This window comes from Allobosea sp. (assembly GCF_030695125.1).
Lineage (GTDB): Bacteria > Pseudomonadota > Alphaproteobacteria > Rhizobiales > Beijerinckiaceae > Allobosea.
The window spans coordinates 112,957-167,670 of sequence record NZ_JAUYTP010000032.1 but is presented as its reverse complement, the minus strand read 5'-3'; the positions used below and the strand labels follow the sequence as shown (position 1 = coordinate 167,670).

Here is a 54,714-nt window from a genome sequence, read left to right as displayed (position 1 = left end):
CCACGGTGATCGAGACGGAAGCAACGCGCGACCACACCGAGAAGATGCTGACCCATTTCGGCGCGGAGGTGATCGTGACGCCCGATGGCGCACATGGCCGTCGCATCGTGCTGAAGGGCCAGCCCGAACTGCAGGCGGCGCCAATCGTCGTGCCGGCCGATCCGTCCTCGGCCGCCTTCCCGCTGGTCGCCGCCCTGATCGTGCCGGGCTCCGACATCCTGATCGAGAGCGTGATGACCAACCCGCTGCGCAGCGGGCTGTTGACCACACTGCGCGAGATGGGCGCCGACATCACCATCGAGAGCGAGGCCAATGAGGGCGGAGAGGCGGTGGCAACGCTGCGCGTGCGCGCGTCGAGCCTGAAGGGCGTGACCGTACCGCCCGAGCGCGCGCCGTCGATGATCGACGAGTATCCGGTGCTGGCGGTGGCCGCCTCCTTCGCGACCGGGACGACCCGGATGCGTGGCCTGCAGGAGCTGCGCGTCAAGGAATCCGACCGGCTGGCGGCCGTCGAGGCCGGGCTGAAGGCGGCGGGCGTGACCTGCGCGATCGAGGGCGACGATCTTGTCGTCGAGGGCTCGGGCGGTGCGGTCGCGGGCGGCGGCACCGTCGCCACCCATCTCGACCACCGCATCGCGATGAGCTTCCTCGTGATGGGGCTGGCGACGGACAAGCCGATGCAGGTCGATGACGGCGCGATGATCGCGACGAGCTTCCCGAGTTTCATCGCGCTGATGAACGGGCTCGGGGGCGAGATCGGATGACGCAACCGGCTGCAGGGCTGGTCATCGCGGTCGATGGCCCGGCCGCCTCGGGCAAGGGCACGCTGGCGCGCCGGCTTTCGGCGCATTACGGCCTGCCCTATCTCGACACCGGCCTGCTCTACCGCATGGTCGCACGGGCCATGCTCGACGGCGGACACGACATCCGCGATGCAGGGGCGGCCGAAGACATCGTCTCGCGCTTCGACGGCAGCGCCTTCACCGAGGAGGCCCTGCGCGGCCGCGAGATCGGCGAGGCGGCCTCCGTGGTCGCCGCCATGCCGGCCGTCCGCAGCGGGCTGATCGAACGTCAGCGGCGGTTTGCCGCGCAGCCGGGCGGCGCGGTCCTGGACGGACGCGACATCGGCACGGTGATCTGCCCCCTCTCCCAGGCGAAGCTCTTCGTCACCGCCACGCCCGAGGTCCGCGCCGCACGGCGGCAGAAGGAACTGGCCGGGCGCGGCGAGCCCGCGCCTTTCGACGGCATCCTCGCCGACATCCGCCGCCGCGACGCGCGCGATTCAGGCCGCAGCGACGCGCCGCTCAGAGCCGCCGAGGATGCGGTGATCCTCGACACCTCCGCCCTGACCATCGACGAGGCGCTGGCGGCGGCCATCGCGATCGTCGAGAGGCGGCGGGCCGCCGGGCCGGAGCAGCCTTTCACGGAGCGGTGACTGCCCGGCATTAAGGCTTGGAGGGAATCAAAAGCAGGCGCAGAGTTTCGTCACGATGGGATGACGGAGGTGGCGATGCGGCGTTGGCTGTGCGGTCTCTTGAGTCTGGCTGCGGCGGTTTTCCCGGCCGCGGCCCATGCCCAGTCGGCGGCCGGCCCGCCCGAAGAGGTCGATGTCGCGCTGGTGCTGGCGGTCGACGTCTCCTTCTCGATGGATCTCGACGAACTCGCTCTGCAGCGCAACGGCTATATCGAGGCCTTCCGCTCCAAGCCGCTGCACGACGCCATCGCCAAGGGGGCGATCGGCAAGATCGCCGTGACCTATTTCGAATGGGCGGGCGGACACTTCCAGCATGTCGTCAAATCCTGGACGATCATCGATACGCCCGCCTCGGCCATCGCCTTCGCGGAGGAACTGGGGGAGGCGCAGACCCGGCGGGGGCGGCGCACCTCGATCTCGGCCGCGATCGACCTCGGGGTCCAGCTGATCGAGCAGGCGAATGTGGTGCCGCTGCGCAAGGTGATCGACATCTCCGGAGACGGCGCCAACAATGACGGGCGCCCCGTGACCGTCGCCCGCGACGAAGCCGCCGCCAAGGGCATCTCCATCAATGGCCTGCCGGTCATGCTGAAGCAGGCGAGCTATTTCGACCTCGACAATCTCGATCGCTATTACAAGGACTGCGTCGTTACGGGGCCGGGAGCCTTCGTCATCCCGATCCGCGAACGCAGCCAGTTCGTCGATGCGACGCGCACAAAGCTGATCCGCGAGATCGCGGAGGTTGCGCCCGAAGGGCTCGGTCTGGTCCAGAAGGCTCAGTCCACCGGCAGCAACGCCACCTGCCTGGCCGGCGAGCGGCAATGGCGCGACCGGATGGGGAATTGAGACAAGGTCAGGGCCGTGCGGTCGGCGCAAACAACGCGTCGACATCGCGCCCTCGATAGGCGATGCGAAGGATCACGACCGTGTCCGCCCGAATGGTGAAGGCGATCGTGGCGCGTCGGCGATAGCCGATCAGGCGCAAGCCCGGCAAAAGCTCATCGCGCCGTCGCCCGCGTTCAGGCGCGAAGGTCAGATTGAAGCAAAATGACCGCAGGCGCCCGATAAAATTGTCGGCGACACGCTCGCCACTCTGGTCCGCGATCCAGGCATAGAGTGAATCGAGATCGTCCCTCGCTTCCGGCAGGAAGACGAGGTCGAATCGTCTCATTTGCTGGACTGGTGCTGCTTACGGGCGCGATAGCGCACCGCCATTCCGTCGAAGACCTCTTCGGCTGGGATGGCACGGTCCGGATCTGCGAGATAGGCGTCATAGGCGGGCTTAACCGCGGCGAGCAGTGTGCTGTCGTCGAGGTCGAAAATATCGAGTTGCCGCAGGCCATCACAGATCGCCTCGCTCTCCGAAGCATACTCTCCGGACGCGACCCTGTCCTTCAGCGCCCGCGCCATATCGTCTGGAAGGGTGATGGTCAGCGAGGTCAGGCCCATTTGGTTTTCTCCTCGGTGCGAGGATAGCAGCGGCCGGCCGTCGCATCCAGCCACGCTTCACGTCCCGCGCGGCTTGGCCCGCGTCGTGGGCGGGGCGGCGGCGGGGTCGTCGGGCCAGGGATGGCGCGGGTAGCGGCCCTTCATCTCGGATTTCACCGCTGCCCAGGAACCGCGCCAGAAGCCCGGCAGGTCGCGGGTGATCTGCACCGGCTTGTGGCCGGGCGAGAGCAGTTCCAGCACCAGCGGCACCCGCCCGCCGGCCAGCGCCGGGTGCTTTGCCAACCCGAAGAGCTCCTGCACCCGCACCGAGATCGTCGGGCCGGCCTCCGCGCCGTAGTCGACGGCGAGGCTGGAGCCGGTCGGCGCGGTGAAATGGGTCGGTGCCTCGGCCTCGAGCCTTCGCTTCAACTCCCAGGGCAGCAGCTCCGCCAGCGCCCCGTCGAGATCGCCGGGCTCGATCGCCGCAAGCGAAGCCCGCCCGACGAGATGCGGCACGAGCCAGAGGGCGGCATCGGAGGCCAACCCCTCATCCGAGAGATCGGGCCAGGCATCGGTCGCGCCAGCCTCCGCCGCGGCCCGTCGCAGAAATCCGACGCGCTCGCGCAACTGCCGCTGCGCCTTCGTCCAGGGCAGCAGGCCGATGCCGAGCGCGGCTATCCCTTCCGCGAGGACGGTCGCATTCGCCAGCGTCGGCTCGGCCGGGAGCGGCCGCTCGGCGAGGCTGAGGGCGCCATAGCGCCTCACCGCCCGCACGCGGAGCGCGCGGGCGGTTCGGTCAAAGCTCGTCTCGCTGCGGTCTTCGATCGCGAAGGGCGACAGTCCTTCGGCGACGAGCCAGGCGATGTCGGGCTCCGTGAAGGACGCGGCCGAGAGGATGCGCGCCTGCTGGGCCGCGCCGGTCATCTCCGCGATCACGAGATGGGTTTCGCGGGCGAGACGCTGGGCCGCCTCCAGCGTCGCGCCGCGGCCATTGGCGAGGAGATACTGCCCCGAACCCGCGCTGCGCGCCCTGGCGACGCGTTCGGGATAGGCGAAGGCGAGGAGGAGCCCCACTGAGAGGGCTTCGCGGGGACTGGACGGGCCCGCAGCCCGTTCGGCGGCGCGCGCCCAGCCCTCGGCCAGGCGGCGCATATCCGCGGCGCGGCCGCCTCTCTCTCGCTCCAGCCGGTCGAGCCGTTCCGACAGGTCGATCGCATCGCCGCCCAGACCGCGCTCCACCAGAAGCGCCGCCAGCAGGGCAGCCGCTCCGGCCTGCCCGAAGCGCGCCGCCACCACGACCATGCGCGCGAGGCGCGGCGGCAGCGGCAGGGTCTGGAGGGTGCGGCCTTCCGGCGTGATCCGGCCATCGCCATCGAGCGCGCCAATGCTGCTCAGAAGGCTGCGCGCCTCCTTCAGGGCCGGCACTGGGGGCGGATCGAGGAAGGAGAGGCTGGTGGGGTCCGCCACGCCCCAGGCGGCACAATCGAGCAGCAGCGGGGCGAGGTCGGCCGAGAGGATTTCGGGGCGGGCGAAGGCCTCCAGCGCGCCGTTACCCGCTTCCTCCCAGAGCCGATAGCAGATGCCCGGCTCGGTGCGGCCGGCGCGGCCGCGGCGCTGGTCGCTGGCCGCGCGGCTGGCACGACGGGTCTCGAGCCGAGTCACGCCGAGATCGGGCTCGTAGACCGGTACGCGGGCGAGGCCGGAATCGATCACCACCCTGACCCCCTCGATCGTCAGCGAGGTCTCGGCGATGGCGGTTGCGAGCACGACTTTGCGGCGGCCGGGCGGCGCGGGCAGCACGGCACGGTCCTGTTCGGCCTGGTCGAGTGCGCCATAGAGCGGCGCGATCTCGACAGCCTTATCGCGGATGCGCTCACGCAGCCGTTCCTCGACCCGCCTGATCTCGCCCTGGCCGGGCAGGAAGACCAATTGAGAACCCGGCTGTTCGGCGAGCGCCAGCAGGACGGCGTCCGCCACCTGATCCTCGATGCGCTTCAGCGGCTCGCGGCCGAGATAGCGCGTCTCGACCGGGAAGGCGCGGCCCTGGCTCTCGATCACCGGCGCCTCACCAAGCAATCTGGCGACGCGCGCGCCGTCCAGTGTCGCCGACATCACCAGGATGCGCAGATCCTCACGCAGGCCCGCTTGTGCGTCGAGCGCGAGCGCCAGCCCGAAATCGGCATCGAGCGAGCGTTCGTGGAACTCGTCGAAGAGCACGGCAGCAACGCCATCGAGCGCCGGATCGTCGAGGATCATGCGGGCGAAAACGCCCTCGGTAACGACCTCGACGCGGGTCTTCGGGCCGATCTTCGACCCCAGCCGGACCCGCAGGCCGACGGTGTCGCCGACACGCTCGCCCAATGTCTGCGCCATGCGGGAGGCCGCGCCGCGGGCCGCCAGCCGGCGCGGCTCCAGCATGATCAGCTTGCCGCCTTTCGCCCAGGGCTCTTCGAGCAAGGCCAGCGGCACGCGCGTGGTCTTGCCGGCGCCGGGCGGCGCGACGAGCACGGCGTTGGGCTGCGTGCGCAGGGCTGCCGCGAGATCGCCGAGGACGGCGTCGATCGGGAGAGGCGTGTCGAAGGCGCGCATGACCCGGATGTGACGCAGCCCGCCACCGCGCGCAAGCGCTACCCTCTCGCCAGCCCGCGCGCGTCATGCTAACCGCTCAGGCCATGACCGACATCCAGACAGCCACCGGCCAGGCTCGCATCCAGGCCCGTTTCCAGGCCTGCGCCAGCGAGGGCCGCGCCGCGCTCGTGACCTTCGTCACAGCCGGTGATCCCGACCTCGCCACCTCGGCCGCGATCCTGACCGCCCTGCCCGCGGCCGGCGCCGACATCATCGAGCTCGGCGTGCCCTTCACCGACCCGATGGCCGACGGCATCCCCGTCCAGCTCGCCGGGCAGCGTGCACTGAAGGCCGGCCAGACGCTGAAGAAGACGCTGGCGATGGTCGCGGAATTCCGGGGCGCCGGGCACGACACGCCGATCGTGCTGATGGGCTATTATAACCCGATCTATGCCTATGGCGTCGATCGTTTCCTGGAGGATGCACGCGCTGCGGGCGTCGACGGCCTCATCGTCGTCGATCTGCCTCCGGAAGAGGATGTCGAGCTCTGCCTGCCGGCGCTGGCGGCCGGCATCAGCTTCATTCGCCTGGCGACGCCGACGACCGACGACAAGCGCCTGCCCAAGGTGCTGCAGAACACCTCCGGCTTCGTCTACTATGTCTCGATGAACGGCGTCACCGGCGGCGCGATCGTCAATTACGACGCCGTCGGCGATGCGGTCGCCCGGATCAAGCGGCATACCGACTTGCCGGTCGCCGTTGGCTTCGGCGTCAAGACGGCCAAGGATGCGGAGGCCATCGCTGGTGGCGCCGACGGCGTCGTCGTCGGCTCGGCCTTGGTCGAGCGCGTGCGGCTCTCGCTGGACACCGAGGGCAAGGCCACGGAAAAGACCGTTTCGGCTGTCACCTCGCTGGTTTCAGAATTGGCCGCGGGCATCCGCTCGGCCGCGAAGGCGGCGGCCTGAGGCCTCCGGCCCCGCCCGCCTTCCGTGCCAGAACCGTCAGGAATCGATCCATGAACTGGATTTCCGAAGTCGTCCGGCCGCGCATCAAGACGCTGTTCAAGCGCGAGAGCCCGGAGAATCTCTGGATCAAATGCCCCGATTCCGGGCAGATGGTCTTCCATAAGGATGTCGAGGCCAATGGCTTCGTCATCCCGGGCTCCGACCACCATCTGCGCGTCACCGCGCAGGACCGGCTGAAGCTGACCTTCGACGAGGGCAAGTGGCTCGACGTGCCGCTGCCCGAGGTCGCGACCGATCCGCTGAAGTTCCGCGACGAGAAGCGCTATATCGACCGGCTGAAGGACGCCCGCGCCAAGACCGGCGCGGCGGATGCCTTCAAGGTCGGCTATGGCCGGGTGAAGGGTTTCGCCCTGACCATCGCGGTGCAGGATTTCCACTTCATGGGCGGCTCGCTCGGCATGGCCGCCGGTGAAGCCTTCATCAAGGGCGCGCTGACTGCGATCGAGAAGAAGACGCCCTATGTCGTCTTCGCCGCCTCGGGCGGGGCGCGCATGCAGGAGGGCATCCTGTCCCTGATGCAGCTGCCGCGCACCACGGTCGCCATCCGCATGCTCCGCAAGGCCGGCCTGCCCTATATCGTCGTGCTGACCAACCCGACCACGGGCGGCGTGACCGCCTCCTACGCCATGCTCGGCGACATCCACATCGCCGAGCCCGGCGCGCTGATCGGCTTCGCCGGGCCGCGCGTCATCGAGCAGACGATCCGCGAGAAGCTGCCCGAAGGTTTCCAGCGCGCCGAATATCTCAAGGATCACGGCATGGTCGACATGGTCGTCCACCGCCACGATCTGCCGGAAACGCTCGCCCGCCTCGGCCGCCTGCTGACAAAGCAGCCGGCGGCGGGTGAGGACGCCAAGCCCGCGGTGCCCGCCGCACCGGTCGCTGAAGCCGTTTGAGGCGGCGCTCGGGATCATGGGGTCGTCCGATACGGTTCTCGCGCGGCTGCTCGCGCTGCATCCCAAGCTGATCGACCTCTCGCTCGGGCGCATCCTGACGCTGCTCGAGCGGCTCGGCGATCCGCAGAAGCGGCTGCCGCCGGTGATCCATGTTGCCGGCACCAATGGCAAGGGCTCGACGATCGCCTTCATGCGGGCGATCCTGGAGGCGGCAGGCCTGTCCGTCCACGTCTACACCTCGCCGCATCTCGTGCGCTTCCACGAACGCATCCGGCTGGGCGCCCCCGGAGGCGGCCGCTTCGTCGACGAAGCCGTGCTGGTCGAGGCGCTGGAGCGCTGCGAGCGCGCCAATGCCGGTGACCCGATCACCTTTTTCGAGATCACCACCACTGTTGCCTTCCTTCTCTTCGCCGAGCACAAGGCCGATGTCGTGCTGCTCGAGGTCGGCCTCGGCGGGCGTTTTGATGCCACCAATGTCATCGCCAACCCGGCCTGCACGGTGGTGACGCCGGTCTCGCTCGACCATGCCGAATATCTCGGCGACAGCGTCACCAAGATCGCGGGCGAGAAGGCCGGAATCTTCAAGCGTGGCGCCCCGGCCGTCATCGCCCCACAGGAGCCCGAGCCGACCGCCGTGCTCGAAGCGACCGCCGAGCGGGTCGGTGCCGCGAAGATTCTGATCGGCGCGCAGGATTTCTCGGTCCACGAGGCCGGCGGGCGGCTGGTCTACGAGGATGGCGACGGGCTGCTCGACCTGCCCCTGCCGAAGCTCGCCGGGCGCCATCAGCATGTGAACGCCGGCACGGCGATCGCCGCCCTGCGTGCGGCCGGCTATGGCGGCCTGCCGGCTGGCGCCTTCGAGCAAGGCATGCTGGACGCCGACTGGCCGGCGCGGCTGCAGCGGATCGCGCGCGGCAAGCTCGCCGAACTGGTGCCGGGCCGAGCCGAGCTCTGGCTCGATGGCGGGCACAACCCCGATGGCGGCCGCGTTCTGGCGCAGGCCATGGCCGATCTGGCCGACCGTAACCCGGCGCCGCTGGTGATGATCGCCGGCCTGCTCTCGACCAAGGATGCGGGCGCAACGCTGCGCCATTTCAAAGGGCTGGCGCAGCTGCTCTTCGCCGTTCCGATCCAGAACCAGCTCGTCGCCCGACCGGCCGAGGAGGTCGCGGGGCTGGCGCGTGCGGCCGGCCTCACCGCCGAGGTTTCGGGCTCAGTCGAGCAGGCGCTGCGCGAGATCGCGGCGCGCGACTGGTCGGCCCCGCCGCGCATCCTGATCTGCGGCTCGCTCTATCTCGCAGGCGAGGTGCTGTCGGCGAACGGGACGCTGCCGACCTGACTATCGCTTCGCCCCCGGAAAACCGACCTGCCGGAAGAAGGCATCGACTTCGGGGGCCCAGCTTTCCATGGCGCGGATATAGCGATGGCCATCCTCGCCATAAGCGGGCGCAGCCACGAGACGCGCCTGGCCGCCCGCTGCAGTGAATGCCCGATGGAGCCGCTGCGCGAGCTCGGGCCCGAAGAAGCGATCGTTGACGCTGTAGATCCATAGTTCGGGCACTGTTGAGCCGCGGCCATAGTTCGCGGCGGCGGCGACCAGCTCGTCGGGCTTGCAGACCTCGTCCGGGCCGCGAGAGCCGCGTCCGCCCGCGAAGTTCACGACGCCGACAAGTCCCTTGAGCGGCTTCGACGCGGCTGCGAGCGAACCCCAGCCGCCGGCCGAGACCCCCATCAGCACGATCCTCTTCGGATCGGCGTCGGGGCGGGACGCCACCATCGCGGCGGCGGCACGAATATCCTCAGCGCTCGCAAGCCCGGCTTGATGGTAACGCGCCTGCGCACAGCCACCATATGCCTCCGCCCAGGAAGAGGGTTGCGGGCCATAGCCGCGCCGGATCGGCACGCCGACGAGAATGCCGCGGCGTGCGATGCTCGCGGCCACCTCGCTCAAGGTGCCTCGGCCAAATTCGCGGCGCCCGGCGGCATCGCGAGGGCTGCCATGGGACAGGATGAGAACAGGGAACGGCCCCGGACCGGGCGGCACATGGAGGTGGACCGGGACCACCGAGCCGGCCACGTTGACCGATGCCTCCTCGCGCTGCTGCGCCCGCGCCGAAGCGGCTGCGAGCAGCGGCAGGATCGCCAGCGCCAAACAGGCCGGGATGATCCGGAACATTCGGTCGCGGCGGAGGCTGTTAGAAGGCATGGTGAGAATTCCGCAGGAGATAGCGATGACGAGAGAGAACACCGGCTGGCGCGATGTCGCAAGAATCGGCCAGGGCAGCTGGTATATCGAGCGAGGCGATCGCACTGAGGCCGTCGCGGCGCTGCGGCGCGGTCTCGATCTCGGCCTGACTCATCTCGACACTGCCGAGATGTATGGCGACGGGCGCTCGGAGGCGATCATCGGCGAGGCCATCGCCGGGCGGCGCGAGGAGGTCTTTCTCGTCTCGAAAGTGCTGCCGCACCATGCCTCGAAGGCTGGCGTACGCGCCGCCTGCGAGCGCTCGCTGCGCCATCTCAAGACCGATCGGCTCGACTGTTACCTGCTCCACTGGCGCGGGCCGTATCCGCTGGCCGAGACCTTCGCCGCCTTCGAGGCGCTGAAGGCCGAGGGCAAGATCCTCTCATGGGGCGTCAGCAATTTCGACGAGGGCGATCTCGACGAGGCCCTCGAAGCAGCGGGCCCAGGCCAGATCGCCTGCAACCAGGTGCTCTATCACCTCCGCGAACGCGCCATCGAGCATGCGGTCATTCCCTGGTGCGAGCGCCACGGCGTCGCGGTGACCGCCTACAGCCCCTTCGGCCATGACGGGTTCCCGGCTGCGGACAGCCCTGGCGGCCGGGTTCTGGCGGAGATCGCTACGGCCGATGGCGCCAGCCCGCGGCAGGTCGCGCTCGCTTTCCTGACCCGCCGGGCCAGTGTCTTCGCGATTCCGAAGGCTGGGACCCAGGCCCATGTCGAGGACAATGCCGGCGCGCTGCGGCTGACGCTGACCGACAGCGACCTTGCAAGGATCGACGCGGCCTTTCCGCTGGGCAGAAAGCCGTCCTCGCTGCCGATGCTGTAGAGCATGCTGATTCGGCACGGAAACACGCCGTCATCCCGGACAAGCCGCGAAGCGGCGCAGATCCGGGATCCATCATAGAGTTCCGGAGCCCTCCGATGGATCCCGGGGCAAGCCCGGGATGACGCCGTGGTTCCGAGATCACTCAGAATACTGTGAAGGCTTGAGGCCTACGCTCAGGCCGCGCGTGCGAGCCGTTCCAGCGCCGCGCCCGGGTCGATGCGGCCGTCATAGAGCGCGCGGCCGGTGATCGCGCCTTCGAGGATCGCGGCGTCGGGCGCCATCAACCGCTCGATGTCGGCCATGGAGGCCAGGCCGCCGGAGGCGATGACAGGGATCGTCAACGCCTTGGCCAGCGCGATCGTGCCCTCCCAGTTGATGCCCTGGAGCATGCCGTCGCGGGCGATGTCGGTGTAGACGATCGCCGCCACCCCGGCGTCCTCAAAACGGCGCCCGAGATCGGCGGCCGCCAGCGACGAGGTCTCGGCCCAGCCTTCGACCGCCACGAAGCCGTCGCGCGCATCGATGCCGACCGCGACCTGCCCCGGAAAGGCCTTCGCCGCCTCGCGCACGAAGCCGGGGTCCCGCACGGCGGCCGTGCCGATGATGACGCGGCGGATGCCCTTGGCGAGCCAGCCGTCGACCGTCTTCATGTCGCGGATGCCGCCGCCGAGCTGCACGGGAAACGCAACCCGCTTCAGGATGGCCTCGACCGCCGCGGCATTCATCGGCTTGCCGGCGAAGGCGCCGTCGAGATCGACGACGTGGAGCCACTGGAAGCCCTGCGCCTCGAAAGCGGCCCCTTGCGCCGCGGGATCGTCGTTGAAGACCGTCGCCTGCTCCATGTCGCCCTGCTTCAGGCGCACGCACTGGCCGTTCTTGAGATCAATGGCGGGGAACAGAATCACGGAGACCATCCCAGAAAGTTCGTGATCAGCTTAAGGCCGAGCGTCTGGCTCTTCTCGGGGTGGAACTGCGTTCCGGCGATGTTGTCACGGCCGACCATCGCGGTGACGGGCCCGCCATGGTTGGTCACGGCCAGCACCTCTTGCGGATTTTGGGCCGCCAGGGCGTAGGAATGGACGAAATAGGCATGCAGCCCATCGGGCCCGGTCTCGATTCCATCGAGCAAGGCGTGCTCGTTCTGCTTGCTCAGCGTATTCCAGCCCATATGCGGGATCTTGAGACCCTCGCCCTGCGGCACGATCAGCGTGACGTCGCCGGCGATCCAGCCCAGGCCCTCGGTGACCGTGTATTCGAGCCCGCGCGAGGCCAGAAGCTGCATGCCGACGCAGATGCCCAGGAAAGGCCTGCCCTTGCCCCGGACGACCTCCTCCAGCACCTCGACCATGCCGGGCACGGCGTCCAGGCCGCGACGACAATCGGCAAAGGCGCCGACGCCGGGCAGCACGATGCGGTCCGCGGCGCGAACCTCATCGGGATCGCTGGTGACGCGGATCGTCGAGGCGATGCCGGATTCGGCCGCCGCGCGCTCGAAGGCCTTGGCGGCGGAGTGCAGGTTGCCCGAGCCGTAATCGACGATGACGACAGATTGGCTCATCGCCCCCGCGCCTCGGGAAAGAGCCCGATGATCGGCACGGGCCCGGCCGGCTGCGGGCGGGCCGCCGGCAGCGGCAGGCGCTGCGGCGCGGCCTCGCCGGCCAGTGCGCGCTCGAAATAGCGCCGCTCGGCCTCTGGCAGATCGCGCGCCTCGACCACGTCGGCCAGACGCCACCCCTGGCGCGCCAGCTTGCGGGCGATCAGGTTCTGGCCCTCCAGCCCCAGGAACAGCGCGATCGTCCAGTGCGAGATCATCAGCGCGCCGGTCATCAGCCCCAGCCGGCTGCTCGCATAGAACAGCGCGCCCCAGAGCAGGGCGTAGACCAGCGTCGCCAGCCACAGCCGCTGACCGAGCAGCCAGAGCCCGCCGAGGAAGAAGGCCGACCAGGTGAAGGTCTCCGGCAGAAGCCGCGCCTGCTCGATCTCGTCACGCGCGCCGCCCGAACCCGGCGGCGGGATCATCACCGTGTAGAATGCCATGATCGCAGCCTTTCAGAGTGCGCCCTTGGTCGAGGGCACGCGGCCGCCCTCGCGCGGATCGACCTCGATCGCACTGCGCAGCGCCCGCGCCAGTCCCTTGAAGCAGCTCTCGGCGATATGGTGGGCGTTGTCGCCGTAGAGAGTCTCGACATGCAGCGTGATGCCGGCGTTCATCGCGAAGGCCTGGAAGAACTCGCGCACCAACTCGGTGTCGAAGGTGCCGATCTTCTGCGCCTCGAAGCGCGTGCGGAAGACGAGGAATGGCCGGCCGGAGACATCGACGGCGACGCGCGTCAGCGTCTCGTCCATCGGCAGGTGGATGTCGGCATAGCGGCGGATGCCCTTCTTGTCGCCGAGCGCCTGCCGCAGAGCCTCGCCCAGCGCGATGCCGGTGTCCTCGACCGAATGGTGGTCGTCGATATGGGTGTCGCCGGTCACTGCGACCTTCAGGTCGATCAGGGAATGGCGGGCGAAGAGGTCGAGCATATGGTCGAAGAAGCCGACGCCAGACGAAATCTCGGCCTTGCCCGTGCCGTCGAGCACGAGCGAGACGGCGATGTCGGTTTCGTTGGTGCGGCGCTTCACTTCGCCAGAACGCATGACGGCCTCTGTTTCCGGAGCAATTCGCGAGGCTTTAGCAGGAGGCAGGCGCGAAGACCACCGCGCTTCACCAAACCACGGCCCAACCCGAGTCATCCCGGGCGACCGCAGGGAGACCCGGGATCCATTCCGTAACCTCTCCGGCATGCGCTCTGGAATGGATCCCGGATCGGCGCCGCTTTCGCGGCTTGTCCGGGATGACGCGCGGATTTGTTATCGTCTGGAGCTTACAGCCCCGCCAGTGCCGCCGCGAGATCGGCGACGAGGTCGTCGGCATGCTCCAGGCCGACGGAGAGGCGGATCAGCCCCTCCGAAATGCCCATGCTGGCGCGGATCTCCGGACTGAAACGCTGATGCGTCGTCGTCGCGGGGTGGACGATGAGGCTCTTGGCGTCCCCCAGATTGTTGGAGATCCGGATCAGATTCAGCCCGTTGAGGAAGCGGAAGGCCGCCTCCTTGCCGCCGGCGACCTCGAAGGCGACCAGCGTGGAGGGGCCCGTCATCTGCCGGGCGATGATGTCCGCCTGCGGATGGGATTTGTGTCCCGGGAAGATCACCTTCGGCAGCTGTGGCTGGGCGGCGAGCCAGTCGGCGACGATTCCCGCGTTGTGCGCCTGGTGGCGCACGCGCAGCGGCAGGGTCTCCAGCGCCTTCAGCATCACCCAGGCGTTGAAGGGCGAGATCGCCGGCCCGGTCTGGCGCAGGAAGGTCTGCACATGCGTCTCGATGAAGGCCTGCGAGGCCAGAATCAGCCCGCCGAGACAGCGCCCCTGGCCGTCGATGTGCTTGGTCGCGGAATAGACGACGCAATCGGCGCCGAGTTCCAGCGGGCGCTGATAGAGCGGCGTGGCGAAGACGTTGTCGACGACCAGCGTCGCGCCGACCTCCCTGGCCAGCGCGGCGACCGCGGCGATGTCGATAACCTCCAGCGTCGGGTTGGAGGGACTTTCCAGGAAGAAGACCTTGGTCTGCGGCGTCACCGCCCGGCGCCATGCCTCGATGTCGGTGCCGTCGACCAGCGTCGAGGTCACGCCATAGCGCGGCAGATGCTCCTCGACGACATAGCGGCAGGAGCCGAACAGGGCCTGGGCTGCGACGATATGGTCGCCCTGGCGGACCTGACCCATGATGGCGGCGGTGACCGCGGCCATGCCGGTGGCGGTGGCACGGCAGGCCTCCGCGCCCTCGAAGGCGGCCATACGGGCTTCCAGCATCGCAACGGTGGGGTTCGAGAAGCGAGCGTACTGGAAGCCCGGATCCTTGTTCAGGAAGCGCGCCTCGGCCTGCTCGGCGCTGTCATAGACATGGCCCTGGGTCAGGAAGAGCGCCTCGGAGGTCTCGCCGAACTGGGAGCGCAGCGTGCCGGCATGGACGAGGCGCGTCTCGGGATGAAGGCCGGCGATGTCGCCCGGGATTGCCGACATGATAGAAACTCCGAAGCGTTCGTTTTAACGAACCTTTGGCGTAGCACCCTACCCGGCCTTCGTAAAGAAAAACGGACATTCTCCCGTTCCAGCGGTGTGTAGATGTTTATTCTCGCGCCAGTGGCGTCAGGAACCCGGTCAGATCCGACGTGACATGATGGACATGGCCCGCCTCGACCGCCGCCTGCTCCCAGGCTTCGCGAAACGGATCGGGCGTCTGCGGGATGATCAGGACCGTCTTCATCCCCATGGCGCTGGGGACCAGCAGGTTCTTCTCGATGTCCTCGAACATCGCCGCGCGACCGGGATCGACCGCATGCTTGGCCAGAAAGAGCTCATAGGTCGAGCGTTCGGGCTTGGGCGTGAAGCCGGCCGCGACGATGTCGAAGACGTCCTCAAAATGATCGATGATGCCGAGCTTGCCGGCGACGTTGCGGGCATGGGCGACCGAGCCGTTGGTCAGGATGAGCTTGCGGCCGGGCAAGGCCGCGATCGCCGCGCCCAGCGCCGGGTCGGGCTCGAGCAGGCTGAGATCGACGTCATGCGCGAAGTCGAGGAAATCGTCCGGCTCGACCCCGTGCTCGACCATCAGGCCGTTCAGGGTCGTGCCATAGCGATGGTAATAGTAGTTCCGCAGGGCATGCGAGGAGAGGCCATCGAGGCCGAACAGCTCCTGCAGGAACAGGGTGATCCGCTGATTGACCTGCGGCCAGACCTGGCTTTCGTGCGAGTAAAGCGTGTTGTCGAGGTCGAAGACCCAGTGATCGACATGCGCGAAAGCCTCCACCTGGAGTGGCGGGGTGGCGGCGGGTATGTTGGCGTGCGTGTTCATCAGGACCGACACATGTGGCGAGCCGATCCTGACATGCAAGAGTTCTGCTAAGGGTTAAGGGCAAAGCGTCATGCTCGGGCTTGACCCGAGCATCTCGGAAACCAGCAGCTTCGTGTCACGAGATCCCCGGGTCGCCGCTTCGCGACGCCCGAGAATGACGCTCTCCTCTCAGCGCCGGATGATCGTGCCCGAGCCGGTGTCGGTGAAGAGCTCGATCAGCACGGCATGGGGCACCTTGCCGTCGAGAATGACGACCGCCTCGACGCCCTTTTCCAGCGCGTAGATGCAGGTCTCGATCTTCGGGATCATGCCGCCCGAGATCGTGCCGTCGGCGATCAGGCGGCGGCATTCCTCGACCGTCAGCTCGGGGATCAGCACCTTGTCCTTGGTCAGGACGCCGGGAACGTCGGTCAGGAGCAGCAGGCGCTTGGCGTTCAGCGCACCCGCGATGGCGCCCGCGAAGGTGTCGGCGTTAACGTTGTAGGTCTGGCCGTCGGCCGCCGCACAGACAGGGGCCAGCACCGGGATCAGCTCGGCCTTGAGCACGGAGTCGAGCACCGAGGTGTCGACGCGTTCAGGCTCGCCGACGAAGCCGAGATCGAGCACCTCCTCGATCTTCGAATCGGGATCGACGATGGTGCGGGTCACCTTGCGGGCGGTGACCATGTTGCCGTCCTTGCCGCAGAGCCCGATCGCCTTGCCGCCCTCGCGCGAGATGTAGCCGACGATCTCCTTGTTGACCGAACCGGCCAGGACCATCTCGACGACATCGACGGTGGCGGCGTCGGTGACGCGCAGGCCCTGCTTGAACTCCGACTGGATGCCGAGCTTGGTCAGCATGCGGGCGATCTGCGGGCCGCCGCCATGACAGACGACCGGCTTCAGGCCGGACTGCTCGAGCAGGACGATGTCCTCGGCGAAGTCCTCGGCGGTTGCGGCGTCGCCCATGGCGTTGCCGCCATATTTGATCACGATGATCTCCTGATCGTAGCGCTGCATATGCGGCAGCGCCTGGACCAGCAGGTCGGCCGATTGCGACGGCGTCAGATGGGCGGCGGGGTTGATCATCGGTCGAGGCTCCGCGACGGCGCGCGAGGCATCCGCGCCGGTTGCGGTGTCTAGCGGACAATCGGGTGGGGAGGAAGCGCTGGCGCCACAGGACTCGCGCCCAGCACTCTTCTAGTGCCGGCCGCTCGCCTTGCGGATGGCTTCCGCCATTCTCGCCCTCCAATCGGCGCCGCCGTCCTTATAGGCTTCGATCAGGCTCGGCTCGAGCCGCAGCGTCACGACCTGCTTGGCGTCCGCCTGCTTCGGCCGTCCGGGCCCGCGCGTCAGGGTGCCTTGTGCCGGGCGGATGACGTTGCTTCCGATCGCGAATTCGGCGCGAGCGATCTGGTCGTCCGTCCATTCCGGCCCATCATCGGGGTCGACGAAGGGCTGGGAGGACACGCTGTGCTTCGCGTTCATGACAATGCCTCATCGAAATCACATGTCGCGCCTCGCCGCGCGGGGTCCAGACCACCATCACGAGACGGCCGGCGAGCATCCCGTAAGTGAGGAAGCGCTCTTCGCCATAATCGAACCGGTCGTCTTGCTGGGTCAGAACCGGCCCAGCGAAAAGCACCGCTGCATCGGCGAAATCGAGCCCCCGCGCTTCCATTGTCGCGTCACGTTTCGCGTCGTGGAAGGTGATCTTCACAAGGGCGGATGGTATGATCAGGCGCCTCGGAAGTCAATTTCCGTATTACGGAAACACTGTCAGCCGCGCCGTGCGAACAGCGCCGACACCGCCAGCAGCAGCCAGCCGCCCAGCATCCCGAAGCCGCCGATCGGCGCGGCGCGGGGGAACAGCGCCTCGCCGGCAAAACCGCGCCGCGACAGATCGGCCGCAAAGAGCGCCACGCCCGCGACGATCAGCGAAAGCGCGATGCGCGCCAGGAGATCGGAGAGGAAGCCGGCCTTGCGAGCGGCGGTGGCGCCGAAGACCAGCGAGGCATGGAACAGCAGCATCTGGCCGGCGGTCTGGACGTTGGTCGTGCCCGTGACATGCGCCGCGGCGGCGAGCAGCGCGACGCCGGCCAGCCCCATCAGGGCGGCGAGAACGAGATGGATCCTGGCGGCGGTCATCTCAGTCCTCGATCGCGAGTTCGACGAACCCGGCGGGATCGGCACAAAACTCGCGCATGATGCGGAAATGGGCGGTGTCCTCCAGCGCGATCGGATCCAGCCCGTACTTCGACAAGCCGAGCAGGCGCGCTCCGGGAAACGCCATCAGCATCGGGGAATGGGTCGCCATGATCACCTGTGTGTGTCCCGCCCGCTCGATCTGCTGCAACAGCCTGAGGAACGTCATCTGACGCGCGGGCGACAGCGCCGATTCCGGCTCGTCGAAGATGAAGAAGCCCTGCCGCCTGCAGCGCTCCTCGAAGAAGCGCAGAAAACCTTCGCCGTGGGAATGGGACAGAAAGTCCGGGGGCGGCGGCCTCATGGGATCGTCCAACGCCGCCTCGTCGAGATAGCGCGCCACCGAGAAAAAGCTCTCGGCCCGGAAGAACCAGCCGCTGGTGATCTTGGGCAGCCAGCTCGCGCGCAGAGCGCCACCGAGCGAGCCGCCCATCGCCTCGACGGCGCGGCTGTGATCAACCGGGCGGTAGCCTTTGCCGCCGCCCGCCTCGTCGTAGCCGGCGAGCGCGGCGATGCCTTCCAGCAACGTGGATTTGCCCGTGCCGTTCTCGCCGACGATGATCGTGATCGCGCGGTCGAAGCTCAGTTCGAAGCCCTTGGCAAACAGCGGCAGGCAGAAGGGATAGGCCGCCCGGTCGTACGCGTGCGCGTCATCGAGCCAGACGCGCTTGAGGAAGGAGGCCGGCAGACGGGTGGGTCGCGATCCTCTCATGGAACCCGCCTCGTTGCCTCACTGCGCGTCGAACCAGGCCTTCCACTGCGGCACGGCCGTGGCGAAGGTGCCGCGATGGCTGGTGTCGCCGGTCGGCACGGCCGCGACCGTGTCGTTACCGATCGCCTTTTGGTAGGTCATCGGCAATTGGCCGATCTCGATGCGGATCGCCTCGTCGGTCAGGCCGTAATAGGTCCGCACAGGGGTCTTGATCACCCAGCGATAGGCGCTGGTCTGCGCCACGAGCCGGCCATAGGCCGAGTTGGCGAAGAACTGGGCGTCGAAATATTCCGGCCGGATCAGCTTGCGCAGGTCGGTCGGCACGGCGTTCTGGTCGAAGGGCTCGCGTAGATAGGCCTTGCGCGAGATGTCGTAGGTCTCGTCGGTCAGGAGCGCGCGGGCGAGGCCCGGCATGTTGTGATAGTTCTCGAAGGAGAACACGTTCAGGATGAAGATCGTCGTGATCCAGTTCGCGTCGATCTTGCGCGGGAAGTTCAGGAAGCCGTTGAAGGCGGCGAAGGCATCCGCAGGAGCGCTGGCGGTGGTCGCGGCCTTCACCGGCATGCCGACGGCCTCGAGCCGCTCCAGCATGGCCAGCGTGACGAAGCCGCCCTGTGACCAGCCGCTCAGGAAGAGCTTGCTGTCGGCAAGCTTGAGATCGGCGAGCACGGCGCGGCTGGCGACCAGCATGTCATAGGTGGCCTGCTGATGACTGGCCTTGACGAGATAGCCTTCGGGCTCCTTCGACGCGCCCATGCCGAAATAATCGGCCCCGGTGACTAGATAGCCCTGGCCCGCGAACTGGGCGATCATCAGCTGCGTCTCGGGCGACTGTTCGGGGAAGGACGGGACCTGTTCCTTCCCGTAGACCGTGCCGTGCTGGTAGGAGACCATCGGGAAGACGGTATCGGCCGTGTCCGGGACCGCCAACAGCCCGCTGGCGGCGATCGGCCGGTTGTCCTGCTCAGGCACCACGGACGGATAGGTCACGCGGTAGAGCTTCACGGCGTTACGCGCCGGCGTGTAGGCGACAGTGACGCCAGCGAATTTCGGCGTGTCGGTCGTCAGGATCCGGTTGAGCCTGGCGACGTCCCAACGCCCGATCAGCTCGTACTGGACGCCGGTCGAGACCTTGATCGGGGCGGCCTGAGCCGCAGGTGCGGGAGCAGCCTGCTGGGCCTGCGCCGGAAGGCCGAGCGCCAAGGTCGTCGCCAGCAGCGCGACGAACGAACGAATGCGGATCAACGACGACATCAAGGCACCCCCGGCCCGCCGGGGCGGCCGAGCATCAGGCCCGGGCCGTCACCGCGACGTGGGCGATACCCTGCATAGCCGATGTAAAGATTTGGTGGCCGGTTCGTGCCTCAAGCGCGGCTCAACCGCGCTCTGCCAGCACGCGCCCGACGGCGGCGCGCAGTTCGGGGATGCCGAGCCCGGTCTCGCTCGAGGTCATCAGCACCTCGGGGAAGGCGGCAGGGCGGCGCTTGATCTCGTCAAAGGTCGCCTCGCACATGAACTTCTGGTCGGCGGGCTTGAGCGCGTCGCCCTTGGTCAGCACGACCTGGTAGGACATCGCCGCCTTGTCGAGCGTCTCGAGCACGGCGTTGTCGACGTCCTTGAGGCCGTGCCGGGCATCGATCAGCAGGTAGACGCGCATCAGATTGGGCCGGCCGCGAAGGTAGTTGTGGATCAGGTTCGTCCAGGAGGCGACCTTGGCGCGGCCGACGGCGGCATAGCCATAGCCCGGCATATCGACGATCGTCAGGCGCTCGTCGCCGCCGACCTGGCGGAAGAAGTTGAGCTGCTGGGTGCGGCCGGGCGTGTGCGAGGTCCGCGCCAGGGCGTTGCGGCGCGTCACCGCGTTGATCAGGCTTGATTTGCCGACATTGGAGCGGCCGGCAAACGCGATCTCGTGTCCCACCATCGTCGGCAGGTCGTCGATATGGGTCGAGGCCCAGACGAAATCCCACGGCCCCTCGAAGAGCTTGCGGGCGGATTCGATCTCGTCGGCGGTGAAGGGAGTGGTCATTGTGGTGGTCATGGGGCTTACGCCTACACGGCCGCGCGCAGCGCGTCGATGTCGGCGCCTGCGATCGCCGCGACATTGCGCGCGATCCTGTCGGCCTCCCAGTCCCACCAGCGGATCGACAAGAGGGCGGCGACGGTCGCTTCGGGGAAACGCAGCCTCGCGACGCGGCCGGGATTGCCGACGACCACCGCATAGGGCGGCACGTCCTTCACCACCTGTGCGCGGGTGCCGATGATCGCCCCGTCGCCGATGGTGACGCCCGGCATGACCACCGCCTCGCGGCCGATCCAGACATCGTTGCCGATGATCGTGTCACCGCGATGGGGCTGGTTCTTGAGGTCGGGCGCGCCGTCGATGCCGAACATCTGGAACGGATAGGTCGAAAAACCGCCCAGCGGGTGGTTGGCGCCGTTCATGATGAATTGCGCGGCTTGGGCGATCGCGACGAACTTGCCGATGATCAGCCGGTCGCCGATGAAGTCGAAATGGTAGCGCACGCAGCGGGCGACGAAATGCTCGGGTCCGCGCGAGTCATCATAGTAGCTGTAGTCGCCGACCTCGATCAGCGGGTGATCGACGATCGCCCTGAGGAAGGCCGTGCCCTTCCAGCCGGGGATGGGGTGGCGTGTGAGCGGGTCGGGCAGGGGCATCGGCTCAAAGGCGAAGGGCGGGGAAACCCCGCCCTTGCGTCTCTCACTTCTTGTTGCTGTTGGCGGGTTTGCCCGGTGCGGCCGCGGGCGACGGGGACGCCACGACCGGTGCCGGCTTCTTGCCGAACATGCCCTTGATGTTGTCGAACAGTTCGATCTTCACGCCGAACTTCCGCATGATGTAGCCCTGCTGCATCACCGAGAGCAGGTTGTTCCAGCTCCAGTAGATCACCAGGCCGGCCGGGAACGAGCCGAGCAGGAAGGTGAAGAACACCGGCATCCAGGTGAACATCATCTTCTGGACCGGATCCGGCGGCTCCGGGTTCATCTTCATCTGCACGAACATCGTGATGCCCATGATGATCGGCCACAGGCCGAGATGCAGGATCGAGGGCGGCGTGAAGGGCAGCAGGCCAAAGAGGTTGAACAGATTCGTCGGGTCTGGCGCCGCGAGATCGCGGATCCAGCCGAAGAACGGCGCATGCCGCATCTCGATCGTAATGAACAGGATCTTGTAGAGCGCGAAGAAGATCGGAATCTGCACCAGCACCGGCCAGCAGCCGGCGAGCGGGTTGATCTTCTGCGTCTTGTACAGCTCCATCAGAGCCTGCTGCTGCTTCATCTTGTCGTCGGCGAAGCGCTCGCGGATTGCCAGCATCTCGGGCTGGACGGCCTTCATCTTCGCCATCGAGGCATAGGACTTGCTGGCGAGCGGGAAGAAGAGCCCCTTCAGCAGCAGCGTGACGACCAGGATCGCGACGCCGAAATTGCCGACATGCTTGTAGATCCAGTCAAGCACGAAGAACATCGGCCTGGTGAAGAAATAGAACCAGCCCCAGTCGATCATCAGATCGAAGCGCTTGATGCCGAGATCGCGCTCATAACCGCTGATGGCGGCCACTTCCTTGGCGCCGGCGAAGAGGCGCGCCGTGCTGGTCGCGCTGGCGCCGGGCGCCACCGTCACCGCCTCGGAGAGGAAATCGGCCTGATATGTGCGCTGCGACCCGGTCTGCACCGAGGAGAAGCGGCCCTCATATTTGCGGGACTGGTCGGGAACGACCGAAGCGGCCCAGTATTTGTCGGTGATGCCGACGAAACCGCCGACGGCGTCCTTCCAGACGCGGCCATTGGTGCCCGGCGACAGCAGGGGCTCCTTGTCGACATGGTCGTAGGTGAACTCCTGCAGGCCGTGATCGCCGATATAGCCGATCAGGCCCTCATGCAGAACGTAGAAGCCCAGCGTCGCCGGCCGGCCATGGCGCACGACCTGCGCATAGGGGAACAGCGTGACGGCCGCGCCGCCCTTGTTCTCGACCTCGTCCTTGACCTGGAACATCGCGTTCTCGTCAACGGTGACGATCCGGCGGAAAAGCAGGCCCTGGCCATTGTCCCAGGTCAGCGTGAGCGGCCTGGCCGGCGTCAGGACCTGCGCGTCCGGCGTCCAGACAGTGGCGGCGTTCGGCAGCGCCACCGTGGTCCCGGGGGCTGCGACCCAGCCGAAGTCGGAATAATAGCCGTTGGGGCCGCCGAGGGGCGAGAGCAGCACGATGATCGGGCTGTTGGGGTCGACGGTCTCGCGATAGGCCTTGAGCGAAATGTCGTCGATGCGGGCGCCGGTGAGGGCGATCGAGCCCGTGATCTTGGGCGTCTCGATGCGCACCCGCGGGCTCAGCGCCAGCGCCTGGTCGCGGGTCGCGGCCACGGGACCCGCCGGCGCGGCGCCGGGAGCCGTGGTCGCAGCCTGGCCGGGAACGCTCGACGGCGCCGGAGCGACGCCCGTTCCCGGAACGGGCTGGCTCTGGACCTGCTGATTCTGCTGCGCGATCTGCTGCTGCTTCTCCAACTGCGGCTTGGCATAGAAATACTGCCAGCCGAGCAGGATGACCACCGAGAGGGTGATCGCGAGAAGCAGGTTGCGGTTGTCTTCTTTCATCATGATCGGAAACAGATCTCGCTGACGCCCCGTCGGGCTCTAGGGATTCAGTTGCACTAGGATGTGGGGTGGGCGTCGCCGCTGCGGTCGCCCGCCCTGGCGGCAGCCGTCTTGCCGGGAGCAGGCTTGGCCGAACGGGGCTTGCGGCCCTGTCCCTGCGGCCGGGCGCGCTCGATCGCGATCGACAGCTCCGACACGAGCGTCGCGAAGGCCATTGTCAGGGTTTCGGGTCGCGCCACGACGACCACGTCGCAGGTCCGGTCCGCCTGCGCAGCGAGCGCCTGCTGCGCCGCGACCCGCAGACGCCGGCGGATGCGGTTGCGCTTGACGGCGTTGCCGACCTTGCGCGACGCGGTCAGACCGAGGCGGAGCCCCTCGCCGGCCGTCCCGTCGCCGCCCTCGCGCGATGGCGCGTCGAGGACCTGGACCGTGAAGGCAGACGAACGAAAACGGCGGCCTTGATCGGCCGCCGCCAAAAATTGCTTGCGTTCCGTCAGACGGGCGAGGCGCATGGCGATTGGCCAGTCTTCCGGAAAAAGCGCTCGCGATTGAGGCGCGCGGGAATCACGCGCCCGTCACTCAGGCCGAGAGCTTCTTGCGGCCGTGAGCGCGACGCGCCGCGATGACCTTGCGGCCGCCGACGGTCGCCATCCGGGCGCGGTAGCCGTGGCGGCGCTTGCGAACCAGCTTGCTGGGTTGATACGTTCTCTTCACGGTCCGTCTCCGGGGCCTTGGGGACACGGCGGTCGCAGCTTCCCGAGGGAAACGTGGCCATCCGAGCCTGTCATGCAAAAGGTCCGCGCGGCCGGTGAAGGCTGCGCAAGTCGCGGGCTTATGACGGATGACCCCGTCCAAGTCAATGCCGAACGGCGCCCCTGCGACGAAGCTTCGCGGCACTTTTCGCGCGCTTCGCGCGGCGACCGCGCTTGCGCTGGGGCGCCTTATCCCCGATATAGCGCCCGGGAGGTTGGCGAGGGACGTCTCACTCGCCAACCGGGTCAGGTCCGGAAGGAAGCAGCCCTAACGAGACCGAACGGGTCTTCGTCCAGCCTCCCACCTTTGCGCCCGGGCGCGGGGCCGCTGCCGCGGTGCCTTCCCGGCGATGCGCGCCCTGCTCGTCACATGCTGGCCTCCGGCTCTCCTGATCACGGCGCGCCGCTTCCACAGGGGCGTTGACCCTCGCGCGGCGAAACGCCAAACCAGACCCATGAGCGACGACACACATGCAAGCCCTCCCGCCGACGAGCCGGGCTTTGCCGGTTTCGACCCGGCGCCCGTCGTCGCGCCCGCGGCGGCACCGGTGATGTCCGCGACGACGCCGGTCTCGCCCTATCGCGTGTTGGCGCGAAAGTACCGCCCCGCCCATTTCGGCGACCTGATCGGCCAGGATGCAATGGTGCGCACGCTCACCAACGCTTTCACGGCCGGGCGCATCCCGCAGGCCTGGATGCTGACCGGCGTGCGCGGCGTCGGCAAGACCACGACCGCCCGCATCCTGGCGCGGGCGCTGAACTACCAGACGGCCGATGGCGGCGGCGCGCCGACGACCGACCTGCGTGAGTTCGGCGTCCACTGCAAGGAGATCATCGAGGGCCGGCACATCGACGTGCAGGAGATCGACGCGGCTTCCAACAACGGCGTCGACAACATCCGCCAGATCAACGACGCGGTGCGCTACGCCCCGGTCTCGGCGCGCTACAAGGTCTACATCGTCGACGAGGTGCACATGCTCTCGACGGGGGCCTTCAACGCCTTCCTGAAGACTCTCGAAGAGCCGCCGCCGCATGCGCGCTTCATTTTCGCGACCACGGAAATCCGCAAGGTGCCGGTGACGGTGCTGTCGCGCTGCCAGCGCTTCGATCTGCGCCGCATCGAAACCAGCGTCTTGATGCCATACCTCAATAACATCTGCCGGCAGGAAGGTATCGAGGCCGACGAGGAGGCGCTCGCTGCCATTGCGCGCGCGGCCGAGGGCTCGGCGCGCGACTCGCTGTCGATCCTCGACCAGGCCATCGCCCATGCGGCGGGTACGATCACGCTCGAGGACGTGCGCTCGATGCTGGGGCTGGCCGACCGGGCCCGCGTCATCGACCTGTTCGAGGCGGTGATGAAGGGCGATATCGCGGCGGCGCTGGGCGAGCTTCGCGCACAGTACGATGCCGGCGCCGACCCGAGCGTGGTGCTGACCGATCTCGCCGAATTCACCCATCTGGTGACGCGGCTCAAGCTCGTGCCCGACGCGGTCAAGGACAACAGCCTGGCCCAGGCCGAGCGCGTGCGCGGCGGCGATTTCGCCCAGCGCCTGTCGATCCGCATTCTCGCGCGCACCTGGCAGATGCTGCTGAAGGGCCTCGCTGAGGTGAAGCAGGCCGACCGGCCAATCATGGCCGCCGAAATGGTGCTGGTGCGCCTGGCCCATGCCGCCGACCTGCCGACGCCCGACGAGGCGCTGAAGATGCTGCGCGACGGCACCGGCGCTGCGCCGTCGGGCCAGGGTGGAGGTTCGGGCCAAGGCGGCGGAAATGGCAGCGGCGGACATGGCGGATCCTCGGCGCCGCGCGCGGTTTCGGGCGGTGGCAACACGGCGCTGGCCGCGCGGCCGATCCTCGCCAGCGCCAATCCGGTGCCGGCGATGGCGGCGGTGCCGCGCGCCCAGGCGCAGCCGGCGGTGATGGTCGCCTCGCTGGAGGATGTCGTTGCGCTCGCCTCGCAAAATCGCGACATCACGCTGAAGCTCGCGCTGGAGCGCGATGTCCGGCCCGTGCGTTTCGAGCAGGGGCGGATCGAATTCTCGCTCGCCGCCGGCAGTTCGCGCACGATCGCCACCGATCTGTCGCGCCGCCTGAAGGAATGGACCGGCCAGACCTGGATGGTCGCCGTGGTCAATGGCGAGGGCGGCGCCACACTGCGCGAGCAGGCCGAGGCCGTGAAGGGACAGCGCGAAAGCGATGCCGCCTCGCACCCGGCCGTGCGGGCGGTGCTGGAACGCTTCCCGGGCGCACGCATCGTCGATGTGCGCGATCCGCGGGCGGCGGAAGCGGATATTCCCGCCGTCGCTGCGGTTTCCGACGAATACCTGCCCGACGGCGAACCGCTCTTCGACGATGCGGAACCCGATTTCGACGGCATCGATTTCTGACCACTGATAGGGAGACGACCCGATGCGCGACATCATGGGCCTGATGAAGCAGGCGCAGGAGATGCAGCAGAAGATGGCCGATGTTCAGGCCGAACTCGACACGATCGAAGTCCAGGGCGCTGCCGGCGGCGGCATGGTCACGGTGACGATGACGGCCAAGGGCGCGCTCAAGGCGGTGAAGATCGACCCCTCGCTGATGGTCGCCGACGAGCGCGAGATCCTCGAGGACCTGATCGTGGCCGCCAGCAGCGACGCCCGCAGCCGCGCCGACCGCGTGATGCAGGAGCGCATGGCCGAGATCACCAAGGGCCTGCCGATCCCGCCCGGGATGAAGCTGTTTTAGTCTGCAGGCCGTCATGCCCGGGCTTGACCCGGGCATCTCTCAGTCGAGATACATCCTGCAGGAGATGGTCGGGTCAAGCCCGACCATGACGCGAGTTTCCCGTCCATGTCCCGTGCCATCGCCGGCCCCGAGATCGAGCGGCTGATCCAGTTGCTCGCCAAGCTGCCGGGCTTAGGTCCCCGCTCGGCACGGCGCGCGGCGCTGCATCTGGTCAAGAAGCGCGAGGCGCTGCTCGGCCCGCTGGCCGAGGCGATGGCGGTTGCCCGTGAGCGCATCGTCGTCTGCTCGACCTGCGGGAATGTCGACACCAGCGATCCCTGCTCCCTGTGCCGCGATCCGCGCCGGGACGACGGCCAGATCGTTGTCGTGGCCGACATCTCCGACCTCTGGGCGCTGGAGCGCTCGGGCGCGGTCGCGGGCCGCTATCATGTGCTCGGCGGTGTGCTGTCGGCGCTGGACGGGGTCAGGCCCGAGCATCTGGCGATCGATGCGCTGGTGACGCGCGCGTCGGACCCGGCCGTTCGCGAGATCATCCTGGCGCTCAGCGCCACGGTCGACGGCCAGACCACGGCCCATTACATCACCGATCTCCTGGCGCATCTGCCGCTCAAGGTGACGAAGCTCGCCCATGGCGTGCCGGTCGGCGGCGAGCTCGACTACCTCGACGACGGCACGCTGGCCGCCGCGATCCGCCAGCGTACGGGCTTCTGACCCGTCCTCAGAACTTGTAGGCGGCGCTGGCGCGCAGCGCGTGGGTCGTCGCGTCATGGCGGACCGCCAGCCCGAGCAGCGGCCCGCGGGCGGCCTGGGTGCCCTTGCCGAAGTCGGTGTAGCGGTATTCGGCGCCGAAGATGAGGTTGTCGGTGTAGGCGAAGTTGACGCCGGCGCCCGCCGTCCAGCCGGTGCGCGAGCGATCCGCGCTCTCGGCCAGTCCCGTGACGGTGTTGGCCGCGTGAAAGCCGATCTCGGTGAAGGCCGCGCCGCCGGTCGCATAGATCATGAAGCGGTCGAGCGCGAAGCCGACGCGGCCGCGCAGCGAGGCCTGCCAGTCGCGCGTGACCCGCGCCGCGATACCGGGCGCGACGAGCTCTTCCTTGACGTGCAGGGCCTCGACATCGCCCTCGATGCCGAAGACGAGGCTGCCGGTCTGATAGTTGAAGCCCGCCTGGATTCCGCCGAGCGCAGAATCGGCGCTCTGGCGAAAGGCGGCGCCGTTGAAGGCGCGCCCGAGGGTGTCGGAGAGATTCGAGCGCTCCTGTCCCCAGGCGTAACCCGCCTGAAGGCCGAGATAGGCGCCCGTCCAGGAATAGAGCGCCGGCAGCGCCGGAGCGGGCGGCAGCAGATGCGCGGACGGCTTGTCGGCCGCGGCTGTCGGAGCCAGCGCGCCGAGAAGCCCGCCGCACAGGGCGATCAGGCCGACCAGAACGGCTCTCGGTTGGATCGTCATCACGGCCTCGACTCGTCAACGAAACAGGGTGGCGCAGAGACCCGCATGGGCAGGCCCATGCGATGATCAGAAAGCATTAAGGTTAACGATCGGCTAAACCGGACCGGCAGACGGCTTGCCGGGAACCTTCGCGCCGCAGCCCCGTTGCTTGCCGGTGCCGCCGCGGCCAAGCTGATGCGGTGGTGGAGACGTCCCTGAATGTCCCTGTTGAAACGGATAACGGGCGCGGCCGGTGTCGGGGTCGCGCTGGGTTATGTCGCCGAGGCTGTCACCAGCCGGCTGTCGCGCCCCAAGCGCGAGGCCGCCCGCGGGCGTATGGCGCGTTCGCCCTGGCAGATGACCTGGCTCGGCTGGACGGACGTGCTGCGGCGCTTCGGCGGCAATGTCGCCGACAACCGGATCAGCTCGCTCGCCGGCGCGGTCGCCTTCTTCACGCTTCTGTCGCTGGTGCCGGCGCTGTCGCTGCTGGTCACGATCTATCGCTACCTGACCGACCCCGCGACCATCGCCGAACAACTCGACGCTGTGACGACAGTGTTTCCGCAAGCCGCCCGCGAACTGATCCACGAGCAGGCGATGCGGCTGGCGTCGCAGAACGTCTCGGCGCTGTCGCTCACCTTCCTGGTCAGCTTCCTGGTGGCGGCGTGGTCGGCCAATGCGGCGGTGAAGGCCGTGTTCGACGCGCTCAACATCATCTATCGCGAACAGGAGAAACGCAGCTTCTTCAGGCTCAACGTCATCTCGCTGGCGACGACGATCAGCGGCGTGGTCATGATGGTGGCGGCCCTGACGGTGATCGCCAGCCTGCCGGTGGTCACGGCGCTGTTTCCCTTCGCCTATGAACTCGAACGCCTGATCCGTCTGGTGCGCTGGCCTGCGTTCTTCATCGTAGCGACGCTCTCGATCGCCTGCCTGTACTGGATCGGGCCGAGCCGGCAGCGGGCCCGCTTCGTCTGGGTGATGCCGGGCGCGGTGGCCGCGGCCCTGCTCTGGGCGGCAGCCTCCTGGGCGTTCTCCTGGTATGTCGGAACGCTCGGCAACTACACGGCCACCTACGGCTCGCTGGCGACCGTCGTCGTGTTCATGACCTGGCTCTGGCTGTCGGCGATGATCGTCCTCGCCGGGGCCGAGCTCAATGCCGAGCTCGAGCACCAGACGGCGCACGACACCACGACCGGGAAGCCCAAGCCGCTGGGCCTGCGCGGAGCGACCATGGCGGACCGGATCGGTCCGCCCGCGGGATAGCCCGCCGCCATTTTGCACCAGAGCCCGAATGTTCCTCGGCGCCGTTCGCGCCGTCCGCCCTGACGGAGACCCCATGCTCGACCCCGACAGCACGCGCCACGAAGACCTGCGCAGCGGCAGGAGCCCCTGGCTCGCGGGCCCGCCGCGCCCCGACAGCGAGGGCTTGCAGGCGGATACGCGCTGCGACGTCGTCATCGTGGGGGGCGGCATCACCGGAGCGCTCGCCGCCGAGCATCTGACGGCGCTGGGGCATGACGTCATCCTCGTCGACCGGGAGCGCGAGGGCTTCGGCAGCACGGCGGCCAGCACCGCCATGCTGCAGTGGGAGATCGACCTGCCGCTGCGCACGCTGGCGACGCTCTACGGCTTCGACAAGGCTGCAGATGTCTACCGGCGCAGCTTCAAGGCGGTCGAGGGCCTGCGCGAGCGCGTCGCGCAGCTCGACCTCGGCTGCGCCTTCCTGCCCCGCGACACCGTCTATCTCGCGGCCGGCGATGTCGGGCCGCGCGAATTGCGCGATGAATGGGTCCTGCGCGAGAAGGCCGGGCTGCCCGGCACGCTGCTGGACCATGCGACGCTGCTGGGCGCCTATCGCTTCGACCGGCAGGCGGCGATCGTCTCGCCGGGCTCGGCGGAAGCCGATCCGCTCAGCCTCTGTCATGCGCTGCTGCGCGTCGCGGCCGGGCGCGGCGCGCGGCTGATCCGGGACGAGGCCGTCGCGTTCGATTCGACGCCGACCCGCGCCACCGTGCAGCTCGACTGCGGCCGGACGATCGAGGCCGGCCATGTCGTGCTCGCGACCGGCTATGTCATGCCCGACTGCGTGACCAGCGACCTGCACCGCGTCGCCTCGAGCTGGGCGCTGGCGACGCTGCCGCAGGCGCCGGAGGTGCTGTGGCCCGGCCCGGCGCTCGTCTGGGAGGCGTCCGAGGATTATGTCTACTGCCGCACCACCGTCGATGGCCGCATCATCATCGGCGGCGAGGACGAGGACGACGACGACCCCGACCAGCGCAAGGAACGCGGACCGGCCAAGACGCAGGCGCTGCTGGCCAAGCTGCAGGCCTTGGTGCCGGACGCCGCGCCCACGCTGGGCCATGCCTGGTCGGGCGCCTTCGGGCAGACGGTCGATGGCCTGCCGCTGATCGGGCCCGTGCCGGGGCATCCGCGCATGCTCGCGGCCTATGGCTACGGCGGCAACGGCATCACCTTCAGCTTTCTCGCCTCGCGCATCATCGGCGCGCTCATCGGCGGGGCGGAGGCGCCCTGGTTCCGGCATTTCGCGATCGACCGGCCCGACCCCGCCGCGCTCTGAGGCGTGGCGGTTGCGGCCTTGCAATACCGTGTTTGCAGCCCGCGGAGGCGACAAGCCGCGCCGGGCCCGCCATGTGTCGTTGAGGCGGCAGAGGGCCGCGGACGACGGAGAGGGCTGCCATGGTCACGGTCGCTGACAACACATCCACCCCGCCTGCTGCGCTGGAGGCGCGCGACGCGCCGTTCTGCATCGGCGCGGTGACGCTGCGCGTGCTCGACCTCGCCGGACTGACCACCTTCTACCGGGACGGCATCGGGCTCGCCGTCATCGAGCAGGGGGCTGCTTTTGCGACGCTGGGCGTCGACGGCGAGGTTCTGGTCCGGCTGGAACAGGGCGCCACGCGGCCGACATCGCCGGCGGGGCTGTTTCACCTGGCGATCCTGCTACCGAGTCGGAGCGCGCTGGCCGACTGGCTTGCCCACGCCACCGCCATGCAGCTTCCGCTGGAAGGCGCATCGGATCACCTCGTCAGCGAGGCGATCTACCTGTCCGATCCGGAAGGCAACGGCATCGAGATCTATCGCGACCGACCGCGCGCCGAATGGCCACGGCGGGCCGGCGCGATCCAGATGGCGACCGATCGCCTCGATCTGAGGGCGCTGCTGGGCGAGGCCCGGCCAGGCCGCTTCTCCGGTCTCGCGAGCGGGACGCGCATGGGCCATGTCCATCTGCGCGTCGGGGATACGGCGGCGACGGAGCGCTTCTATGGGGATATGCTCGGCTTCGAATTGATGGTGCGCTATCCGGGCGCGAGCTTCCTGGCGAGCGGTGGCTATCACCATCATATCGCCGGCAATGTCTGGCAAAGTCGCAGTGCTGGACCGCGCCAGACCGGCGAGGCGGGGCTCGACCATTTCGAGATCATCGCCCGCGACCCGATGAGCTTTGATGCGATGCGGGCCCGAATGCTCGCCGGGGGTGGGACTGATCTCGCCTCGGGAGTGAGCATTGCCGACCCCTGGGGCAACCGCCTAGTGCTGACGCTGCGTTAGTCGCGCGCCGACAGGCTGGCCGCGTGCTGTCTAGGGTGCGGCGGGCCGTGCCACTGCGGTCGATACGAAACTGGCGATCTCGCGGGTCGAGAACGGCTTGCGCAGGAAACGCACCTTTCGCAGGGGTTCAGGCACATCCGACGGGGTCGAACCCGAGACGAACGCGAAGGGCGTCCCCCTCTGCAGGAGACGCTCGGCGACTTCGAACGTCTTGCCGCCGACCACGTCGATGTCGAGCAGGGCGCAGGACAGCTCTGCGGCTGCCGCGCGCTGCGCCTGCGTGACGGAATCGACCACGATCAGTTCCGCCGCAGCGCCGAACTGCTCGGCAACGGCGGATTCGATGTCCATGGCGATGAACGGATCATCTTCAACAATCAGGATGCGGATATCAGACATGACCTCCCGCTCCTCCTCTACTCTGCCAACGCATGACGTTATCGCAGGGACAACGTCAAAGCGCCGGCTAAGGTTCCTGGGCCGAGGTCGCGGCAACCTCAACGATCATCCCATTCACCTCAATTTGAACGATCAAGGTTACCGGAACGGTAAGCCTGAAAATCCGGCCGTCCTCAACGACGCCGAGCGGGCCGCACCAGCGTCAGCTCGAAGCCCGTCACGCCCAGCGCAACGTTGACGCCCCGCGAGCCCTGCAGCGAGAGCGGCTGCAGCGTGACCGCGTTGTTGTCGCCGCCGACGAGCAGGTTCGCGCTGCCGCCCACGCCAGCTGAGGCTCCGGCGGTGGCGCCACCGTACCGGCCCGCGAGCGCGCCGAGCGGAGCTCGGGCATAGGGACCATAGACACGCCAGGACATGGTGCTGGCGCGGATCGTGCCGAGATCCAGGCCGAAATTGCGGACCACACCGACATAGCGCTGAGCCGGGCCGCGGCGCGGCGAGAAGGTGCAGTTCATCGGGCGCTGCGACGTCACGACCAGGCCGATCCCGGCTCCGACGTTGCAGGTCAGGCGGCCCGCAGGAGCGCCGGACTGCGCGGATGAGGGAAGGCTGGAAACCAGAAGGCCGGCTGCAGCGACAACAGCTGCAAGAACGGGCCTGGAACAACGCGTGGTCATCGGAAAGCTCCTGACATGAATCTGACCTTCAAACGCCTCAGGGCGGGCACAGTTCCGCGCAAGCTGGAACTGGTTAACATCTGCCGCGTTGAGTGTCCCGTCACAGAAAGAGGGTTGCCGTCGTGAGCCGGATTTCGGGATCTGCCCACATCGCGTCTCGTTCCCGCTCGACGGGCGACGCGCCACAGTTCTGGGAGCTGGAAAAGCTCATCCAGGCCGGGTTGGCGCGCGAGCTGGCGCTGGATGTCTTGGCCGCGCGGCGGTTTTGCCGCGAGTACGGGTTGACCGGCCGCATCGTTGGCCGCGTTCCGGACGCCACGGCGCGCCCTTCGACCGTCGAGATTCACTGACAGAAGCGGCTCGACGCCGCCCTCCGTGGCTGGATGTCGATGTGCAGATGGTTGGCGTGGGCGGCATCGGAGCCGGGTCCCAGGCTGGTCATGAAAGCGCCGCAGGCCGACTGCCGCAGCGCGTCCAAGAACGCGCCATGGCCCGGGCCTTCGGGCTTCTCGACGACGATGGTTCCTGCCGCCTTGCCGGCCCCGACCATGATGGCGAAGATGTCGAGCGCCTGGCCGGTGGAATGCTCGCTCAACGGCCCGTTGGCGGCCCGGTTGCGACGCCGGCATTCGTGCCCGCCCCCGACCCGCAAGGACGTCAGGTCCTGCGAAAAATAGCCTTTGGCGAGCGGCTGGACGCTGATCTCCAGCCATTTGGCCACCGCGAGCGCCATGGTGCAGCTCAGCGTCACCGGGGGCAGCAGCGCAATCCGCTGGCGGCCGGGGCCGATGCTGATCGCTTCGACCTCGACCGGCTCGACCACGGTGCAGGCGGAATCCTTCGTCGGCGGGATCGTCACGGCGCGTACAGCGGTGCCGTAAGCGGCCATGAGCGACGCGATGCAGCCCGAGGTGGCTGGAGCGGCAGGCCTCGTTTCGCCCGGCGGCGGTGTCTCGGGCGGCGTTACCGCGCCATCCGGAGCGGTGTCCGGGGTGGCCGACGGCGCTGGAATCTCTGGTGGATCGACGCGTGGCAGCGACAGTTCGGCCGGGCGCCGCGGCGGCAAGAGAAGGACCAGCGCGCTGTCGGCGGAGGCGCGGCTGGCCTGCCCGTGACGCGGCGCGGCGTCGCGGTGGGGCGACGCCCATCCTTCGGCAGACGACAGCGACAGCGTCAGCGTCAGGACCAGAGCGCTCGCCATCGGCAGACGCCCATGCACCTTCTCTGGGTTGGCCGCGACGGTCAGATGTCGACCGCCGACGCGGCGGTCACGGCGAGTGCCGTCACTCCAGCCAAGGCGATCGACAAAACCTCGGCGATCATGGTCCCATGGGGGACAAGGCCACCAAACAAGGCGGCGCCGATCGAAGCGGCGGCGATCCAGGCGGCGATCGAAGTCATAGCCATGGCTTGAACCTCCCTCGATGCCGGGCAAGCACCCGGGCCGAGCCCATCCGTCGCCGGTTCGAACGCCCGTCGACGCGGCTTGTTCCGCGCGCCGTGTCCGCTCGATGACTGAACCCCGGTGAGACGCCGCATCCTTGTCGGCCGCGGCGTCTCACCCGGACATGCAAAAGCCCGCGACGGCGGGCGTCGCGGGCTCGTGACAAACGCGGAAGCCGAAGCTCAGGCGGCCTTGCGACCGGCCCGACGGTCGAAGAACAAGGCCTGGCTGATCGCCGCCTTGACCGCCTCGGGCTGGAACGGCTTGGTGATCAGGAATGCGGGCTCCGGACGATCGCCGGTCAGGAGGCGCTCCGGATAGGCGGTGATGAAGATCACCGGCACGTCGATCGTCGCGAGGATCTCGTTGACTGCATCGAGGCCCGAGCTGCCATCGGCGAGCTGGATGTCGGCCAGCACCAGACCGGGGCGCTTCTTGGCTACGAGCGCGATCGCCTCGCGCTGGGTGCGGGCAACGCCGGTGACCGTATGGCCGAGTTCCTCGACCATGGTTTCGATGTCGAGCGCGATGATCGGCTCATCCTCGATGATGAGCACGTCGGTGGCGACCTGCTCGGCAATCTCCTGGCCGGCCGTCTGGACGAGAGCGGCTGCCTCGGCCGCCGAAACGCCGATGATGGCGCCAACTTCGTCGATCGAGAAGCCTTCCACGGTCCGCAGCAGGAAGGCCTGGCGCGGACGCGGCGTCAGCGCCTCGAGGTTGCGCTCCACAGATGAGCGGTTCAGCGTCACCGGCGCGCCTGGATCGGCTGTGTTCAAACCAACCGACGACCACAGGCCCAGGAAGGTCCTGTAGAGGCCGATCCGCGGATCGACATCGCGCGGGAAGGTCGAGGGGTCGAGCACCAGCGCCTCCAGCATGGCCACGACATAGGCATCGCCACCACTCTGGGTACCGGTCAAGGCGCGAGCAAATCGCCTCAAATAAGGCAGATGTGGCGCAATTTCCTTGGCAATCGACATGAAAACGTCCTCTTTAAACGTGCCGGAAATGAGCACCGCAAAGCCCGCCGTGACAAGCATTTTATTTTTCGTTCGAACCGGAACCTTTTGTGGGAACGCCTGTTTAAGGGGAGTACGAGTGTCGGAAATCGCCGGTTGGGGGTGTTCGACCGGATGTTTGCGTCACCGGGGACCAGCTGGAAAAGCGGCCCTTTTTTGGCATGAGGGCTGAGATGAACATGACGGATTCAGCGGCGGCTGCGCCCGATGATGGAGCCGACTTCGAGCCCGAGGTCATGCTGGATCCCAGGGTCCAGGAATCGATCGGCCGCTCCCTGAAGGCGCATTACGACGACATCGTAAACGCCCCCGTACCGGACAAGTTTCTGGTGCTGCTCGCCCAGCTCGAGGCTACCGAACATCGCGCTGCCGGAGCATCGACCGATGAGCTCAACTGATTTCAAGGACGGCCTCATCAAGGAAATCCCGAACCTGCGCGCCTTCGCGGCGTCCTTGTCGGGGTCGATGCAGCTCGCCGACGATCTGGTTCAGGACACCCTTCTGAAGGCGTGGGGCAATTCCGAGAAGTTCGAGCCGGGCACGAGCCTGCGGGCCTGGCTCTTCACCATCCTGCGCAACACCTATTACTCGCTCTACCGCAAGCGCGGCCGCGAAGTGCAGGACAGCGAAGGCACTTATGCCGAGCGCATGGCGACGCCCGGCAATCAGGAAAGCCACCTCGACCTCGCCGATTTCCGCAAGGCGCTCGCCAAGCTGCCGGAGGAGCAGCGCGAGGTCCTGATCATGGTCGGGGCCACGGGCCTGTCCTATGAGGAGACGGCCGAAATCTGCGGCGTCGCGATCGGCACGATCAAGAGCCGGGTCAACCGGGCGCGAACGAAACTGGCCGAACTGCTCTCCATCGGGGGCCTCGAAGACCTCGGGCCGGACCGCAAGAGCGCCGCGGCGATGCAAAGGGTCGGCTCCGAAATCGTCGGGCCCTGATGCACCTCTCGCGCTTTCCCACCGTTCGGGGGCGGCTTCTCGCTTTGTTGGTGGCGATCGCGCTGCCGATCGCCTGCGTGACGGCGCTGGCGGCGCTCACGACCTATCACAGGGTGATCGCCGCGATCGAGATCGCCCAGTCCCGGACGGCCGATGACTTCGCCGTTCGCACGCGGGTGTGGCACCGCGGCGCGCTCCGAACCGTGCTCGCGGCAGGCTCCGTGATTGCGGGCAGCGGCACGCAGGGCACCGCTTGCGAGGTCCAGGCCCGGGACATGCTGGCGCGCATTCCCGGCTACCGGGCCGTCCGCTTCGTGCTCGGCGAGGGCCGAATCTGTTTCGCGTCGGTGGATTCCGGCGTGACCGAGGCCGACATGGCCAGCATCGCCGGACGCTTGGCCAAATTGCCACGGTCCGTGAGCCGGTCGCTGAAGGGCCTGCCGGCCGCGCGCTTCGACCGGGTCGTGCTCGGTGGCCGAGACCATCTCGTCAGCCAGGTCGGACCGATGAACGACGGGCTCCTGCAGGACGGATTGCTGCTCGCCGACCCCGACCTGCTCGACCAGGTCTTCGAACTCGGCGGCAGTGCCGACGGCGTCAACGTCGCGCTGGTTTCACGTGGCGAAGCCGTGGTCATGCACCGCGGCGAGCACGGAACCGACGATGTCTCATGGTTGCCCGAGCAGCAGGCCTTCCCCAGCGATGGCCAGCGCTGGGAAGCGTTCAGCCGCGCTGGAATAGGCCGCTCCTACGCCGCGCGACTGGTGACGGAGCCCGACCTGTACGTCATTGCGAGCTTCAGCCAGGCGCCAGAGGCCGCGGCCCGCATGCAGTTCATGGCGCTGCTGATCGCACCGATCCTGACCCTGGTCCTGCTCGGCCTGGTCTATCTGCGGGCGATCGACCAGCATTGCATCCGCTGGCTGCGCGGCATCGAAGCGGCGGCGCGCGCCCGCTCGACCCAGCAACCCCAGGCCAGGGCCCCGATCGCCGACGAGATGCCAAGCGACATGCGCAGCGTCGCAGAGGCCTTCAACACCATGGTCGACGAACAGGAGGTCCGCCAGCGGCGCCTGCAGACGGCGCTCGACGACAACCGTTTCCTCGTACGGGAGCTGCATCACCGCGTGAAGAACAGCCTGCAGGTCGTGCAGAGCTATATCGGGCTGACCAAGCGCGACTACCGCGACGAGGCAAGGCTGGCGCTGGCCGACGCCGAAACCCGCGTGCATGTCCTGTCGGCGGCCTATCGCTTCACGCTCGCGGATGGCGAGATGCAGCCGGTGCGGGTCGATCTCTTCATCGAAGACGTCGTGACGATGATCACCAATCTCGTCCGCAATCGCGACCAGTGGGTTTCCAGCCGCCTCAACACCAAGGCCACGCTCTCGGTCGATCGGGTCATCCCGCTCGGCTTCCTGGTGGTGGACGTGGCCTCCCGCGTGCTGCGCAGCACCCCTGGGGTCAGCGTCACGATCATCGTCAGCGATGTCGACGAGGCCACGCTCGAAGTGGCGCTCGAGGCCGATCGCGAGATCGCACCGACCGAGCCGCCGAAGATTTTTGCAGGGCTCGTCGCGCAGATCGAGGCGGTTCAGGTGGAACAGGCCCAGGGCCGCAGGCTCGGCAGCTGGCGGATCCGCCACGGCGCCTGAAGCGGCGCGGCGCGCCACTCGCATCACGCCGGAGCGTCGATGGTCTCGATCGTCACGCCGACACCCAGCCCCAGGAAGGAACCGGCCAGGCCGGTAAAGCTGCCGGAAACGGGCGACGCGTCTTCGGGGACGCGCGCGACGGCGACGCGCAGCAACTGCCGGTCGGCGACGAGGTTGTTGGTCGGGTCGAATTCCACCCAACCGTCTCCGGGGATGAAGACATCGGCCCAGGCATGCGTCAGGCCGACCGTCGAGACCAGGCCCGCAGAATTCGGGGTCCGGTCATGGATGTAACCCGTCACGAAGCGGGCCGCGAAGCCCATGCGACGCGCCAGCTCGATGAAGAGCCAGGCATAATCCCGGCAAGACCCCGATCGCTGGCGCAGCGTGTCGGCGGGGTGCTGCGTTCCCTCGTCGTAGCGCAGTGCATAGGTCAGTCCAACCGAGATGGCCTGGGCGAGATCGCGCAGAAGATGGCCGGTGCCCTGGCCGATGCGCGCCCTGAAATCAGCCAGCCACTGATCGAGCAGATGATCGGGATCGGCCGCGGCATGATCGAGATAGGGCTGCAGGACGGCGCGCTCGCCCTCCGTGTAAACCACTCCGGTCATCCCCGTCGTCTCGATCTCGGTGCGCGGCAAGGCGGAGCCGAAGCGCTGGACCACCAACTCGCTGACGATGTCGAGCGTGTCGGCGGGCTTCTCGAAATTGGCGATCGCGACGGAATTGCCATAGGCGTCGTGCATCCAGCGCAGGCGTGCCGACGGCGAGATCGACAAGGCTGTATCGACCACGCGCAGATCGAAGCTGTCACGCGGCCGCAGCATCAGGCGATGCGGCCCGAACGTCACCGGCCCGCCATAACGGTAGGTGGTGGAGTGGCGAATGCGGAGATACATGGGGTTTTCCGGAGCCGGTCGGGCTGGCGTCTTGATCAACGGCTTGGTGCGAGACAAAAACAAGCCGCCCGGAGGCGGCTTGCAAGTCATGGCGCGAGGGAAGCGCCATCGGTTGAACCCGGAAGGGGCCTGAAAGTTCCGGTACGAGAATCCGGTGGGAGGCCGTGAGCCTCAGCGCAGGATGACGCGCCCGGCGGCGGGAAGCATCGCCTGCTGCGAGCCGGCGATGGCACGCCGCGTGACATCGACGCTGCGCTGCGCGGGATCGACGGCAGCGAGTCGCGCGTCGGTCGGCACCTGGCGCTCGATCTTGGCCTGGGCCACCGCGGCGGAACTGGTGCCCTGGGTGTCCTGCAGGCCGGAGCCGAGGGTCAGGGCGAACACGGCGGCGCCCATGAAACCGAAGAACAGGCCGGCGCGCTTGATGGGGGCAAGGCTGTTGTTCAACATTCTGTTTCTCCCGACGCCTTGGCCGGACGACACTGGCCGGCTTACGGGATGTTAACGCGAAGATAACGGACGGGTTCCGTGCTCAGGCGGAGCGCGCGTCGCTTGGTCATCACATCGGCGCGAGCGTCGGCGTCAGGTGGTTTCGTCATTATCGGCCAACCGACCCTTGAACAGGCGCCAGAGCGACTTGCCGAGACGGCGCGAAGTCAGATGCGCGCCCGCAAGGCGCTTCTCGAGGGTGATCTTGCGGTCATGGTATTCCTCCAGACCCGGGCGGTGACCGACGCTGATCAGCGTGGCATGGGCGAGTTCGGCTTCGAACAGGCCGAGCAGCGCATTCTGGCTGTCTTCATCGAGGGCCGAGGTGGCCTCGTCCATGATGATGATGTCGGGCCGCTGGATGACCAGCCGCGCGAAGGCGACCCGCTGGCGCTCGCCGCCCGACAGGATGCGATCCCACTTGTCCTCGTCGTCGAGGCGCTTGGCGAGGTAGCTCAGGCCGCAGCGCCGCAAGGCCGCGACCACGACCTCGTCGGGCACCGGCTTGTCGGCCTCCGGATAGAGCAGGACCGTCCGGAGGCTGCCGATCGGCAGATAGGGCTTTTGCGGAACGAAGGCGATCGACTTGCCGCGGGGAACGGCGATCGACCCCGAGCCCCAGGGCCAGAGGCCGGCGAGCGCGCGGATCAGGGTGCTCTTGCCGGTGCCGCTCTCGCCGACGATCAGCACCTTCTCGCCGAGGCCGATCACGACCGATGCGTCGGTGATGACCGCCCTGCCATTGCTGTGGGCGATCGAGAGCCGGTCGAGATGAATGGCGCCGTCCTCGCTTTCCTCCAGCGAGATGCGCGTCTCGCCTTCCATGATGGTGCCGATGTCGAGGCCTTCCAGCGCCTCCTGCAATTCGTCGACGCGGGTCACCGAGGCAAACCATTCCGCCAGCCGGACGAAGTTGTCGACGAACCAGATCAGCGCCGCCTGGACCGCGCTGAAGGCAGCCACGACCTGCATCACCGCGCCCAGCGAGACATCGCCCGCCAGATATTTCGGCGCGATCAGCAGCAGCGGCACGATCGGGAACAGCGCGCCATTGGTGTTCAGCACGATGGCGATGACGCCCTGTTGGCGGATCACCCGCAGCCAGGCGGCCAGGACCCGGCCGTAATTGTCACCGACCGAGCCGCGCTCGTCGGCATCGCCGCGGATCAGCGCGATGCTCTCGGCATTCTCACGCAGCCGCGTCATCTCGGCGCGGAACTGCGCCTCGGCCTCGTTCTTGGCGGCGATCCGCGACACCAGCGGCCGGCCGGCGAAATACGCCGCCAGCGAGGCGACCACGGCGTAGCCGATCGCGGCTAGCGCCATGTAGCTTGGGATGACCACCTCGACGCCGCCCAGGGTGAAGCGGGCCGAGCCAGCGACATGCCACAGGATGGCCGCGAATGTCGCCGCCGTGACGGCCGCGCTGATCAGCCCGATCGCGAATTCCACGAGCGGTTCGATGGCGAGGCGCACATCCTCGGCGATGCGGAACTCCGGCGCCGCCTGCTCTTTGGCGACGAATTGCAGCCGGTAGTAGCGCTGGTCGGCGATCCACCAGCCGGCGAGGCGCAGCGTCAGATATTCGCGCCAGCGCGCCTGAAGCAGCATGCGGCTGATCACCAGCGCCGACAATGTCGCCGCCGAGACCGCAACCAGCAGCGGGAGCCAGGCTGCGATGCTCCAGGCCGCCGCGACATCGCGCTTTTCGAGCGCATCGAAAAACAGACGATTCCAGGTGTTGACGCCGACGGCCGTGGCGATCTGGGCTGCGACGAAGGCCAGGACGGTCACCGTCAGCCCCCAGGCGCGCAGCTTCGTCGGGCCACTCCAGAAAGGGAGGGCCAGGGCAAAGAAGCGGCGCATGCGCGACCGTCTGGGGACGCGCGTCTTATGAGGCATGGAAAGGTCTCTCCGGCGATGACGGCCGTGTCGTCAAGCGAGCAAGGGCAGGCTGCACGGACACGGCCGCACGCGGTCGATGGCCTTTGCGGCTGCTGCCGTAACGTTCAGAGGGGACAACGGTTCCCGCCCATACCGGCTATACCGCGATCGGCTCATGACAAAACCGCCCAATTCGATATGGAGAGGATGACGGTGCTCCGCATGCACCGGCCCCGCTCCGGGAGATCGAGCGAGACGATGACGGACAGCGCCCTCCCCAACGGCAAAACCGGCGTGCCCTGCCTGGCCTGCCCGTTGCGCCTGAAACCCGCCTTCAAAGACAAAAACGATGCGGAAATCCGCTTCATCCAATCGATGAAGATCGAACATCGCCAGATGCCTGCCGGCGCCGACATCATCCATCCCGGGCAGGAGGATGCGGAACTCTATACGCTGTTTTCAGGCTGGGCCTTCCGCTACCAGCTGCTGCCGGACGGTCGCCGCCAGATCCTGAACTTCCTGCTGCCGGGCGACCTCGTCGGGCTTCAGGCCTCGCTGCTGAGCGCTGCCCAGCATGGCATCGAGGCGCTGACCGAGGTCGAGCTCTGCGTCTTCCCGCGACGACGCGTCTGGGATCTGTTCGTCCAGATGCCGAGCCTCTCCTACGAAATCGCCTGGCTCGGTTCACGCGAGGAGAGCCTGATCGACCAGAATCTGACATCCGTCGGCCAGCGCAACGCCGGGGAGCGGATCGCCGCGCTGGTGATCTCGCTGTACCGGCGGGCGGAAGCGCTTGGACTCGTGGCGGATGAGAGTTTCCGCTTTCCCCTCTCGCAGCAGCAGCTCGCCGATGCGCTCGGGCTGTCGCTGGTCCATACCAGCAAGACCTGGTCGCGCCTGCGCAAGGCGGGCCTGTTTGCGATCCACGAGGGTCGCCTGAGGCTCCTCAATCCGCGCCTGACCTCCCGGATGGCGCTGCTCTATGAGCGGGAGGTCGCGCCCCGACCGCTGATCTGAAGCCCTGCGCGCGCGCCTGGACCCCACCGGAAACGCAAAAAATGCCAGCGCCAGCCACGACTTGTGCGGATTCGGCGTCTTCGTACTCATAAGCACTTGGCTGGCGATGCGACTTGACCCCATATGACGCGCAGTTAACGTTTGCTTTCCACCAAGGTCGTGCCTTTCGGGCCGATGTCAGAGGCCTCATGTCGCTCACCCCGTCTCGCCGTTCCCCGCAGGGGCGTTCGCTGGCAGCCCGTCTCGGGCAGTCCCGCGTCGCCTCGCGGATCGAGGACGAGGTGCGGGTGACAGCTGCCGACCTCGTCGACAGCGTCGCGCAGGCCCGCCTCAAGGTCGCGACCGTGCGCTACAAGGTGGAGGACGAGGTCCGCAGCAAGACGCAGAAGTTCCGCTCACGGGTCAGCGAAGCCCGCGCGAAGCTCGGCGACGAGGCTCGCTTCATCAAATCCTGGATCGACAACCCGTCCCGCACCGGCTCGGTGACGCCGTCGAGCCCGGCGCTGGCCCGGCGCATGGCGTCCTTCGTGGACCCCGCCCTGCCCGGCCCGGTGATCGAGATCGGCCCGGGAACCGGGCCGGTGACGGAAGCGCTGATCGAACGCGGCATCAGCGAGGACCGGCTGATCCTGGTCGAATACAGCCCTGAATTCTGCACCTTGCTGCGCCAGCGCTTTCCGCGCGCCACCATCGTCGAGGGGGACGCCTATGCGCTCTCGACGACGCTCGCGGGGCATCTGCAGGACAAGGCGATCGCGGTCGTGTCGAGCCTGCCCTTGTTCAACCAGCCACCGGCAATGCGCAGCGCCTTGGCGAAGGACGCGTTCACTCTGCTCGTCGACAGCGCGCCCTTCATCCAATTCACCTACTCGGTGGTTTCGCCCGTTCCCCGCAAGGGCTCGGGCCTGAAGGCCTTTGTCTCGGACTGGGTGCTGCGCAACATCCCCCCGGCGCGCGTCTGGGTCTATCGCCAGGCGGTCTGAAGGCGACTGCCATCGCGCGCAGCCCCCTCGGCCCTGGGCGATCCTCAGCGATTATCTGCAAAGAAACCAACTTAATTGTAACGGTTGGCGGTCTATCACCAGATCATCGGCGGCCAGGCGCTCGTCATTGGGGAAAGACGCGCATGCAAGGCGAGACGCTTCGTTTCAGCCTGCCGAGATGGCGCGCGACGCGCTGGCTGACCGATGCCGGCTCCGAGGTGCCGACCGATATCCGTGTCGCCCTCATCGGCGGGCTGTTCGGAACGCTGCCGATCTTCGGCGCGGGCGTGGTCAACACCATCGCCGTCTCGGTGCTGATTGCGCTGCGCATCCCGACCTGGCCGTTCATCCTCTGGTGCGCCTTCGACATCCTGTGCTGCCTGGCACGCACAGCCGTCTTGATGATCGCCCGGCGTCGGGCCGCCCGGCAGCAGGAGACACCCACCGATCTCTACATCCTGCTCGGCGTCGCCTGGGCCGCGGGCGTCGGCTTCGGCGCGTTCATCAGCCTGCTCAGCGGCGACTGGGTCGTGGCGACCCTGGCATGCCTTTCGGCGACGGCCATGGTCGGCGGCACCTGTTTTCGCAATTTCGGCGCGCCGCGCATGGCGGGGCTGATGATCATCCTGACGCTGGGCCCCTGCACCCTCGCGACGCCCTTCATGAACGAGCCGATCATGCTAATCGGCCTGATCCAGCTCCCATTCTACATCTACAGCATGTTGCGGGCATCGTTCGGTCTCAACGCGATGCTTGTTTCGACGATGCAGGCGGAACGGGCGCACGCCTTCCAAGCCCGGCACGACGTCCTGACGGGCCTGTCGAACCGCGTCGGGCTGACGCGGGCGCTCAACGCCAGCCTCGCGCGGCAGGATGGCGCCGTAGCGCTGATCTATCTCGATCTCGACGGGTTCAAGGCGGTCAACGACACGCACGGCCATGTCGCCGGCGACCGGCTTCTCCAGCTTGTCTCAGAGCGCCTGCGCCGCCTCGTGCGCAGCGGCGATCTGGTTGCGCGCATCGGCGGCGACGAGTTCATCGTGCTGTCGGAGCAACCCGGAAGCGGCCCGCTCAAACGTCTGGGCGAGCGCCTGATCCGCGAGATCTCCTTGCCTTATGTCCTCGACGAGGGCGTCACGGTGACGATCGGGGCCTCGATCGGGATCGCCCGCGCGCCCGATCACGGGCTCGACATGGAAAGCCTGATGAGCGCCGCCGATGCAGCGCTCTACCAGGCCAAATCGGGCGGCAAGTCGCGCTGCGTGATCGCCGCACTGCCGAAACCGACGCCGGTGACACCTTTGGACACCTGCGCGCAAACCGCATAGGGTTGGGGATCACGACGCCCGCCCGGCATGGCATGCTCGTGATGCGTCACGAGGGCCTTCTTTCTGACATTCTCCTGGCGTGACCGCCCATGAGCGCTGGGGCACGCTTGCGACCGCGCCACCGGAGACCGAGACGCGTGACGGATCTGGCGCGCCTGGTTGGCGACATCGCCCGGGAGATGGCGGACCTGCCGGAGCGGGGCGAGGTCGCGACCTACATCCCGCCTCTGGCTGCGATCGACCCCGGCCGGTTCGGCCTCTGCGTGGTGACCGCCGACGGCGCAATCCATCTGGCGGGCGATGCGCTCGAACCCTTCTCGATCCAGAGCATCTCCAAGGTGTTTGCGCTCACGCAGGCGCTCGGCAAAGTTGGAGAGGCGCTCTGGTCGCGCGTCGGCCGCGAACCCTCGGGCACCCCGTTCAACTCGATCGTCCAACTCGAACGCGAGCAGGGCATCCCGCGCAACCCGTTCATCAATGCCGGCGCGCTGGTCGTGGCCGACATCAACCTCGCCGGCCACGCGCCGCGCGTCGCGATCGGCGAATTGCTGCGCTTCGTACGCCATCTTGCCGACGACGAGTCCATCGTGATCGACGAGATCGTGGCACGCGCCGAGCAGGCGACGGGCTTCCGCAACATCGCGCTCGCCAACTACATGAAGGCCTTCGGCACCATCCGGCATGCGCCCGAGTTGACGCTCGGCGTCTATTTTCACCAATGCGCCATTGCCATGAGCTGCCGGCAGCTCGCCATGGCCGGGCGCTTCCTGATGCATGGCGGGCTGCACGCGCCGGGCGGCGCGCGGATCGTGCCGGCCCGCCGCGCCCGCCGGATCAATGCGCTGATGCTGACCTGCGGCCATTACGACGCCTCGGGCGACTTCGCCTTTCGCGTCGGCCTGCCGGGCAAATCAGGCGTAGGCGGCGGGATTTTGGCGATCGCGCCGGGAAAAGCCTCGATCGCGGTCTGGTCGCCCGGGCTCAACGCCAGCGGCAATTCCCAACTGGGCACTCTGGCGCTCGAGCGCCTCGCCGACGCCACGGGCTGGTCAGTCTTCGCGGAAGCCTGACCCAAAGGCGGTTGCAGGCCGATGCTTAAGATTACCGTGCTGTTTCAGGCAATCAGCAAATCTTAATCATCATGGCGCAAGCTGCAGTCCAGAATGCTCTGAAAAGATGACCGTTGCGACCCTGTCGCGAACAATGGCCGATACGACCCAGGATGGTGGCTGTGCAGCTCTTCCCCGCTTCGATCAAGCATTACCTCGTTGCAACCATGGCGTGTCTATGCATCCCCGGCGTGGGTGCCCTGACGTATATGGCCAGCCAATCCTTTGCCGATGTGCGCGAAAACATGCGGCTGGCCAGCCTCGTCGAAGCCGACAAGGCGCTTCTGATCGCCGGCAACAGCATTCGCGCCAATCGCGGCCAGGCGCAGACCGCGATCCAGGCGGCCGACGACCCGACCCCGATCATCACCAAGGTTCAGGAGGCCAACCGCAAGGACCTGGACGAGGCCGTGGCACGACTCGCGGCGACCTCGCTGGCCAACCGCGCCGCCCTGGCTGAAGCCGTGGCGAGCCAGCAGAAGGCCACCGACGCCAAATTCGCAGATCTGCGGGCAGAGGCGAGCAAGCCCAAGGCCCAGCGCAGCCTCCAGGCGACAATGCCGTGGTACAACGGCGTCGGCGACATCGAGACGGCGCTGGTCAAGGCGGCCGACGCCACCTCGCTCGCCGTGCGCCTGTCGGATCCGATCATGGCCGATCTGCAGAACTTCAAGGCGACCGGCTGGCGCGCCCGTTCCAGCTACGGCATCCAGTGTTCGGTCCTGCGGCCGCACATGGCCTCCGGCAAGGCCCTCGAACCGGCGCAGATCCGCCGGCTGGGCGAGCTGCGCGGCGTCGCCGAATCGAGCATGGAGCAGTTGCGGCAGATGAGCCAGCGCAGCGGCATCGGCGCGGAGCTCTTGCGCAAGACCGGCGTGATGGGCGCCGAGATGGACGCCGCCAACAAGGCGATGGATGGCCTCACCGGCAAGCTCGGCCAGGGCACCGCCCCGCTGATCTCGGCCGAGGACTGGACCCGCCTGTGCAACGGCCCGTTCACGGCGATGCTTTCGGCCATCACCCAGTCGCTCGACGACATGGCGAGCGCGACGCAGGACAAGCTGGATGCCGCCTGGGCCCAGCTGGCCATCATCGCCGCTCTCCTGGCCACGCTGATGGCGGTCTGCATCGTGAGCTGGCGCGGCGTGCAGCGCCGCATCGCCAAGCCGGTCGTGGCCCTGAAATCCGCGCTCGACGTCATGCAGGCTGGCGATTTCTCGCAGCCGATCCCCAAGCCCGCCTCGCCCGACGAGATCGGCGCGCTGAGCGGCGCACTCGAAGCCTATCGCGAAAACGCGCTGTCGCTCGAGGCGAGCCGGCGCGATCGTGAGCTCGCCATGCTGGCCGACAGCCAGCAGGCGGCCAATGTCCAGAAGCTGCTCGGCGAGGTCTCCCTCATCGTCAGCGCCGCGCAGAACGGCGACTTCTCCGGGCGGGCCGCCGTTGGGGATGTCGGCGGCCCGCTGGGCGACCTCGTCTCTGGCATCAACGAGATCAATGCGGTGGTCGATTCGGCCACGACCGAGTTCGCGTCTGCGCTTTCGGCGGTGGCCGGCGGCGACCTGACGGTGCGGGTGGATTCGGCCTATCGCGGCAAGTTTGCCGAGCTGAAGAGCGCGATCAACGAGACGGTCGACCGGCTGTCCTCGACCGTGCGCACGATCCAGGTGACCTCGGCCGATGTCGGGCTCGCCGCCCGCGAGATCAATACGGGCGCCGATGATCTCTCCAAGCGCACCGAAGAGCAGGCCTCAAGCCTGGAAGAGACCGCCGCCACGACCGAGGAGCTCGCGGCGTCGGTGAAGGCCACCGCCCAGGCCTCGCGGAATGCGGCGGCGATCGCCACGGAGGCCATGGAGGCCGCGAAGGACGGCGGCGCGATCGCCGGCCAGGCGGTCGACGCCATGGCCCGCATCGAGACCGCCTCGACCAAGATCTCCGACATCATCCGCGTCATCGACGACATCGCCTTCCAGACCAACCTGCTGGCGCTGAACGCGGCGGTGGAAGCGGCGCGAGCCGGCGATGCCGGCAAGGGCTTCGCGGTGGTGGCCTCGGAAGTCCGTACACTCGCGCAGCGTTCGAGTTCGGCCGCCAAGGACATCTCGGCGCTGATCTCCTCGTCCAACAGCGAGGTCGGCGAGGGCGTCAAGCTCGTGCGTCAGGCCGGCGAGGCGCTCAGCCAGATCCTGTCCGCCTCGCAGAAGGTCGCCGCCACCATCGCGGAGATTTCTGCCGCGTCGGGCGAACAGGCCTCGGGCATCGACGAGATGAGCCAGGCGGTCGCGCATCTCGACGAGATGACGCAGCAGAACGCCGCGCTGTCGGAACAGAGCGCGGCCTCGGCCGGCTCGCTCTCGGGCCGCATCGGCCAGCTCAACGACCTCGTCGCCGCCTTCAAGACCGGGCCGGAGGGCGCAAGCGCCGTCCGCGCTTATCCGCAGCACGGCAACACCCGCCGCGCCGCCTGACGGCCCCCTGCACCTGACGCCCCAAAGGCGTCAGGTGTTGTCACGCATCAGGTATCGACGGTGGCGTTGAGCGCGTTGGTCTGTATGAATTCGCGCCGGGGCTCGACGACATCGCCCATCAGCTTGACGAAGAGATCGTCGGCCTCGTCGTTCTGGTCGTTCTTGACCCGCAGCAGCGAGCGGACGTCGCGGTCCAGCGTCGTCTCCCAGAGCTGCTCGGGGTTCATCTCGCCGAGTCCCTTGTAGCGCTGCAGCGAGACGCCCTTCTTGCCGATGGCGGTGACCGCGTCGAACAGGTCGGTCGGGCCGTTGACGACATGGTCGTCGCCCTTGCGGCTGAGCACGCCGGGCTTGGCATAGGCCTCCTGCAGCGAGGCCGCCGCGGCGTCGAGCTTGCGGGCCTCGGCGCTGGCCAGAAGTCCGGCATCGATCGCCGCGACCTGCTTCACGCCGCGCACCATGCGCGAGAACAGGAAGCTGCCCTCGCTGACCTTGCCCTCCCAGCCGCGCTCGAGTTCGTCGGAGATCGCATCGAGACGCCGGGCGACCTGAGCGGCCGCCTCACTGGCCTTGGCCTCGTTGTCTTCGGAGACGGGATGCAGCGCACCGGCGATCGCCATCTGCTCGACCACGCGTCGGTCATAGCGCGAATGCAGCTGTCCCAGCGTGAAGCGGATGCCGCGGGCCTCCTCGATCAGCGCGCGCAGATCCGCGCCGCCGCGCTCGATGACGTTTCGTGTGTCGCCGGCGCTGGTCTTGAAGACCGCGCCATCGAGCGCCGTCTCGACGAGGTAATCCTCCAGCGCGCGCTCGTCCTTGAGGTAGACATGGCTCTTGCCGCGGGCCGCCTTGTAGAGCGGCGGCTGGGCGATGAAGAGATGGCCGCGCTCGATCACCTCCGGCATCTGCCGGTAGAAGAAGGTCAAAAGCAGGGTGCGGATATGGGAGCCGTCCACGTCCGCGTCGGTCATGATGATGATCTTGTGGTAGCGCAGCTTCTCGATGTTGAACTCCTCGCGGCCGATGCCGGCGCCGAGCGCCGTGATCAGCGTGCCGACCTGCTCGGAGGAGAGCATCTTGTCGAAGCGCGCCCGCTCGACGTTGAGGATCTTGCCGCGCAGCGGCAGGACCGCCTGGTATTCACGCGCCCGGCCCTGCTTGGCCGAGCCGCCGGCCGAGTCACCCTCGACGATGAAGAGTTCGGACTTGGCCGGGTCGCGCTCCTGGCAGTCCGCGAGCTTGCCCGGCAGCGAGGCGATGTCGAGCGCACCCTTGCGGCGGGTGCGATCGCGCGCCTTGCGGTCGGCCTCGCGGGCGGCCGCAGCCTCGGCAACCTTGCCGACGATGATTTTTGCCTCGTTGGGGTGCTCCTCGAGCCAGGTCGAGAGCGCCTGGTTGACGACGTTCTCGACGACGGGGCGGACCTCGGAGGAGACCAGCTTGTCCTTGGTCTGGGAGGAGAATTTCGGATCGGGCACCTTGACCGAGACGATCGCGGTCAGGCCCTCGCGGCAATCGTCGCCTGTGAGCGAGACCTTCTCCTTCTTGGAGATGCCGGAGCTTTCGGCATAGCCCGTAACCTGGCGCGTCAGCGCGGCGCGGAAACCGGCGAGATGGGTGCCGCCGTCGCGCTGCGGGATGTTGTTGGTGAAGCAGAGCACGTTCTCATGGTAGGAGTCGTTCCACCACAGCGCGACATCGACGGTAATGCCGTCCTTTTCATTGCTCAGCATCACCGGCTGGCTGATGACCGGCGTCTTGGCGCGGTCGAGATAGCGCACGAAGGCCTCGACGCCGCCCTCATACATCAGCTCCTCGCGCACCACCTCGGCCCGGCGGGCGTCGGTCAGGATGATGCGGACGCCGGAATTGAGGAAGGCGAGCTCGCGCAGGCGATGTTCGAGTGTCTTGTAGTCGAACTCGATCATCGTGAAGGTTTCTTGGGACGGGGTGAAGGTCACCTCCGTGCCGCGCTTGTCGCCGGCCGGCCCGACGACCGCGAGCGGCGCGACCGCGTCGCCATGGCGGAACTCCATGAAATGCTCGTTGCCGCCGCGCCAGATGCGCAGCTTCAGCGAGACCGAGAGCGCGTTCACGACGGAGACGCCGACGCCATGCAGGCCGCCGGAGACCTTGTAGGAGTTCTGGTCGAACTTACCGCCGGCATGGAGCTGGGTCATGATGACCTCGGCCGCCGAGATGCCCTCTTCGGTGTGGATATTGGTGGGGATGCCGCGACCATTGTCGGTGACGGTCACCGAACCGTCGGCGTTCAGCGTCACCGTGACGATGTCGGCATGGCCGGCCAGCGCCTCGTCGATGGCGTTGTCGACGACCTCATAGACCATGTGGTGCAGGCCGGAGCCGTCGTCAGTGTCGCCGATATACATGCCCGGGCGCTTGCGCACCGCATCCAAGCCTTTGAGAACCTTGATGGAATCAGCGCCGTAGGCGGCGTCTTCTAGGTCGCGGGCAGCGTCGTTCATGTCGTGGTCCTTCGGCGGGCGCGCGGGCGTCCGCGATCGTCTTGATTCGTAACACGAATATAGCCGCCCACTGCGGCTTTTTCACGCGTGTACGCGTGCGTGCGCGAGAGCGCGTGCGAAGGCGGCGCCACACATCTGTTGACTTCAACAGTAGTGTTGAATTTGGTAGGATGCTCGATTGTGAGGCCCGATGAACGCGCAAGAGCTGAAGAAGTGGCTGGCGGCGCAGGGCTGCACCTTCGAGACGAAGCGAGGCGGCTCCGGCCATCTCGTCGTGCGACGCGGACCATTCAAGTCCGAGATACCGATGCATGGCGGCCGCAAGGAACTTGGCACGGGTCTGGTCAACGCCATCAAGAAGCAACTGGGGTTGAAGTGATGCTGGCTTATCATGTCGAACTGACGCCCGACGACAATGACACCCTGCTCGTCACCTGCCCGTCGCTGCCCATGGTCGTCAGCTTTGGCGACACGCGCGAAGAGGCTCTGCGTCACGCCAGGGATGCGATCGAAACGGCGCTGGCCAGCATGATTGCCGATGGCGAGGACATCCCACCGGCCGATCCTGCTGGAATCCTGGTCCGCCTGCCGATGTTGACCACCTTGAAGATCGAACTCTATCGCGCAGTCGGGGCGGCGGGAATCACGCGGGCCGAACTCGGCCGCCGTCTGGGTTGGAAACGTGAATCGGTCGATCGCCTGTTTCGCCTCGATCATGCGTCCCGGCTGGAGCAGATCGAAGCCGCGATGGCCGCCGTCGGCAAGACCTTTGAAATCGAGGTTCAGGCAGCGGCCTGACAGCCTACTCGGCAAACCCCGCGATCGCCTCCAGGAAGGCCTCGCCATATTGCGTCAGCTTGCGCTCGCCGACGCCTTCGATCGCGCGCATCTGTTCGAGACCCGCCGGCCTGGCGCGGGCCATGGCGATCAACGTGCGGTCGGTGAAGATGATGTAGGCCGCGACGCCCTCCTCGCGGGCGAGCGAGAGGCGCAGCTGGCGCAGATGCTCGAACAGGCCCGCCGTGCCTTCGTCGAGCCCGTCGGCACGGGCCGCCTCGCGCCCGGCGCGACGCGCGCGGCGATCGGCATGGGGGTCGGCCCGCAGCGCGATGGTCTCGCGACCGAACAGGATGTCCTCGCCTTTCCCCGTCAGGCAGAAGCCGCCATGCTCGAGGCTGGCCTCGGCCAGCGCGCCCGCAGCGAAAAGCTTGCGAGTCAGCGCCGTCCAGGCGCTCTTGGGCTTGTCCTGGCCGACGCCGAAGGTCTTGAGTCCGTCATGGTTCTGTCGGCGGACGGCCTCCGTCGCGGTGCCCGTCAGGATGTCGGCGAGATGGGCGGCGCCGAAGCGCTGGCCCGAGCGGGCGACGGCCGAGAGCAGCTTGCGCGCATCGAGCGTCGCATCGGTGAGCTCTGGCGCATCCGCGCTGCAGAGATCGCAGCGGATCGGCGCATTGGAATGCCGGCAGCTTGGCGTCTCCTCGCCAAAATAGGAGAGCAGGGCGCTGCGGCGGCAGAGCGCGGATTCGCAGAGGTCGATCATCGCGTTGAGGCGCTTGTGCTCGATCCGGCGGCGCTCGTCGTCGATCGCCTTCTCGTCGATCTGGCGGCGGCGCAACGACATATCGTCGATGCCGTAGAGCGTCAGCGTGTCGGCGTTCAGCCCATCGCGGCCAGCGCGGCCGATCTCCTGGTAATAGCTCTCGATCGAACCGGGCATGTCGGCGTGGACGACGAAGCGGACATCGGGCTTGTTGATGCCCATGCCGAAGGCGATCGTGGCGCAGACGACGACGCCGTCCTCCTGCAGGAAGACGTCCTGGTTGCGGTTGCGCACGCTCTGGTCGAGCCCGGCATGATAGGCCAGCGCATTCCAGCCCTTTTCGCGCAGGCCCTCGGCGAGCTTCTCGGTGCGGTTGCGCGACGAGCAGTAGACGATGCCCGAGCCGCCGCGATGGCTGCGCAGGAACTCGTCGATCTGGCGGCGCGGCTGGTCCTTGGGCGCGAAGGCGAGCTTCAGGCTCGGCCGGTCGAAGGAATGCACCACCAGATGCGGCGGCTTGGGGAAGAGCTGCTGGGCGATGTCCTCGCGCGTCTGGCGGTCGGCGGTCGCGGTCAGGGCCGTCACCGGCACGCCGCCCAGCGCCTCGCGCGTCTTGGCGAGCAAGCGGTATTCGGGGCGGAAATCATGGCCCCATTGCGAGACGCAATGGGCTTCGTCGATCGCCAGTCGGGTCACGCCGAGGCGGCGCAGGCGGCCGACCAGCCCTTCGCCCGCCAGGCGTTCGGGCGAGACGAAGAGCAGGCGCAGATCGCCCGCATTCAGCTTGTCCCAGGCCTCGCTCGCCTCGCTCTCGCTGTTCATCGAGTTCAGCGAGGCGGCGGCGACGCCGGCCCGGGTCAATTGCCCGACCTGGTCGCGCATCAGCGCGATCAGGGGCGAGACGACCAGCGTCAGCCCGCCCGCCACCAGCGCCGGGAGCTGGTAGCACATCGACTTGCCCGAGCCGGTCGGCATAACCGCGAAGACATCGCGGCCTGCGAGCGCGGCCTCGATCACCTCCCATTGGCCGGGACGGAAATCATCGTAGCCGAAAACGGATTTGAGGATCGCGCGGGCGGCTGATTCGCGGGACTGCGGCATGGCGCATGGGTGTGCCCGAGGCCGGACCGGATGGAAAGCCTCAGATGGATTCCGCAGCGTTCGGCTCAACCCGCATCGCGAAGGACCGAACCGTGCCGGTCGGCGCGGGCCTGCGCGATTTCGCCCAGGAAGACGGCGATCGAGCGCTCCAGCTCCTGAGCCAGCCGCGAGGTCGCCTTGATCCGCTCGTCGGTCTGCTGGGCGAGCGCCGCAGCCTCCCCGGCCAGCCCCTCGACCAGCGCCGCGTGGCGCGCGATCGCATCGACGCCCGACGACGAGGTCTCGGCCTGCGCCGCGACCGCCTCGATCCGGTTGTGCTGGCCGGCCGCCGACGCAGCCACGAGGCGGGCGCTGGCCTGCATCGCCTGCATCGTGCTGCCGAGTTGCTCCACCGCACCGTCGATGGCGAGGCTCGCGCTGACCACCTCGTCGATGCCCTGGCGGATCGTTTCTGTCGCGCTGTTGGTTGCCGTCGCCAGCGACTTGACCTCGGCGGCGACCACCGCAAAGCCGCGCCCGGCCTCGCCGGCGCGCGCCGCCTCGATGGTGGCGTTCAGCGCCAGCAGGTTGGTCTGCGCCGCGAGGCTGCGGATCAACTCGACCACGTTGCCGATGCGGCCATTTGCCTGCCGAAGCATGGCGACGTTTCTGGCGATCCCCTCGCAACCGGCGCCGGCCTCGTCGGCCGCGCGGCTGGACTGGGCGGTCTCGACCGTGATCTCGGCACAGGACAACCCGAAGGCGCGCGTTGCGGAGACGATTTCGGCAACGGAGGCGGCGACCTGCTCGGGCCGGCGCTGGGTTTCAGCCACCGCCGACAGCGTTTCGCTGGCCTTCGCCGACATCTCGCTCGAAAAGCCGGAAATGTCGCTCATGCTGACCTCTATCGCTGAAATGCGCTCGGCGATGCCGTTGCGAAATGCCTGCTCGACCTGCCGGATGCGCTCGCCGGTATGCTGGTCGATCGCCTCGTCGAAGCGGGCGATCGAATAGGAGATGTCGGTCAGCATCAGCTTGCAGAAGACGCGCAGCGCGTCGTCGATCGACCCCCAGCGCCGCTTCCAGCCCTTCACGATGACCGACGAGAAATTCGAGAAATCCTCGAGGAAGAACAGCGGATAGTCGGCCAGCAGAATGTCGTGCTGGTTGGCCCGGCTCACGATGCGGCGCTTGGCGGCAACGTAATCGGCGTCGAAGCGCAGCGAAAACAGCATCCGGTACTTCGCCTGCTCGTCGCGGTGCAGCTGCCGGTCCCGGTTGAGCTTGTCGCGCCCGAAGGTCGTGCTGTAGAGCGTCTCGATCGACGCATCGAAATGCGGCGACAGCAATGCAAGCAGGCGGCTCGCAATCTCTTTCTCCGCTGCCGAGAACATGTTCGGGGAGGGCTGCATGGTCGCCAGCCTTGACACGGAATGGTTAACCGCTGCTCAACCACGAACGCCTTTGCTCGCCACGGTTGTTTGTCAATCGAGGCGTTCGATCTGGCCGGGTGTGACCGCGAGCCGTTGCGCGCCCGAGGGCAGATCGCCGAACAGGGCCGCGTCGGCCCCGGTCATCCAGACCTGGCAGCCCAGAGCCGTGAGCCCCTCGTAGAGCGCGGCGCGCCGGCGTGGATCGAGATGGGCGGCGATCTCGTCGAGCAGGACGAGCGGGCTCAGGCCGCTCATCGCCGCGACCAGCCTGGCATGGGCCAGCACGAGCCCGATCAGCAGCGCCTTCTGCTCGCCGGTCGAGCCCTGCCCTGCGGGAATGCCCTTGGGGCCGTGTCGAACCTCGAGATCGGAGGCCTGCGGACCCGTCAGCGTGCGCCCGGCCGCACGGTCGCGCGTACGGCCCTGGCGCAGCAGGGCGCGGTAGCCATCCTCGGCGTCGAGCGCCGCGCCGCGCGCCACCAGAAGGTCGATCTCGCCCGAGAGCGCGA

At 67.7% G+C, this 54,714-nt stretch carries 57 protein-coding genes and 1 other RNA gene (2 of these 58 cut by a window edge); 25 read left to right on the top strand and 33 right to left on the bottom strand.

All coding sequences use genetic code 11. From position 1 onward, the window contains the following. From aroA to Q8S38_RS14420, 3 genes are all read left to right on the top strand, one after another. Positions 1–764: the 3' portion of a 3-phosphoshikimate 1-carboxyvinyltransferase gene (aroA, locus tag Q8S38_RS14430; RefSeq protein ID WP_305681119.1), read on the top strand. The gene continues 577 nt to the left of window position 1, outside the view; the window shows 764 of its 1,341 coding nt (coding positions 578–1,341); the start codon falls outside the window, past its left edge; its stop codon occupies positions 762–764. Positions 765–781: 17 nt separating this feature from the next. Continuing rightward, positions 782–1,435, top strand: a complete 654-nt coding sequence (gene cmk, locus Q8S38_RS14425) for a (d)CMP kinase (protein ID WP_305681153.1) — start codon at positions 782–784, stop codon at positions 1,433–1,435. Between the two features lie 75 nt (positions 1,436–1,510). Continuing rightward, entirely contained in the window at positions 1,511–2,320 is an 810-nt protein-coding gene (locus Q8S38_RS14420) for a DUF1194 domain-containing protein (RefSeq protein WP_305681118.1), read from the top strand. A 7-nt stretch (positions 2,321–2,327) separates the two neighbouring features. Here Q8S38_RS14420 and Q8S38_RS14415 read toward each other — a convergent pair whose 3' ends face one another. The 3 genes from Q8S38_RS14415 to hrpB are packed head-to-tail and all read right to left on the bottom strand — an operon-like array spanning position 2,328 to position 5,491. Continuing rightward, positions 2,328–2,645, bottom strand: coding sequence for a type II toxin-antitoxin system RelE/ParE family toxin (locus Q8S38_RS14415; RefSeq protein WP_305681117.1), 318 nt, complete (start codon positions 2,643–2,645; stop codon positions 2,328–2,330). Next, positions 2,642–2,923, bottom strand: coding sequence for a ribbon-helix-helix domain-containing protein (locus tag Q8S38_RS14410; RefSeq protein WP_305681116.1), 282 nt, complete (start codon positions 2,921–2,923; stop codon positions 2,642–2,644). Before Q8S38_RS14410 ends, Q8S38_RS14415 begins: the two co-directional genes overlap by 4 nt. A 57-nt stretch (positions 2,924–2,980) precedes the next feature. Then, positions 2,981–5,491, bottom strand: a complete 2,511-nt coding sequence (gene hrpB / locus Q8S38_RS14405) for an ATP-dependent helicase HrpB (RefSeq protein ID WP_305681115.1) — start codon at positions 5,489–5,491, stop codon at positions 2,981–2,983. An 83-nt stretch (positions 5,492–5,574) separates the two neighbouring features. Here hrpB and trpA point away from each other — a divergent pair, with 83 nt between their 5' ends. The 3 genes from trpA to Q8S38_RS14390 are packed head-to-tail and all read left to right on the top strand — an operon-like array spanning position 5,575 to position 8,730. Beyond that, entirely contained in the window at positions 5,575–6,435 is an 861-nt protein-coding gene (gene trpA, locus Q8S38_RS14400; RefSeq protein WP_305681114.1) for a tryptophan synthase subunit alpha, read from the top strand. 50 nt (positions 6,436–6,485) lie between these two features. Further along, positions 6,486–7,391 (top strand): acetyl-CoA carboxylase, carboxyltransferase subunit beta, encoded by a 906-nt coding sequence (gene accD / locus Q8S38_RS14395; protein ID WP_305681113.1) that lies wholly within the window; start codon positions 6,486–6,488, stop codon positions 7,389–7,391. A 16-nt stretch (positions 7,392–7,407) separates the two neighbouring features. Beyond that, complete coding sequence (locus Q8S38_RS14390; protein WP_305681112.1) at positions 7,408–8,730, top strand: bifunctional folylpolyglutamate synthase/dihydrofolate synthase; 1,323 nt, start codon at positions 7,408–7,410, stop codon at positions 8,728–8,730. Here the strand turns inward: Q8S38_RS14390 and Q8S38_RS14385 are convergent, their stop codons facing one another. After that, entirely contained in the window at positions 8,731–9,639 is a 909-nt protein-coding gene (locus tag Q8S38_RS14385; RefSeq protein ID WP_305681111.1) for an alpha/beta hydrolase family protein, read from the bottom strand. Here Q8S38_RS14385 and Q8S38_RS14380 point away from each other — a divergent pair. Further along, positions 9,623–10,462: an aldo/keto reductase gene (locus tag Q8S38_RS14380; protein WP_305681110.1), complete on the top strand. Its 840-nt coding sequence runs from the start codon at positions 9,623–9,625 to the stop codon at positions 10,460–10,462. The two genes, Q8S38_RS14385 and Q8S38_RS14380, sit on opposite strands and share 17 nt — an antisense overlap. Positions 10,463–10,635: 173 nt before the next feature. Here the strand turns inward: Q8S38_RS14380 and hisA are convergent, their stop codons facing one another. The 17 genes from hisA to rpmH form a co-directional block, all read right to left on the bottom strand. Further along, positions 10,636–11,376, bottom strand: a complete 741-nt coding sequence (hisA, locus tag Q8S38_RS14375; protein WP_305681109.1) for a 1-(5-phosphoribosyl)-5-[(5-phosphoribosylamino)methylideneamino]imidazole-4-carboxamide isomerase — start codon at positions 11,374–11,376, stop codon at positions 10,636–10,638. Continuing rightward, positions 11,364–12,020: an imidazole glycerol phosphate synthase subunit HisH gene (gene hisH, locus Q8S38_RS14370; RefSeq protein ID WP_305681108.1), complete on the bottom strand. Its 657-nt coding sequence runs from the start codon at positions 12,018–12,020 to the stop codon at positions 11,364–11,366. The genes hisA and hisH overlap by 13 nt, the downstream gene beginning before the upstream one ends. Further along, entirely contained in the window at positions 12,017–12,499 is a 483-nt protein-coding gene (locus Q8S38_RS14365) for a DUF2628 domain-containing protein (RefSeq protein WP_305681107.1), read from the bottom strand. The genes hisH and Q8S38_RS14365 overlap by 4 nt, the downstream gene beginning before the upstream one ends. 12 nt (positions 12,500–12,511) lie before the next feature. Further along, positions 12,512–13,099 carry an imidazoleglycerol-phosphate dehydratase HisB gene (gene hisB / locus Q8S38_RS14360; protein WP_305681106.1) on the bottom strand — a complete coding sequence of 196 codons (588 nt, stop codon included), beginning with the start codon at positions 13,097–13,099 and terminating at the stop codon, positions 12,512–12,514. A 227-nt stretch (positions 13,100–13,326) separates the two neighbouring features. Beyond that, positions 13,327–14,523, bottom strand: coding sequence for an O-succinylhomoserine sulfhydrylase (locus tag Q8S38_RS14355; protein ID WP_305681105.1), 1,197 nt, complete (start codon positions 14,521–14,523; stop codon positions 13,327–13,329). 106 nt (positions 14,524–14,629) lie between these two features. Further along, complete coding sequence (locus Q8S38_RS14350; protein WP_305681104.1) at positions 14,630–15,355, bottom strand: pyrimidine 5'-nucleotidase; 726 nt, start codon at positions 15,353–15,355, stop codon at positions 14,630–14,632. Between the two features lie 168 nt (positions 15,356–15,523). After that, positions 15,524–16,423: an acetylglutamate kinase gene (gene argB / locus Q8S38_RS14345; protein ID WP_305681103.1), complete on the bottom strand. Its 900-nt coding sequence runs from the start codon at positions 16,421–16,423 to the stop codon at positions 15,524–15,526. 111 nt (positions 16,424–16,534) lie between these two features. Beyond that, the gene (locus tag Q8S38_RS14340) at positions 16,535–16,822 is read right to left on the bottom strand and encodes a BrnA antitoxin family protein (protein WP_305681102.1); all 288 of its coding nucleotides are present in this window, start codon (positions 16,820–16,822) and stop codon (positions 16,535–16,537) included. Then, the gene (locus tag Q8S38_RS14335; protein WP_371125886.1) at positions 16,773–17,015 is read right to left on the bottom strand and encodes a BrnT family toxin; all 243 of its coding nucleotides are present in this window, start codon (positions 17,013–17,015) and stop codon (positions 16,773–16,775) included. Before Q8S38_RS14335 ends, Q8S38_RS14340 begins: the two co-directional genes overlap by 50 nt. A gap of 98 nt (positions 17,016–17,113) precedes the next feature. Next, complete coding sequence (locus Q8S38_RS14330; protein ID WP_305681101.1) at positions 17,114–17,482, bottom strand: DUF423 domain-containing protein; 369 nt, start codon at positions 17,480–17,482, stop codon at positions 17,114–17,116. Between the two features lies 1 nt (position 17,483). Continuing rightward, positions 17,484–18,251, bottom strand: a complete 768-nt coding sequence (locus Q8S38_RS14325; protein ID WP_305681100.1) for an AAA family ATPase — start codon at positions 18,249–18,251, stop codon at positions 17,484–17,486. Positions 18,252–18,269: 18 nt separating this feature from the next. Beyond that, positions 18,270–19,505 carry an alpha/beta hydrolase family protein gene (locus Q8S38_RS14320; RefSeq protein ID WP_305681099.1) on the bottom strand — a complete coding sequence of 412 codons (1,236 nt, stop codon included), beginning with the start codon at positions 19,503–19,505 and terminating at the stop codon, positions 18,270–18,272. A 121-nt stretch (positions 19,506–19,626) separates the two neighbouring features. Further along, entirely contained in the window at positions 19,627–20,280 is a 654-nt protein-coding gene (yihA, locus tag Q8S38_RS14315) for a ribosome biogenesis GTP-binding protein YihA/YsxC (protein ID WP_305681152.1), read from the bottom strand. Between the two features lie 23 nt (positions 20,281–20,303). Then, the gene (locus tag Q8S38_RS14310; RefSeq protein ID WP_305681098.1) at positions 20,304–20,930 is read right to left on the bottom strand and encodes a CatB-related O-acetyltransferase; all 627 of its coding nucleotides are present in this window, start codon (positions 20,928–20,930) and stop codon (positions 20,304–20,306) included. 43 nt (positions 20,931–20,973) lie between these two features. Beyond that, positions 20,974–22,863 (bottom strand): membrane protein insertase YidC, encoded by a 1,890-nt coding sequence (gene yidC / locus Q8S38_RS14305; protein ID WP_305681151.1) that lies wholly within the window; start codon positions 22,861–22,863, stop codon positions 20,974–20,976. A gap of 56 nt (positions 22,864–22,919) precedes the next feature. Then, positions 22,920–23,375, bottom strand: coding sequence for a ribonuclease P protein component (rnpA, locus tag Q8S38_RS14300; protein WP_305681097.1), 456 nt, complete (start codon positions 23,373–23,375; stop codon positions 22,920–22,922). Positions 23,376–23,442: 67 nt separating this feature from the next. Beyond that, positions 23,443–23,577 (bottom strand): 50S ribosomal protein L34, encoded by a 135-nt coding sequence (gene rpmH, locus Q8S38_RS14295; protein WP_054142617.1) that lies wholly within the window; start codon positions 23,575–23,577, stop codon positions 23,443–23,445. Positions 23,578–23,824: 247 nt separating this feature from the next. Between rpmH and ffs the strand changes: the two genes are divergently transcribed. The 4 genes from ffs (at position 23,825) to recR (ending at position 27,056) form a co-directional block, all read left to right on the top strand. Next, positions 23,825–23,921, top strand: an RNA gene (gene ffs, locus Q8S38_RS14290) — signal recognition particle sRNA small type. Positions 23,922–24,070: 149 nt separating this feature from the next. After that, on the top strand, positions 24,071–26,002 hold the full coding sequence (locus Q8S38_RS14285) for a DNA polymerase III subunit gamma/tau (RefSeq protein ID WP_305681096.1): 1,932 nt from the start codon (positions 24,071–24,073) through the stop codon (positions 26,000–26,002). 22 nt (positions 26,003–26,024) lie between these two features. Next, complete coding sequence (locus tag Q8S38_RS14280; protein ID WP_305681095.1) at positions 26,025–26,345, top strand: YbaB/EbfC family nucleoid-associated protein; 321 nt, start codon at positions 26,025–26,027, stop codon at positions 26,343–26,345. Between the two features lie 105 nt (positions 26,346–26,450). After that, positions 26,451–27,056 (top strand): recombination mediator RecR, encoded by a 606-nt coding sequence (recR, locus tag Q8S38_RS14275; protein WP_305681094.1) that lies wholly within the window; start codon positions 26,451–26,453, stop codon positions 27,054–27,056. Positions 27,057–27,063: 7 nt separating this feature from the next. Here recR and Q8S38_RS14270 read toward each other — a convergent pair whose 3' ends face one another. Next, on the bottom strand, positions 27,064–27,792 hold the full coding sequence (locus Q8S38_RS14270) for an outer membrane protein (RefSeq protein WP_305681093.1): 729 nt from the start codon (positions 27,790–27,792) through the stop codon (positions 27,064–27,066). Positions 27,793–27,990: 198 nt separating this feature from the next. Here Q8S38_RS14270 and Q8S38_RS14265 point away from each other — a divergent pair, with 198 nt between their 5' ends. From Q8S38_RS14265 to Q8S38_RS14255, 3 genes are all read left to right on the top strand, one after another. Then, positions 27,991–29,037: a YihY/virulence factor BrkB family protein gene (locus tag Q8S38_RS14265; protein ID WP_305681092.1), complete on the top strand. Its 1,047-nt coding sequence runs from the start codon at positions 27,991–27,993 to the stop codon at positions 29,035–29,037. 73 nt (positions 29,038–29,110) lie between these two features. Further along, on the top strand, positions 29,111–30,352 hold the full coding sequence (locus tag Q8S38_RS14260; protein ID WP_305681091.1) for an NAD(P)/FAD-dependent oxidoreductase: 1,242 nt from the start codon (positions 29,111–29,113) through the stop codon (positions 30,350–30,352). Between the two features lie 119 nt (positions 30,353–30,471). Beyond that, a complete protein-coding gene (locus Q8S38_RS14255) occupies positions 30,472–31,344 on the top strand; it encodes a VOC family protein (RefSeq protein WP_305681090.1) in 873 nt (290 codons plus the stop codon). A gap of 30 nt (positions 31,345–31,374) precedes the next feature. Here Q8S38_RS14255 and Q8S38_RS14250 read toward each other — a convergent pair whose 3' ends face one another. Both Q8S38_RS14250 and Q8S38_RS14245 read right to left on the bottom strand, forming a co-directional pair. Continuing rightward, positions 31,375–31,743 (bottom strand): response regulator, encoded by a 369-nt coding sequence (locus Q8S38_RS14250; RefSeq protein ID WP_305681089.1) that lies wholly within the window; start codon positions 31,741–31,743, stop codon positions 31,375–31,377. A gap of 173 nt (positions 31,744–31,916) precedes the next feature. After that, positions 31,917–32,420, bottom strand: a complete 504-nt coding sequence (locus Q8S38_RS14245; protein ID WP_305681088.1) for a DUF992 domain-containing protein — start codon at positions 32,418–32,420, stop codon at positions 31,917–31,919. Positions 32,421–32,542: 122 nt separating this feature from the next. Here Q8S38_RS14245 and Q8S38_RS14240 point away from each other — a divergent pair, with 122 nt between their 5' ends. Continuing rightward, on the top strand, positions 32,543–32,770 hold the full coding sequence (locus Q8S38_RS14240) for a hypothetical protein (protein ID WP_305681087.1): 228 nt from the start codon (positions 32,543–32,545) through the stop codon (positions 32,768–32,770). Here Q8S38_RS14240 and Q8S38_RS14235 read toward each other — a convergent pair. Together Q8S38_RS14235 and Q8S38_RS14230 are read right to left on the bottom strand one after the other, a co-directional pair. Beyond that, positions 32,764–33,855 carry an extensin-like domain-containing protein gene (locus Q8S38_RS14235; protein WP_305681086.1) on the bottom strand — a complete coding sequence of 364 codons (1,092 nt, stop codon included), beginning with the start codon at positions 33,853–33,855 and terminating at the stop codon, positions 32,764–32,766. The two genes, Q8S38_RS14240 and Q8S38_RS14235, sit on opposite strands and share 7 nt — an antisense overlap. Positions 33,856–34,046: 191 nt before the next feature. Continuing rightward, positions 34,047–34,847: a response regulator gene (locus tag Q8S38_RS14230; RefSeq protein ID WP_305681085.1), complete on the bottom strand. Its 801-nt coding sequence runs from the start codon at positions 34,845–34,847 to the stop codon at positions 34,047–34,049. A 212-nt stretch (positions 34,848–35,059) separates the two neighbouring features. On the opposite strand from Q8S38_RS14230, the gene Q8S38_RS14225 reads away from it, so the two are divergent. From Q8S38_RS14225 to Q8S38_RS14215, 3 genes are read left to right on the top strand one after another with little or no spacing between them, the layout of a single operon-like run. Then, a complete protein-coding gene (locus tag Q8S38_RS14225) occupies positions 35,060–35,284 on the top strand; it encodes a NepR family anti-sigma factor (RefSeq protein ID WP_305681084.1) in 225 nt (74 codons plus the stop codon). Then, entirely contained in the window at positions 35,271–35,831 is a 561-nt protein-coding gene (locus tag Q8S38_RS14220) for a sigma-70 family RNA polymerase sigma factor (protein WP_305681083.1), read from the top strand. Before Q8S38_RS14225 ends, Q8S38_RS14220 begins: the two co-directional genes overlap by 14 nt. Next, complete coding sequence (locus Q8S38_RS14215) at positions 35,831–37,486, top strand: histidine kinase dimerization/phosphoacceptor domain -containing protein (protein WP_305681082.1); 1,656 nt, start codon at positions 35,831–35,833, stop codon at positions 37,484–37,486. The genes Q8S38_RS14220 and Q8S38_RS14215 overlap by 1 nt, the downstream gene beginning before the upstream one ends. A 23-nt stretch (positions 37,487–37,509) precedes the next feature. Here the strand turns inward: Q8S38_RS14215 and Q8S38_RS14210 are convergent, their stop codons facing one another. The 3 genes from Q8S38_RS14210 to Q8S38_RS14200 all read right to left on the bottom strand — a co-directional run bounded on the left by Q8S38_RS14210 (position 37,510) and on the right by Q8S38_RS14200 (position 40,740). After that, entirely contained in the window at positions 37,510–38,385 is an 876-nt protein-coding gene (locus Q8S38_RS14210) for a transglutaminase family protein (RefSeq protein WP_305681081.1), read from the bottom strand. 171 nt (positions 38,386–38,556) lie between these two features. Then, on the bottom strand, positions 38,557–38,835 hold the full coding sequence (locus Q8S38_RS14205; protein WP_305681080.1) for a hypothetical protein: 279 nt from the start codon (positions 38,833–38,835) through the stop codon (positions 38,557–38,559). 132 nt (positions 38,836–38,967) lie between these two features. Next, complete coding sequence (locus tag Q8S38_RS14200) at positions 38,968–40,740, bottom strand: ABC transporter ATP-binding protein/permease (RefSeq protein WP_305681079.1); 1,773 nt, start codon at positions 40,738–40,740, stop codon at positions 38,968–38,970. A 276-nt stretch (positions 40,741–41,016) separates the two neighbouring features. Here Q8S38_RS14200 and Q8S38_RS14195 point away from each other — a divergent pair, with 276 nt between their 5' ends. From Q8S38_RS14195 to Q8S38_RS14175, 5 genes are all read left to right on the top strand, one after another. Continuing rightward, a complete protein-coding gene (locus Q8S38_RS14195) occupies positions 41,017–41,775 on the top strand; it encodes a Crp/Fnr family transcriptional regulator (RefSeq protein WP_305681078.1) in 759 nt (252 codons plus the stop codon). Positions 41,776–41,963: 188 nt separating this feature from the next. Further along, on the top strand, positions 41,964–42,758 hold the full coding sequence (locus tag Q8S38_RS14190) for a class I SAM-dependent methyltransferase (protein WP_305681077.1): 795 nt from the start codon (positions 41,964–41,966) through the stop codon (positions 42,756–42,758). Positions 42,759–42,901: 143 nt separating this feature from the next. Continuing rightward, the gene (locus Q8S38_RS14185) at positions 42,902–44,086 is read left to right on the top strand and encodes a GGDEF domain-containing protein (protein WP_305681076.1); all 1,185 of its coding nucleotides are present in this window, start codon (positions 42,902–42,904) and stop codon (positions 44,084–44,086) included. A gap of 89 nt (positions 44,087–44,175) precedes the next feature. Further along, complete coding sequence (locus Q8S38_RS14180; RefSeq protein ID WP_305681075.1) at positions 44,176–45,156, top strand: glutaminase; 981 nt, start codon at positions 44,176–44,178, stop codon at positions 45,154–45,156. Between the two features lie 230 nt (positions 45,157–45,386). Beyond that, positions 45,387–47,666: a methyl-accepting chemotaxis protein gene (locus Q8S38_RS14175; protein ID WP_305681074.1), complete on the top strand. Its 2,280-nt coding sequence runs from the start codon at positions 45,387–45,389 to the stop codon at positions 47,664–47,666. A 47-nt stretch (positions 47,667–47,713) separates the two neighbouring features. Here the strand turns inward: Q8S38_RS14175 and gyrB are convergent, their stop codons facing one another. Further along, on the bottom strand, positions 47,714–50,152 hold the full coding sequence (gene gyrB / locus Q8S38_RS14170; RefSeq protein ID WP_305681073.1) for a DNA topoisomerase (ATP-hydrolyzing) subunit B: 2,439 nt from the start codon (positions 50,150–50,152) through the stop codon (positions 47,714–47,716). A gap of 190 nt (positions 50,153–50,342) precedes the next feature. Here gyrB and Q8S38_RS14165 point away from each other — a divergent pair, with 190 nt between their 5' ends. Together Q8S38_RS14165 and Q8S38_RS14160 are read left to right on the top strand one after the other, a co-directional pair. Beyond that, positions 50,343–50,531: a type II toxin-antitoxin system HicA family toxin gene (locus Q8S38_RS14165; RefSeq protein WP_305681072.1), complete on the top strand. Its 189-nt coding sequence runs from the start codon at positions 50,343–50,345 to the stop codon at positions 50,529–50,531. Next, positions 50,531–50,950 carry a type II toxin-antitoxin system HicB family antitoxin gene (locus tag Q8S38_RS14160; RefSeq protein ID WP_305681071.1) on the top strand — a complete coding sequence of 140 codons (420 nt, stop codon included), beginning with the start codon at positions 50,531–50,533 and terminating at the stop codon, positions 50,948–50,950. Before Q8S38_RS14165 ends, Q8S38_RS14160 begins: the two co-directional genes overlap by 1 nt. A 4-nt stretch (positions 50,951–50,954) precedes the next feature. Here the strand turns inward: Q8S38_RS14160 and recQ are convergent, their stop codons facing one another. The 3 genes from recQ to recF form a co-directional block, all read right to left on the bottom strand. Continuing rightward, positions 50,955–52,793, bottom strand: a complete 1,839-nt coding sequence (recQ, locus tag Q8S38_RS14155) for a DNA helicase RecQ (RefSeq protein WP_305681070.1) — start codon at positions 52,791–52,793, stop codon at positions 50,955–50,957. A gap of 65 nt (positions 52,794–52,858) precedes the next feature. Then, positions 52,859–54,184, bottom strand: a complete 1,326-nt coding sequence (locus Q8S38_RS14150) for a methyl-accepting chemotaxis protein (protein WP_305681069.1) — start codon at positions 54,182–54,184, stop codon at positions 52,859–52,861. Between the two features lie 72 nt (positions 54,185–54,256). Beyond that, positions 54,257–54,714, bottom strand: the final stretch of a protein-coding gene (gene recF, locus Q8S38_RS14145) for a DNA replication/repair protein RecF (RefSeq protein ID WP_305681068.1). 670 nt of this gene lie beyond the right edge of the window; the window shows 458 of its 1,128 coding nt (coding positions 671–1,128); the start codon falls outside the window, past its right edge; the stop codon is at positions 54,257–54,259.

Coding starts and splice junctions, on each gene's coding strand:
- yidC (WP_305681151.1), bottom strand. CDS start 22,863: ATGAAAGAAGACAACCGCAACCTGCTTCTCGCGATCACCCTCTCGGTG.
- Q8S38_RS14420 (WP_305681118.1), top strand. CDS start 1,511: ATGCGGCGTTGGCTGTGCGGTCTCTTGAGTCTGGCTGCGGCGGTTTTC.
- Q8S38_RS14210 (WP_305681081.1), bottom strand. CDS start 38,385: ATGTATCTCCGCATTCGCCACTCCACCACCTACCGTTATGGCGGGCCG.
- Q8S38_RS14265 (WP_305681092.1), top strand. CDS start 27,991: ATGTCCCTGTTGAAACGGATAACGGGCGCGGCCGGTGTCGGGGTCGCG.
- rnpA (WP_305681097.1), bottom strand. CDS start 23,375: ATGCGCCTCGCCCGTCTGACGGAACGCAAGCAATTTTTGGCGGCGGCC.
- Q8S38_RS14225 (WP_305681084.1), top strand. CDS start 35,060: ATGAACATGACGGATTCAGCGGCGGCTGCGCCCGATGATGGAGCCGAC.
- Q8S38_RS14230 (WP_305681085.1), bottom strand. CDS start 34,847: ATGTCGATTGCCAAGGAAATTGCGCCACATCTGCCTTATTTGAGGCGA.
- gyrB (WP_305681073.1), bottom strand. CDS start 50,152: ATGAACGACGCTGCCCGCGACCTAGAAGACGCCGCCTACGGCGCTGAT.
- Q8S38_RS14335 (WP_371125886.1), bottom strand. CDS start 17,015: ATGGAAGCGCGGGGGCTCGATTTCGCCGATGCAGCGGTGCTTTTCGCT.
- Q8S38_RS14325 (WP_305681100.1), bottom strand. CDS start 18,251: ATGAGAGGATCGCGACCCACCCGTCTGCCGGCCTCCTTCCTCAAGCGC.
- Q8S38_RS14320 (WP_305681099.1), bottom strand. CDS start 19,505: ATGTCGTCGTTGATCCGCATTCGTTCGTTCGTCGCGCTGCTGGCGACG.
- yihA (WP_305681152.1), bottom strand. CDS start 20,280: ATGACCACTCCCTTCACCGCCGACGAGATCGAATCCGCCCGCAAGCTC.
- Q8S38_RS14410 (WP_305681116.1), bottom strand. CDS start 2,923: ATGGGCCTGACCTCGCTGACCATCACCCTTCCAGACGATATGGCGCGG.
- Q8S38_RS14270 (WP_305681093.1), bottom strand. CDS start 27,792: ATGACGATCCAACCGAGAGCCGTTCTGGTCGGCCTGATCGCCCTGTGC.
- Q8S38_RS14205 (WP_305681080.1), bottom strand. CDS start 38,835: ATGTTGAACAACAGCCTTGCCCCCATCAAGCGCGCCGGCCTGTTCTTC.
- Q8S38_RS14165 (WP_305681072.1), top strand. CDS start 50,343: ATGAACGCGCAAGAGCTGAAGAAGTGGCTGGCGGCGCAGGGCTGCACC.
- hisA (WP_305681109.1), bottom strand. CDS start 11,376: ATGGTCTCCGTGATTCTGTTCCCCGCCATTGATCTCAAGAACGGCCAG.
- Q8S38_RS14185 (WP_305681076.1), top strand. CDS start 42,902: ATGCAAGGCGAGACGCTTCGTTTCAGCCTGCCGAGATGGCGCGCGACG.
- recQ (WP_305681070.1), bottom strand. CDS start 52,793: ATGCCGCAGTCCCGCGAATCAGCCGCCCGCGCGATCCTCAAATCCGTT.
- Q8S38_RS14390 (WP_305681112.1), top strand. CDS start 7,408: ATGGGGTCGTCCGATACGGTTCTCGCGCGGCTGCTCGCGCTGCATCCC.
- Q8S38_RS14260 (WP_305681091.1), top strand. CDS start 29,111: ATGCTCGACCCCGACAGCACGCGCCACGAAGACCTGCGCAGCGGCAGG.
- Q8S38_RS14160 (WP_305681071.1), top strand. CDS start 50,531: ATGCTGGCTTATCATGTCGAACTGACGCCCGACGACAATGACACCCTG.
- Q8S38_RS14310 (WP_305681098.1), bottom strand. CDS start 20,930: ATGCCCCTGCCCGACCCGCTCACACGCCACCCCATCCCCGGCTGGAAG.
- accD (WP_305681113.1), top strand. CDS start 6,486: ATGAACTGGATTTCCGAAGTCGTCCGGCCGCGCATCAAGACGCTGTTC.
- trpA (WP_305681114.1), top strand. CDS start 5,575: ATGACCGACATCCAGACAGCCACCGGCCAGGCTCGCATCCAGGCCCGT.
- hrpB (WP_305681115.1), bottom strand. CDS start 5,491: ATGCGCGCCTTCGACACGCCTCTCCCGATCGACGCCGTCCTCGGCGAT.
- Q8S38_RS14380 (WP_305681110.1), top strand. CDS start 9,623: ATGACGAGAGAGAACACCGGCTGGCGCGATGTCGCAAGAATCGGCCAG.
- Q8S38_RS14280 (WP_305681095.1), top strand. CDS start 26,025: ATGCGCGACATCATGGGCCTGATGAAGCAGGCGCAGGAGATGCAGCAG.
- Q8S38_RS14220 (WP_305681083.1), top strand. CDS start 35,271: ATGAGCTCAACTGATTTCAAGGACGGCCTCATCAAGGAAATCCCGAAC.
- Q8S38_RS14415 (WP_305681117.1), bottom strand. CDS start 2,645: ATGAGACGATTCGACCTCGTCTTCCTGCCGGAAGCGAGGGACGATCTC.
- Q8S38_RS14330 (WP_305681101.1), bottom strand. CDS start 17,482: ATGACCGCCGCCAGGATCCATCTCGTTCTCGCCGCCCTGATGGGGCTG.
- Q8S38_RS14365 (WP_305681107.1), bottom strand. CDS start 12,499: ATGGCATTCTACACGGTGATGATCCCGCCGCCGGGTTCGGGCGGCGCG.
- Q8S38_RS14250 (WP_305681089.1), bottom strand. CDS start 31,743: ATGTCTGATATCCGCATCCTGATTGTTGAAGATGATCCGTTCATCGCC.
- Q8S38_RS14255 (WP_305681090.1), top strand. CDS start 30,472: ATGGTCACGGTCGCTGACAACACATCCACCCCGCCTGCTGCGCTGGAG.
- Q8S38_RS14195 (WP_305681078.1), top strand. CDS start 41,017: ATGACGGACAGCGCCCTCCCCAACGGCAAAACCGGCGTGCCCTGCCTG.
- Q8S38_RS14215 (WP_305681082.1), top strand. CDS start 35,831: ATGCACCTCTCGCGCTTTCCCACCGTTCGGGGGCGGCTTCTCGCTTTG.
- hisB (WP_305681106.1), bottom strand. CDS start 13,099: ATGCGTTCTGGCGAAGTGAAGCGCCGCACCAACGAAACCGACATCGCC.
- Q8S38_RS14190 (WP_305681077.1), top strand. CDS start 41,964: ATGTCGCTCACCCCGTCTCGCCGTTCCCCGCAGGGGCGTTCGCTGGCA.
- Q8S38_RS14245 (WP_305681088.1), bottom strand. CDS start 32,420: ATGACCACGCGTTGTTCCAGGCCCGTTCTTGCAGCTGTTGTCGCTGCA.
- Q8S38_RS14285 (WP_305681096.1), top strand. CDS start 24,071: ATGAGCGACGACACACATGCAAGCCCTCCCGCCGACGAGCCGGGCTTT.
- argB (WP_305681103.1), bottom strand. CDS start 16,423: ATGATCAACCCCGCCGCCCATCTGACGCCGTCGCAATCGGCCGACCTG.
- Q8S38_RS14180 (WP_305681075.1), top strand. CDS start 44,176: ATGAGCGCTGGGGCACGCTTGCGACCGCGCCACCGGAGACCGAGACGC.
- Q8S38_RS14340 (WP_305681102.1), bottom strand. CDS start 16,822: ATGAACGCGAAGCACAGCGTGTCCTCCCAGCCCTTCGTCGACCCCGAT.
- Q8S38_RS14200 (WP_305681079.1), bottom strand. CDS start 40,740: ATGCGCCGCTTCTTTGCCCTGGCCCTCCCTTTCTGGAGTGGCCCGACG.
- recR (WP_305681094.1), top strand. CDS start 26,451: ATGTCCCGTGCCATCGCCGGCCCCGAGATCGAGCGGCTGATCCAGTTG.
- hisH (WP_305681108.1), bottom strand. CDS start 12,020: ATGAGCCAATCTGTCGTCATCGTCGATTACGGCTCGGGCAACCTGCAC.
- Q8S38_RS14150 (WP_305681069.1), bottom strand. CDS start 54,184: ATGCAGCCCTCCCCGAACATGTTCTCGGCAGCGGAGAAAGAGATTGCG.
- Q8S38_RS14350 (WP_305681104.1), bottom strand. CDS start 15,355: ATGAACACGCACGCCAACATACCCGCCGCCACCCCGCCACTCCAGGTG.
- Q8S38_RS14355 (WP_305681105.1), bottom strand. CDS start 14,523: ATGTCGGCAATCCCGGGCGACATCGCCGGCCTTCATCCCGAGACGCGC.